General features: G+C 35.5%; 29 protein-coding genes (1 of these 29 running past the window's edge). 21 read left to right on the top strand and 8 right to left on the bottom strand.

What is annotated here, in order from left to right; genetic code table 11:
* From VGE71_RS05070 to VGE71_RS05050, 5 genes are all read right to left on the bottom strand, one after another.
* Nucleotides 1-348 carry the 5' portion of a DMT family transporter gene (locus VGE71_RS05070; protein ID WP_331137325.1) on the bottom strand. Its footprint begins 525 nt before the window's first position, so only the first 348 of its 873 coding nucleotides appear in the window; it begins with the start codon at nt 346-348; its stop codon lies off the left edge, out of view.
* Nucleotides 349-626: 278 nt separating this feature from the next.
* Nucleotides 627-2435 (bottom strand): alpha/beta hydrolase fold domain-containing protein, encoded by a 1809-nt coding sequence (locus VGE71_RS05065; RefSeq protein WP_331137324.1) that lies wholly within the window; start codon nt 2433-2435, stop codon nt 627-629.
* The gene (locus VGE71_RS05060; RefSeq protein ID WP_331137323.1) at nt 2419-5385 is read right to left on the bottom strand and encodes a glycoside hydrolase family 2 protein; all 2967 of its coding nucleotides are present in this window, start codon (nt 5383-5385) and stop codon (nt 2419-2421) included. Before VGE71_RS05060 ends, VGE71_RS05065 begins: the two co-directional genes overlap by 17 nt.
* Nucleotides 5385-6509, bottom strand: coding sequence for a glycoside hydrolase family 88 protein (locus VGE71_RS05055; RefSeq protein ID WP_331137322.1), 1125 nt, complete (start codon nt 6507-6509; stop codon nt 5385-5387). Before VGE71_RS05055 ends, VGE71_RS05060 begins: the two co-directional genes overlap by 1 nt.
* A gap of 22 nt (nt 6510-6531) precedes the next feature.
* Nucleotides 6532-9327 (bottom strand): glycosyl hydrolase, encoded by a 2796-nt coding sequence (locus tag VGE71_RS05050; protein ID WP_331137321.1) that lies wholly within the window; start codon nt 9325-9327, stop codon nt 6532-6534.
* Nucleotides 9328-9755: 428 nt separating this feature from the next.
* On the opposite strand from VGE71_RS05050, the gene VGE71_RS05045 reads away from it, so the two are divergent.
* The 14 genes from VGE71_RS05045 to VGE71_RS04980 all read left to right on the top strand — a co-directional run bounded on the left by VGE71_RS05045 (nt 9756) and on the right by VGE71_RS04980 (nt 37217).
* A complete protein-coding gene (locus tag VGE71_RS05045; RefSeq protein ID WP_331137320.1) occupies nt 9756-12908 on the top strand; it encodes a TonB-dependent receptor in 3153 nt (1050 codons plus the stop codon).
* A gap of 41 nt (nt 12909-12949) precedes the next feature.
* Nucleotides 12950-15052 (top strand): RagB/SusD family nutrient uptake outer membrane protein, encoded by a 2103-nt coding sequence (locus VGE71_RS05040; protein WP_331137319.1) that lies wholly within the window; start codon nt 12950-12952, stop codon nt 15050-15052.
* A 440-nt stretch (nt 15053-15492) separates the two neighbouring features.
* Complete coding sequence (locus VGE71_RS05035) at nt 15493-18636, top strand: TonB-dependent receptor (RefSeq protein WP_331137318.1); 3144 nt, start codon at nt 15493-15495, stop codon at nt 18634-18636.
* Nucleotides 18637-18642: 6 nt separating this feature from the next.
* Nucleotides 18643-20178 carry a RagB/SusD family nutrient uptake outer membrane protein gene (locus tag VGE71_RS05030; protein ID WP_331137317.1) on the top strand — a complete coding sequence of 512 codons (1536 nt, stop codon included), beginning with the start codon at nt 18643-18645 and terminating at the stop codon, nt 20176-20178.
* A gap of 435 nt (nt 20179-20613) precedes the next feature.
* Nucleotides 20614-23751 carry a TonB-dependent receptor gene (locus VGE71_RS05025; RefSeq protein WP_331137316.1) on the top strand — a complete coding sequence of 1046 codons (3138 nt, stop codon included), beginning with the start codon at nt 20614-20616 and terminating at the stop codon, nt 23749-23751.
* 22 nt (nt 23752-23773) lie between these two features.
* Nucleotides 23774-25717 carry a RagB/SusD family nutrient uptake outer membrane protein gene (locus tag VGE71_RS05020; RefSeq protein ID WP_331137315.1) on the top strand — a complete coding sequence of 648 codons (1944 nt, stop codon included), beginning with the start codon at nt 23774-23776 and terminating at the stop codon, nt 25715-25717.
* 220 nt (nt 25718-25937) lie between these two features.
* Nucleotides 25938-27329 (top strand): sialate O-acetylesterase, encoded by a 1392-nt coding sequence (locus VGE71_RS05015; protein WP_331137314.1) that lies wholly within the window; start codon nt 25938-25940, stop codon nt 27327-27329.
* A 191-nt stretch (nt 27330-27520) separates the two neighbouring features.
* Nucleotides 27521-28540 carry a family 43 glycosylhydrolase gene (locus VGE71_RS05010; RefSeq protein ID WP_331137313.1) on the top strand — a complete coding sequence of 340 codons (1020 nt, stop codon included), beginning with the start codon at nt 27521-27523 and terminating at the stop codon, nt 28538-28540.
* A gap of 3 nt (nt 28541-28543) precedes the next feature.
* A complete protein-coding gene (gene rhaM / locus VGE71_RS05005) occupies nt 28544-28873 on the top strand; it encodes an L-rhamnose mutarotase (RefSeq protein ID WP_331137312.1) in 330 nt (109 codons plus the stop codon).
* Between the two features lie 115 nt (nt 28874-28988).
* Nucleotides 28989-30338, top strand: a complete 1350-nt coding sequence (locus VGE71_RS05000) for a glycoside hydrolase family 88 protein (RefSeq protein ID WP_331137311.1) — start codon at nt 28989-28991, stop codon at nt 30336-30338.
* Between the two features lie 225 nt (nt 30339-30563).
* Nucleotides 30564-31898 carry a hypothetical protein gene (locus tag VGE71_RS04995; RefSeq protein ID WP_331137310.1) on the top strand — a complete coding sequence of 445 codons (1335 nt, stop codon included), beginning with the start codon at nt 30564-30566 and terminating at the stop codon, nt 31896-31898.
* A gap of 51 nt (nt 31899-31949) precedes the next feature.
* Nucleotides 31950-33353 (top strand): family 43 glycosylhydrolase, encoded by a 1404-nt coding sequence (locus tag VGE71_RS04990; RefSeq protein ID WP_331137309.1) that lies wholly within the window; start codon nt 31950-31952, stop codon nt 33351-33353.
* 22 nt (nt 33354-33375) lie between these two features.
* Nucleotides 33376-34704, top strand: coding sequence for a rhamnogalacturonidase (locus VGE71_RS04985; RefSeq protein WP_331137308.1), 1329 nt, complete (start codon nt 33376-33378; stop codon nt 34702-34704).
* Nucleotides 34705-34775: 71 nt separating this feature from the next.
* A complete protein-coding gene (locus tag VGE71_RS04980) occupies nt 34776-37217 on the top strand; it encodes a glycosyl hydrolase 115 family protein (RefSeq protein WP_331137307.1) in 2442 nt (813 codons plus the stop codon).
* Nucleotides 37218-37352: 135 nt separating this feature from the next.
* Here VGE71_RS04980 and VGE71_RS04975 read toward each other — a convergent pair whose 3' ends face one another.
* The 3 genes from VGE71_RS04975 to VGE71_RS04965 all read right to left on the bottom strand — a co-directional run bounded on the left by VGE71_RS04975 (nt 37353) and on the right by VGE71_RS04965 (nt 43293).
* Nucleotides 37353-38861 (bottom strand): rhamnogalacturonan acetylesterase, encoded by a 1509-nt coding sequence (locus VGE71_RS04975; protein ID WP_331137306.1) that lies wholly within the window; start codon nt 38859-38861, stop codon nt 37353-37355.
* A 173-nt stretch (nt 38862-39034) separates the two neighbouring features.
* On the bottom strand, nt 39035-41899 hold the full coding sequence (locus VGE71_RS04970) for a glycoside hydrolase family 2 protein (protein ID WP_331137305.1): 2865 nt from the start codon (nt 41897-41899) through the stop codon (nt 39035-39037).
* Nucleotides 41900-41919: 20 nt separating this feature from the next.
* A complete protein-coding gene (locus VGE71_RS04965; protein ID WP_331137304.1) occupies nt 41920-43293 on the bottom strand; it encodes a rhamnogalacturonan acetylesterase in 1374 nt (457 codons plus the stop codon).
* Between the two features lie 255 nt (nt 43294-43548).
* Here VGE71_RS04965 and VGE71_RS04960 point away from each other — a divergent pair, with 255 nt between their 5' ends.
* The 7 genes from VGE71_RS04960 to VGE71_RS04930 form a co-directional block, all read left to right on the top strand.
* Nucleotides 43549-46956: a DUF4450 domain-containing protein gene (locus VGE71_RS04960; protein WP_331137303.1), complete on the top strand. Its 3408-nt coding sequence runs from the start codon at nt 43549-43551 to the stop codon at nt 46954-46956.
* A 95-nt stretch (nt 46957-47051) separates the two neighbouring features.
* Nucleotides 47052-49181: a hypothetical protein gene (locus tag VGE71_RS04955; protein ID WP_331137302.1), complete on the top strand. Its 2130-nt coding sequence runs from the start codon at nt 47052-47054 to the stop codon at nt 49179-49181.
* Between the two features lie 179 nt (nt 49182-49360).
* Nucleotides 49361-51214 carry a rhamnogalacturonan lyase gene (locus tag VGE71_RS04950; protein ID WP_331137301.1) on the top strand — a complete coding sequence of 618 codons (1854 nt, stop codon included), beginning with the start codon at nt 49361-49363 and terminating at the stop codon, nt 51212-51214.
* A gap of 419 nt (nt 51215-51633) precedes the next feature.
* Nucleotides 51634-52704 (top strand): L-rhamnose/proton symporter RhaT, encoded by a 1071-nt coding sequence (gene rhaT / locus VGE71_RS04945; protein WP_331137300.1) that lies wholly within the window; start codon nt 51634-51636, stop codon nt 52702-52704.
* A 26-nt stretch (nt 52705-52730) separates the two neighbouring features.
* The gene (locus tag VGE71_RS04940) at nt 52731-54872 is read left to right on the top strand and encodes a bifunctional aldolase/short-chain dehydrogenase (RefSeq protein WP_331137299.1); all 2142 of its coding nucleotides are present in this window, start codon (nt 52731-52733) and stop codon (nt 54870-54872) included.
* A 204-nt stretch (nt 54873-55076) separates the two neighbouring features.
* The gene (locus VGE71_RS04935) at nt 55077-56351 is read left to right on the top strand and encodes a TIM barrel protein (RefSeq protein ID WP_331137298.1); all 1275 of its coding nucleotides are present in this window, start codon (nt 55077-55079) and stop codon (nt 56349-56351) included.
* A 10-nt stretch (nt 56352-56361) separates the two neighbouring features.
* Nucleotides 56362-57671 (top strand): FGGY-family carbohydrate kinase (locus VGE71_RS04930; protein ID WP_331137297.1); only part of this gene is annotated, 1310 nt, incomplete at its 3' end.

Here is a 57671-nt window from a genome sequence, read left to right as displayed (position 1 = left end):
GAACTTAAACTTTGATCTATCAATAATTGGTTTAAAAACAGCTGTAAAAAAACTCGTCAGACAATAACAAATAACACCAATAGATATATTAGAATATTTAATACTGGCATAAAAGAAAACCCAGTGGATTGTAATTAAAATTCCGACCTTACCAATTGATTTTTTTTCGTTGTTCGTTGTTTGCCCGCCCAATTTTAAAAACCGTGTAAGAACAAATAAAATTAATGCGGAGAAAATTACTCGATATAGTGTTAGTAATCCTTCATTAAGTGTAATAAGTTTTCCAAAAACACCCGTGAATCCTGCTAAAAATACAGCAAGATGTAATAATAAATATGAATTTTTCATGAATTTTGCGCCAATCTCTATGGTATATTTTAATAATTATTTGATAGGCATACCAAAACAACCAGATGTTTATCCAGTAGTATGCTCCGTTAAATCAAGAGACATTATTAAAATTATGGAGGAGGAAGACAACCGTTTCTATTCATAAAGGCAAATATAAACTTAAATTATAATACTACCAAAACGCACATGTCAGATTTAATTTTGTGCGTTTATCATTTTTACTTAGAGTATTCAAGAAATTAAAAAGTAAAAGTTTCGGTAAACTATCAACTATTCTATTCTTTTTTTAAAGTCATAATTTCATCAGCTGAAACTTTGATTACAGTACCATGTCTTGTTCCTGTTGGGAAACTTACTTGTTCTGAAATATCTTCCCAGCCTTTTGAAGTTTCTTTTACAGCTCCATATTTTTTTTGCGTGTATTTATCAAAATAAACAATCCAGTTGCCATCAATTTTTATTGCTGTCGGGCCTTCTGCCCAATAATCACCTGTAATTGGTTTGCTTGCTGGAGTGTAAGGACCAGTTAAGTTTTTACTATAAGCCACTTTTAAATTCTTTTGAGCCGGATTTCTGGTTTCATCTTTTAAATACATAACATATTGCTGATCTTGTTTTACGATAGAAGCATCTATGACATTAAAACCTGGTTCATACAATAATTTTGTTTTTGAGAATTTTTTAAAATCTTTAGTTGTGGTGTAGTAAATTCTATGATTGTATCCTTTTTCTTCCTCTGATTTTGTTTCAGGGAATTTACCATCAATTGTAGAAGCCCAGTAAATCATATATTCTTTTGATTTTTCGTCATAAGTAATTTCTGGAGCCCATGTATTTCTGGCTTTTTCTTCATGCGCCATTACTGGAATAAATTCTTGTTTTGACCAATGAATCAAATCTTTTGATGAAGCATGACCAATACCTCTGTCTGTCCAGCTCACGGTCCAAACCATATGATACAATCCGTCTCCGCCCTTGATAACGCAAGGATCTCGCATCAATTTATCTTTTCCAACTTCTGGAGTTAAAAATGAAGTATCGTTTTTTAAACTTATCCATTTGTAACCGTCCTCACTGTAAGCCAAATGAAGTCCGTCTTCGCCATTTCCTTTAAAATAGGTGAAAACATAACCATCTGGTTTTAAGGTGTAATTGTTTTCAGAAAGCCATTTTTCACAGTCTTTTGGCCAATTAGCATTTGTCCCTTTTACGCCTAATCCAAAGCCGTGCCCTCCGTTTTCATACAAATGCATTTCTGCTGAAACCTTTTCTTTCTTTAGTCCTAAATAATAATTAATACTATTTTCAACAGGAACCGCTTTGTCGTCTGTTGCATGAACTAAAAACGCTTTTGGCGTTGCTGTATTTATTTGTATTTCATTTGAATATTTATCAGCTAATTCGCTACCAGCATTTTTTCCTAACAAATTATCTTTAGATCCTTGATGCGTAATACCTTCCTGCATTGAAATAACAGGATAAATTAAAATAGAAAAATTTGGTTTCGCACTAATAGTATCTGATGGAGTATAAACTTTATCATTATAATGTGTTGACAGCGTAGAAGCCAAATGTCCTCCTGCAGAAAAGCCCATAATTCCAACTTTATTTGGATTCAATTTCCATTTTATAGCATTTCTTCGGACAACTCTTATAGCTTCTTGAGCGTCTTGAAGAGGACCAACAATTTTATTTTTCATAATTAAATCGCTTGGCAATCTATACTTCAAAACAAATGCATTTATTCCCAGACTATTAAACCATTCAGCAACTTTAAAGCCTTCTTTGTTGATTGCCAGCATGCCATAAGCGCCACCGGGACAAATAATAACAGAAGTTCCGTTCGATTTTTCTGGATTGGCTAAATAAACGGTCAGCGTTGGTAAAGTTACTTTTCGAACTCCATCGGCAATACCATTTTTATCTTTGTCAACTATTTCAGAATAATCTTTTGAGACGATTTCGTCTGGAATTTTATCCCATAACGGAATTTCTTTTTTCTGCGAAAGTGCCTGAATTGTTAACGAGAGAGACAGAAAAAGCAATGTGGCTTTTAAACGATTTAAATTATTTGATTTTTTCATAAAATTCTATTTCAACAATGCGTAATTGACCAGACGCATCAACTGATGTTTTATCTTTGTATAAATCTAATTCTTTTGTTGGATCAACTTCAACAATTTTCGAAAATACATCTTTTTCTTTGTTTGTTCCAATCAATTCAATAGTGATTTTTTCTGCCAAAACAGGCTCCAACGGAATCGTAATATAACCTAAACTCTGAGTCGTATTTCCTTTAAAAACTTCTTTTCCGTCTGCTAAAATCCTGATTGGATAAATTTTGCTTCTCCAGCCTGTAAATTTAGCAACAACTTCATTAACAATTGATGGTTTTGAAAGCGTATACGTTATAGATCCAGTATTGATATTTCCATCATTTCTCCATTCAGTTAATTCGTTGTCGTCATAACTTTTATAGGTATCATTATTGTTTGAAGGAGAAACCGCATTTAAAATATGTAAAGGAATTCTTTTTTGGGTATAAGAAGCTGTTTTCGGAGTAGGTCCGCGTTCTAGATTAGAAGGCAGATTGTTTCCTGGTAACTCTTCTGAAAGACCGTTTATTGTATTTACTGTTTTAGTCTCAAATGATATTTCATCCGATTTTAACCCTTCAGATTGAGCAGAAACAGTTATTTTTCCGGCTTTCGCCAAAGACTGAATCATCACTCGGTTTATGCCATTTTCAACTGGAATTTCTTTTGAAAGAATATAATTTTTTGGACCTTGAGCTATTCCGCCAAGCCAGTTTACAGGACCTTTAATAGAAAATGAAATCATATTATTACTGATTGGACAACGATTACCATTTTTGTCCAATACTTCAACTTCAATTAAAGCGGTATCAGCACCATCAGCAAGTATTCCTTGTGGTTGTGTGATTAATTTTAATTTGATTTGAGATGGTTCGCTAACGGTTATTTTTTCATCTTGACTTAAAATAGTTCGGTTTTCATTATAACCAATTGCTTTGATTGTGCCTGATTTAAAGGCAATATTTTCGAAAGTAAATAAAAACTCATTGCTTCGTTTTCCAAAACCTTGTGAAATTCCGTTTACAAAAAGTTCTACTTTCGAAGCTGTAGAAACGACATAGATGTTCTTAACAACATTATCGGCATAATTCCAATGTCCCATAATATGTGTACGATGCTTTTCTATATCAACCCAACCATCCCACATCACTTTGTGTGCCCAATAACCATCTTTTGGAATACGCATGGCGTCAACTTCGCCGCTGGTTCTATAGTTTGATTCGCCTCGATGATGTGTATTGGAATCTGAAAAAATAATATTGACACCACCAGAATTTACTCGTTTTCCTGTTCCAGGTCTTTCTCTATAATAATCGTACCATCGAATCACATTTTCAATCGCATGACGATCCTGATTATGATTATAGTCAGCTGCTGGATTTCCTCTGTATAAGGGACCGTCGCCTTCTTTATGAAATGGAGGAGAAAATTCGTCCCAGTATTTTCGCATTCCCTCATCCCTTGAATATTCTGTAGCCCACAATGGTTTTCGTGCGCTTTTATTGATGTAAAGCATTTCTCCACCATATTCAGCTTCTTGGCTGTCCAACATTTCACGCGAACCAATTGCTCGTCCGCCAAAAGGATCATAAGTATCTCTCAGGCTTTTCATTTCGTGCATGTGCGCCTCGCTGATAGATTCGTTGCCACTTTCATAAAAAATAATACTTGGATTATTTCGGTTATAAATAATCGCATCGCGCATCAGATTTACACGTTGTTTCCAAGTATCGCCTTGTGCATCTTTTTCAGCGTCACCAGCAGGCATTGCTTGCAATAAACCAACACGATCACAAGATTCAATATCTTGTTTCCATGGGGTGACATGCATCCATCGAACTAAATTTCCATTGCCTTCAACAATTAATTTATTGCTGAAATCGCTCAGCCAAGCAGGAACCGACATTCCAATTGCCGGCCATTCGTTGCTGGTTCTTTGCGCATAACCTTTTATTTGTAAAACTCTATCATTAAGCCAAAATTGACCTTCGGCGAAAGCTGTTTTTCTAAAACCAGTTTTGGTTGAAACTTCGTCCACAATTTTACCGTCAATTTTTAAAATGGTTTTTACCGTGTATAAGTAACCGTAACCCCAACTCCAAAAATGTAGATTTTTTACAGGAGAATTTGCTTTTACTATTTTGGTTTCATTGGGTGAAATTGTCGTTTTTTCTCCAGAAAAGGAAGCAATTTTTTTTCCTTCCAAATCTTCAACAATCACATTATATTCTATAGTTTTTTGAGTGTCAAATTCATTGCGAACTTCAGTTTCAGCATTAATGACAGCAGTTTCTTCTTGAATATTAATTTTTGAAGGATAAATGTAAACTCCAGTCGTTTTTAGATTGTTATAGAGTGGAAGTGTCTGGTATAATTTATTGGTAATATGTAGAAAAACATTTTTTGGAATTCCGCCGTAATTGGCATTGAAATTAATATTATTCCATTGATAAGGAGCTCCAGTTGCCTGTTCTTTGTATTTCCAGTCATTGTCGATTCTTAGCGCGACAATATTTTCTTGTGGAAAAGGCTTGATTAAATTTGAAATATCAAAACCAAAAGCCATGACGCCATTTTCATGCAATCCAATTTTTTGTCCGTTGATATAAATGGTTCCTGCTTGGCGGATGCCTTCAAATTCTAAGAATATTTTTTTGTCATTAATTCCTTTAGGAAGCTTGAATTTCTTTCGATACCAAACAATTCCGGTTGTGAGATGTTCAATGTCTTTTTCGAAAGCTTCTTCTTGATTGTAAGCGTGAGGGAGTGTGATTTTTTTCCACGAATTATCATTAAAACTAAGAGACTCTGCATTTTGAGAGTCTCCTGTTTTTAGTTTCCAATCGGAATTGAAATTGTATTTTTCTCTCTTAAATTCCTGAGAAAATATCGTGGTTTTAAAAAGAATTAAAACAAGAAATAAGAGTGTGTTTTTCATTATTTCATTTTATAAATTTCTGAACCAGCTAGTAAGAAACAGCCTAAACCATAATCTTCAAAATCAGGAATTTTATCGTAAGATAATGGCTGACCATCTTTAGGCTCTTTTCCAGTCGATTGTAAAAAACCTAAAAAGCCATTTGTGTGTAAACTTTCAGTTGTAATGGCATTCCAAGCTTTTTGAACAACAGGTAAATAGGTTTCTTTTTTCAAAATGCCACTGTTGATTCCGTAAGCCATTCCGTAAACGAATAAAGCAGTTCCAGAAGTTTCTTTTTCGCCGAAATTTGTTGGATCGTGCAAACTCACATTCCAAAATCCGTCAGGTCTTTGAATTGGCACTAAAGCAGCTGCCATTGCCTTTAAATCTTTAATATATTGCTCTCTGTGTGGTGCGTTTTCAGGAATAATGGTTAACACTTTTGCTAAAGCGCCAATAACCCAACCGTTTCCACGGCTCCAGTAACAATTTTTTCCATTTGGTTCTTTGTATGGAGGATCAAAATCAGCATCGCGCCACCATAAACCATCTTTTGGATTGAAAAGCCCATTGTCGCCATGTTTGTTTCTTGAATACATGTACATTTCATACATTTTTTCGAAATAACGATTGTCTTTTTCTAAAACTCCCAATTTTGCAAAAACTGGCATTCCCATTTGTATAGCGTCAATCCAAGACCAATCATCCAATTGAGGTGTGTTTAAAAGCATATTGATATTTGCTTTTGTATTTTTTAGTTTTTTAGCGTCTGGTTCTAAATTATACAAGTCAATATAAGTTTGAGCAGCACAGTAATTATCGGCGTTACGAGTTGTATTTCCTCCGTTGAATCCCCATTTATGAAACTCAGACCAAGACATGGCATAATCGTAATACGCTTCTTTTGGGAAAATTTCGTGCAATGCCATTAATCCTTCATAATAAACTCCACGTGTCCAAATGTTACTTGGACGTTCTTTATTAGTGATGATCGTTTTACCTGTTTCTGGCCATTTTTGCATGAAATAATCATTGGCTAAAATCATTTGTTTTAGAACTAATTTTTTGTCAAATGGCTGTTGCGCGCTGATTGTACAGGTGTACAAAAAGCATATTGAGAAGAATAAGGATAATTTTTTCATTTTTTGTATTCTTAGTTAATAGTTAGTTTTGCTGTTTTAATGGTGTAATTGTTATTGGTCCTAAAAGTCCCGAAGACATTGGAGCCCATTTTGTTGCATCAAATTTTTTATAATCTTTATCGACCATATTGATTTCATAAAAAATCTTCCATTCTTCGCCTTTTAATTCTTTATTGCGAATGCGGTTTGCAGAAAGATTGGTTACTTGAATTTTTAATGTATTTTTTCCAGATTTTAATTTTTCGATATTTAATTGATAAGGAACAGACCACGCTGTACCTATAAATTCATCATTTAGCCAAACTTTTGCGCTTTCGCGAACATCTCCTAGGTTTAAACTCCAATGTTCAATTTTTTTATTTGGATTTTCAAATTGTAAAGTATATGTCGCTGAACCTGAAAAAGCTTCGGCTTCTGGGCTTAATTTTGTCCAAGATTCTAAAGTTGAAACTGTTGCGCTTGGTGGCAATTCTGGTCCGCCTTTGTCAAAATTGATTTTCCAGTCTCCTTTTAATGGTATGGCTTCAGCAATTGGTTCGTAATAATTCCATTTTTTTTGCGAAGCCGTATTTTCTGTTTTTAGGAAATAAGATTCTCCTGGTGCAATCTTAATTTTAACCAAAGTTCTATTGGCTTCTTTTTTTACCATTGCATTTCCAAATTCTCTAGTCAACGGATTTAAAATCACCACTTCTTTATTTCCTATTTCTATCGGAATAAAATCATCAATTGTTTTTGGAGTATGATTTACCAAATAATATATTTTTTCGCCATCAACATTTCTTCTGATGAATTTTAAACCTGTATTTACAAGCGTTTCTGGATAAATTTGAGCATTTTCTAAAGTTTTGAAAATATCCGAAGTTGGTTTAACCAAATCGCTATTAGCTGTCAAAATCTTTTGAAGTTCTTGTTCTTGCTTTTTATAATCGTTAAAACCAGGAACAGATTCTGGAAGTCCTTCAAAGATAATTTTGGCACCAGCTTTTTGCAATTCAATCAGTTTTTGGATTGTGGCAAGCGGCATTTTTTTCACTGGCGGAATTACTAATGCTTTAAAAGTTGTTCCGTTCAGATTGATTTTCCCGTTTACAACTTTGGCATCGGCAATAAAATTATCTGAGATAAAATCTACGCCATAACCTTTATTCATTAGGTTTTTTGTTGAACTGTAAAAAGTTGTAGGGTGAAGCCACTCTTGAAGTGAATGTATTTTGAATTCAAAGAATAAAGCCCCTTTTTGGTATTTGTCCCAAGTGTCGAAAATTGGCCAGTAAAGCAAAAGTTCATTATCTGATTTTCCTTGCTGCAATAAAGATTGGCAGTTTGAAATATAAGAGAATAGAGAAGGAGCATCTTCCCAAATATTATTATTTGCATTGAAATTTACTGACGCATAAAATTGCCATCCCGGCCAAACAGCTCGATCTGGTGAATAAGTCGAACCGTGCAGAAAAATATGATTTATTCCGCTCAGCATCAAATCCTCGGCTTCTGGTTTACATTGCGAAAGAGCTGTTTTAAAATGTTCTCTCAACCAAGTAAAAGTCTCAGATGAAACTAGATTTTTGCCAGAAACATGGGCTGCTGATGAAGAAAATTTCAACATAACAGGATCAGCATCGCCTTCTCGAATGTCTTCTTTTTCTCTTCTAAAACCTGGAATGTCATATGGCATAGAACCAAAAGTTTCACACTCTGGAATATCGGCAGCTGCATATAAATCGATTAAATTTCCAGGCGAACCATGGGCTTGTAATTTCGTTTTAAAACTTTTTGAATGTGCCCATTCTGTCCATGGTTTATCAAATTTATTCAACAATAAATCACCAATAGTTTGGCGATAATCACTTCTAATACGGTTTCCAATTTCTCCGTCGGTTTCGTTTAGTAGTATTGGTAATTGTTTTTTTAGGTCGTAACCACGTAATTTTTGAAATTCTTCGAAGAATTTAGGCGTAAAATCAGTGCCATAAACTTCATAGCTATCATTAAAAATGGCTCTTATTTTCCCTTCACGACCTTTAAATGCATTGTTGAAAGGAACTACATAAGCATTAAAAGCGTCTTGCGAATAATGATCTAAAGTAAAACCACTTCCTCCTGGCGCCGCTCTTTTTACTTGTTGGCCAGTTTTGCCGCTATAAACAGCATAAATGGTATAATCTGTTTTTTGAGCTTTCCATTTTAATTTGTTAGGATCAGTTTGATTTGGAATTTCTACAGATTTACCATCAATTCCTTTGTCTTTTGTTTTGTTTTGATTCTTTTTCAGAAGATTGGTTAAATTGATGTAAGAACCATCTTTTCCGTAAGCAACTACATATAATAATTCGGCAGGATTTTTTTCTTTTTGCTTTTGAAGTGTAATGTTTTTATCAATAGTCTCGTCTTTTTTAATATGATATTTTTCAATAATCAATTTTGTTGCGGCATTAGCGACTGTCACATGCGATCCTCCATAAGGCCATCCTGTTCCTAGAACCATGTCCACTTGCATATGAAGACTGTCTGCAACATGAATGGTATAGTCTAGCATTTCCATCCATTTGGGAGAAAGATAATCGATGAAATTGTTTTCTTCTCCTTTGACACCATATATGGGAGTGATTTCGACACCGCCAATTCCGACCTTATGAAAATCGATTAAGCTTCTTTTTAAGTTTGGTTTATCTACCGCACTTCCCATCCACCACCATCTTGCCCACGGCTGATTTATATTAGTAGATTTAGGCCATGGTGAGTTTTCATTTTTTTGACTAAAAGAAATTACGGTTATAAAGAGGAAAAAGACGATATATGATTTTTGTATTCTCATTTTTTAGGTTGCTGGTCTTTAAAGTTGGTAAGGTGTTTAAAGCATTTTTTCCGTCGTAATTAGGGACAACGATAAAGTAAAAATATTTTTTGTCATTCAAAATGCTATCCTGTAGCGTCCTGTTTTTTGTGAATTTAATAAATGTATTATTTACAATTATTGATGTTTATTTTTGAATAATACATTTGTTTAGGTGTATTAAATAGTTAATACTTTAAAAATATTTTTAATAAATTTTGAATATGAGAATTTCTGTTTTGAGAATATGCGTATGCTTGAAAATCAGTAGGTTGAGACTGCTTTTCCTGTTAAAAAAAACACAATAAAAATATAATGTATTGATAGTTAACAGGATACTACAGGATACAACGGCAATCTCTTCTGGATAAATTTGGTTGAACTAATTAACTAACCAAATTTAACTTTTTATGAAAAACAAATGGAGTCTTTTTGTGGTCTTCTTTATGTGTGCTCTGTTGCACACATCAGTTTTCGCACAAAACAAAACGGTTAAGGGGACAATTACCGATGTAGCCGGGCTGCCTGTGCCAGGAGCCAATGTGATTATTAAAGGAACAAAGCAGGGAACCAGCACTGACTTTGACGGGAAGTATTCTATAAGTGCTTCGCCAGGACAAGTATTGGTTTTTTCTTCTACTGGTTCTAAAACAGTCGAAAAAACAGTTGGTACTAACTCAGAGATTAATGTAAGTCTTGCTGATGAAGTATCTGAGCTTAATGAGATTGTTGTTGTCGGATACGGAACTCAGAAGAAATCTGATGTAACAGGATCGGTGTCAACTATATCAGCTCAACAGTTAATGAATCGACCTGTTTCTAATGCTACTGAAGCATTACAAGGTAAGATTGCCGGGGTTGATATTACGACAAATGAGCGTCCAGGTAGTCTTGGTACGGTTCGTATTCGTGGTACTCGATCTCTTACTGCAAGTAATGATCCTTTATATGTAGTGGATGGTGTTCCATTAATGTCTGCTTCTGCAATTGAAACTTTAAATCCAAGAGATATTGAATCGATGGATATTCTTAAAGATGCTTCGGCGACAGCTATTTATGGATCTCGTGGTGCAAATGGAGTTATTATTGTAACTACTAAACAAGGAAAAGCTGGTAGATTTACTTTAAATTATGCAGGTACTGTAACTACTTCTGAAATTGTTGACAGAGCGCCATCAATGAGTGCTTCTGATTTTATTACTTTCAGACGTTGGGCAGCTTATAATCTTGATCCGACTAAATATGCACATCCTGATTCGCCAACTATGGCAAATGACAGATTGATTTTTGACAGTGCATTAGATGGGCAAACTTCAAGAGATAATGTATTGAAAGGATGGGCAAGCGGTTCGTGGGATGCTTCTAAAGTAACGAATACAGACTGGACTGATTATGTAACTCAGGGCGGAGTTAGCACAGAGCACGTTATTAGTGCAAGTGGAGGTTCTGAAAAAGTAAATACCTATGGTTCTGTAGGTTATTTGGATAATCAAGGTACTCAAAAAGGACAGTGGTATAAACGTTACACAGCAAAACTGACATCTAATATTACTCCTGTGGATTGGTTTAAAATGAATGCCTCTTTTAATGTTTCATGGAGTGAGCAGGATTATGGTATGTCAACTTTAAGTGCAAGAAGTGGTACAGCTCCAGATGCGATTTATGGTGCGGCAAAACAAATTTACAATATTGCAGTTCCTTATGATGCAAATGGTAATTTGATTATTAATCCTGGTGGAGAATCAGGAGTTTATACGATTATGGATGAGTGGAATAAAAGTACACAACAATCTCAAACAATGCGTATTTTGGCGAATTTTTCTGCTACTTTAGATTTTGGAAAAATGACAAAATCATTAGATGGACTTACTTATAAGATAAATTTCGGACCTGATTTTCGCCATTGGAGAGAGGGGGCCTATATTGATGGTACATCATCTTTAAAAGTGAATTCAAATGGAAGTGCTGGTGTTAATTATGCTCGTCTTCAAAACCGTCGTGATTTTTCTTGGACTGTAGATAACATTATTAACTATGATCGTACGTTTGCAAAACATAAAGTTGGATTAACTTTATTACAAACAGCATCATCATGGAATATAGAGAATTCTTCAATGAGTGCTAATAATATTCCTAAACCTTCATTTTTATGGAATGCAATGGGATCTGTAGATGCTACAAATGCGGCGAATAATGCACGAATGAGTTCAGGTCTTACTGAGCGTGGTATTAGTTCTTATATGGTTCGTACAAATTACGGATTTGATAATCGTTATCTATTGACAGTTTCAGGACGTTGGGACGGAGTTACACAATTATCTGAAGGTCATAAATGGGATTTTTTCCCTTCTGCGGCATTAGCGTGGCGTATTAATAATGAAGAATTCTTAAAAAATGTTACTTGGGTTGATAATTTAAAACTTCGTTTAGGTGTAGGTACTTCAGGTAACTCTTCTGTTGATCCTTATGGAACTTTAGGAAATATTAGTCAAATATTCCTTCCTTTTAATGGTATGAGTAACGTAGCAGGTTTTACTACAAATGAACCTTATTATACTGCTAATCAAACAGGAATGCCTAATAAAAATTTAGGTTGGGAAAAAACAACTCAGTACAATCTTGGAGTTGATTTTAGTTTCTTAAACAACAGAATCAGTGGTACTATTGATGCTTATAAATCTGATACTAAAGATTTGCTTTTACAAGTTGATATTCCACCAGTATCAGGTTATCCATACATCGTTTCTAACATTGGTCAGACAAAAAATCATGGTGTTGAGGTAACTCTTAATCTTATTCCAATAAAAACTGCTAGCGGATTTACATGGGAAACTAATTTAAATGGTGCATGGCAAAAAGATCAAATTGTAAAACTAGCGAATGGTGCAAATGATATGGTAAGCAATTCATGGTTTATTGGAGAATCTATTGCTGTTCGTTATGGATATGATAATCAGGGAATTTGGCAAAATACTCCAGAGGATCTTGCAGAAATGACGAAATGGAATGCTAATGGTTACAAATTTACTCCTGGAAATGTAAGACCAAAAGATCAAAATGGTGATTATAAAATGGATGCTAGTGATCGTGTAGTTGTAGGTAATAGTAATCCTAACTGGACAATGGGATGGAATAACAACTTTACTTATAAAGGATTTGATTTAGGAATAAATCTTTACGGTCGTACAGGATATACTGCATCTTTAGGAGGTGAAGCTTTAACGGCTCATGCTAACCAGCGTGAAACAGATTACTGGACTCCGGATAATCCAAATGCTGAATTTCAAAAACCAATTTTAGGTCAGGCTACTTCAGGTTCACAAGACGCTTTCTCTGGACTTCTAGGTTTTCAAAAAGCATCATTCGTAAAAATTCGTAATATTTCTTTAGGTTACAATCTATCTAAAGATCTAGCAAATAAAATTGGATTGGCAAACATGAAGCTATATGTTCAGGCTGTGAACCCAGGAAGTATCTACCAGTCATTAAAATGGTACGATTTTGACACTAATAGAACTTATTTCAACCGCAGTTTTGTTATGGGGGTTGAAGTTGGGTTTTAATGAATTGTGGCGAATTGAAGTATAACAATAAAAGTAAAAAAATGAATAATATAAAAAATATAGGAATTGGTCTTTTATTAATGGCGGGGGTATTTTTTACTTCGTGTTCAGAAGACTTTCTTGACGAAGAACAAACAAATGCATATTCGACAGCTTATTTTGATACACCAGAAGGTCTTCAGGCTTTAACCGTATCTTTATATGGTAATATTCGTTGGCATTTTGGTTTCGAATGGTCTTACGGTAATACTTTATATGGTACCGATGAATTTACCAATGCGAATGACCTTACAAATGAAATGTGGAATACTTATGATAATCGTTTTGGACCAGTAGGAGCATCAACTGCAACAGGAGCAGCTAATGGAAATGCGACAAATCCAAATGCGCTTTGGGATGAAATGTACTACGGTATTGCGTCTTGTAATACAATCATTTCAAAAGCAGAAACGGTAATTTCAGATTTGAAGATTAGAAATCGTTGTTTAGCTCATGCTTATTTTTTAAGAGGATATAACTATTACAGACTTGTTGCACAATACGGAGGTGTTGTTCTTCAAACTAAACCAATCGAAGGAGTTGTTCGTAACTACGAGCGTGCTACAGAAGAAAAATGTTGGGAACAAGTAATATCAGATTTCCGTACCGCTTATAGTCTTTTTGAAGGTGAGGTTTTTACTTATGGAAAAGGAATTACATGGACAAAAGCAACTGCAGCGCATTTCTTAGCAAAATCATTATTGTTCCGTGCGTCTGAACGTAATGATAAATGGAATAGTGCTTATAAAGATTCGGATCTAAAAGAAGCAATTGATGCATGTTCATACGCAATTACAGCACGTGGACCACTAACACCTAATTATAGTGATTTATATGCAAACTGGACAGGAATTGATTGTCCGAATGAGCAGTTAAATGAAATTTTGATGGCAGCGGGTCATAATGGTGATGCATCTACTGTTGGTCGTTTTGGAAACCGTACTTATAGTTATTTTGCTCCTCAATTCTCAAGTTTTTCTGGAGGATGGGTAAAACGTGGTGTATGGATTGGAAGTATGGATTTTCAGCGTTGTCGTCCGACAGAATATACTTATGGGATTTTTGATCACGTAAACGATGCACGTATGTGGAAAACATTTAGAACTGTTTATGGTGCTAATACTGTAATTACTCCGAATCCTTCAGGTGTAAAAGTTGGTGATCCTGGTATTATAATGATTTTGAATACCAAAAATGACAATACCTATAATAATGCTAAATTTGGAGCAAGTGTACAGGCACCAACTTGGACAGATGTTAATGGCCGTCTACCTGAATGGAATACAGGAGCTAGACAAACTGCTACTACAGGAACTTTGGCTGTTAAAAAAGGACAATTTGTACCTAACTCTTCAGTATTATACCAAAATGGAGTTTATGTAGCGCCTACTTTTAAAAATCAGCCAATTTGTAACTTCTTTGCAGGTATCAACAAAACGGAAGATGGTTCACGTACTGCTGAAAGAGGTGATGCACACCGTGATGTAATTATGGCACGTCTTGCTGAAACGTATTTAGTGCGTGCAGAATGTTATGCTCGTCTTGGTCAATATGGAAATGCAATGCAGGATATTAACGTGGTAAGAGTTAGAGCACAATGGAAAGCTGGAGAAAACAGATCTTATTACAATGACGGTTCTCAAGCATTTAAAGTAAATCCTTTAAATACAGGAAGTTCAGCTACAAACTTTACAGCTTCTAATTTAGATATGAATACGTATTATTTGTCTAATCCAACACTTGCAGTTACAACTGCGGCTTCAGATTTAAGATTGACTTCTTTTCCGAATAGTTTGCCAGCTGAAGATGAAGCGGTTATGGTTAAAGTTGGAGCTTCAACAGATAAAGAACGTGCGATTAACTTTATACTTAATGAGTCTACTCGTGAGCTTTTAGGAGAATGGCAGCGTTGGGAGACACTTTCTCGTACTGGAATGCTTATTAAACGTGCTAAAGCATTTAATGCTGAAGCTGCACCAAATATTACAGTTAATAAACACGAACTTCGTCCAATTCCTCAAACGTTTATTGATGGATTGTTAAACGATGATGGTTCAAACTTGTCTAGTGCGCAAAAAGCAGCTTGGCAAAATCCAGGATATTAGTATCTTTTTATTTTTTGTTTTTGAAGAAGAAAATCGTCTCATTTGAGACGATTTTTTTTCGATTTTAAATAGTGCGAAAAAGTTTTTACTAGTTGTATAAATCAACAGCTTTTTTTCTTAATTACAAATAGGAGTTTAAAATAAGTAAATGTTTATTTTTTAAGGAGTAATTTTTTACTTTTTATAAAATATTTTGATAAAAAATGAAAATTTGTAATTTATTATGTTAATGTATTTTTTGTTTTGAGATATTGTTTGTTTTCCCTTTCAAATAAAGGTTTAACGAGGTTATACGGGTTAAAAATTATACAATAAATTTATTTAATACGCTGTGAATTACTGTCATTGCTGGGAAGTTTAACAGGATACCACAGGATACTGTGAAAAGTGCTTCTAAATAAATTTGGTTTTAACTGAATATCTAACCAAATTAAACTTTTATGAAAAACAATCTTAATCTTTTACTGATTATGATCTTATTCTTGTTTGCATACTCTTCAGGTTTTGCGCAAGAAAAAACGGTTACAGGAACCGTGACAGATCCAGCCAAATTGTCAATACCAGGAGTTAACGTAATTGTCAAGGGAACCAACAGGTCAACTAGCACAGATTTTGACGGTAAGTACTCCATTTCTGCCTCACCAGGAGAAACATTAATTTTCTCTTTTGTGGGATTTGTTAAGAAGGAAGTAAAATTAGGAGCTGCTGCCAATTACAATGTTTCGCTAGATGCTGAGAGTGCGAACCTAAACGAAGTTGTGGTAATTGGGTACGGAACCCAAAAGAAGAAACTTACTTCTGGAGCAATTTCAGGAATTAAAACAGAAACTTTTACAGAACGTCCAATTTCAAGAATTGATCAGGGACTAATTGGACAAGTAGCTGGAGTTCGTGTAAAACAAACTACAGGTTTACCTGGACAACCTTTCAGTATAGAGATTAGAGGAGCTGGTTCTATTACAGCAGGAAATGAACCTTTGTATGTTATTGACGGATTCCCGATTTACACTGAAGGATCAAACAGTAATGGAGGTTTTTCTAATGGAAGTCCACTAGACAACATGAATCCAAATGATGTAGCTTCGATTGAAGTTTTAAAAGATGCTTCAGCAGCTGCAATTTATGGTTCAAGAGCTTCAAACGGAGTTGTTATTATTACTACAAAAAAAGGTAAAACAGGAAAACCAAAATTCACTTTCAATACATATGGAGGAGTAAATAAAGAAGCCAACAGAGTAGATATGCTTTCTGCAGAAGGATGGATTAAACGTGCTAAAACGATGATTGATTCACAATGGGTTGGTTCTGGAATTGCAGGAGCATCGGCAAGTCAGACTACTGCTGAGAGAATTGCAGCTTACAATGCGGTAAACCCTTCGACTCCGCTTACAACATCCAATTCAAGGTATTTTACATACTTGTATGATGACAGATGGGATATGCCGGGACATCCTGGTCTAGATTATATTGATTGGCAGGATAAAGTTTTCCGTACAGGAGAATTCAGCAACTATCAATTAACTGCTTCAGGAGCTACAGAAGCTGTGAATTATTATGTTTCTGCCAATTATCAAAAAAATACAGGATATATCATTGGAACAGATTATTCTCTTTTTTCTGCAAGAGCAAATGTTGATGTAAAGTTGTCTGAAAACTTTAAAATGGGAATCAATTTAGCGCCTTCATACTCTATTAAAAATGATCCTGGCGTTGAAGGGAAAGACAATACTTTGTTTAAAGCGCTCACTGCAACTCCAGTTTTTGAAAGTGCTTCAAACGCTGCTGGAGAAAAATATACCACTCGTTATGCATGGGGATCTAGTACAACCAATATGCTGAATGCCTTAGCAAGAACAGGAAGAAATTCAATGTACAGAAATTTAATTTCAGGATATGCGAGTTATCAGTTTGCTAAAAATTTTACATTAAAAAGCACGATTAACTTTGATAACTCAGACAACGTAAATGAAAGTTATACGCCAAATGATGTTATTGCAAGTATCAGAGGAGCTTACAATACATACAGAAGACAGAATATTGTAAATGAAAATACGCTTACTTATGATAGAACTTTTGGAAACCACAGTTTTAATGTGCTTTTAGGAGAATCTTTCAATTCGTATGAAATTACAAGATCTACAATGTCTTCTGGAGCACTTTATAACAGTTCAAGTATAGAAACGCTTCCTGCGGGATCTATCGGTTCTACTACAGCTGAGAAAAATACATTGTTATCTTATTTTTCACGTCTTCAGTATAATTACAAAGAAAAATACATTTTTGCAGCTAGTATCAGACGTGACGGATCTTCAAAATTCGGTACTGACAGAAGATGGGGGACTTTTTCTTCTCTTTCATTAGGGTGGAGAGTGAAGCAAGAAGCTTTTCTTCAAGATGTGGATTGGTTAACCGAATTTAAATTAAGAGCTAGTACTGGTATAAACGGAAGTAATAACATTGGAAGTTATGCGCAGTATGCAACTCTTGGAACATACAACTACTCAATTGGAGGTGCAGTGGCAATTGGTCAAGGTGCAGCTTCTATTCCAAATCCTTCATTACACTGGGAAGAATCAAAAAGTATTGATTTTGGTTTGGATTTCGGATTTATTAAAAACAGACTTACTGGTACATTTGAGTTATACAGAAAAAATAATAGCGAATTGCTTTTAAGAGTTCCAGTTCCGGGAGATTCTGGTTTCCAGACTTATTTAACTAATATTGGAGAAGTACAGAATCAAGGATGGGAATTTGAGTTAAACTCTCTAAACGTTAAAACACCAAGTTTTGAATGGAGAACTTCTGCGAACATCAGCCATAATGAAAACAAAGTTTTGGCATTGGGACCAGATCAGTCTAAAATTGAAATCAGTAATTCATTTGATGGAGGTGTTCCGTTTGTAAAATTAGAAGTTGGAAAACCAATGTACACAATTTTCGGATTACAACAAAACGGAGTAGTAACTCAGGCGGATATTGACGCGGGAGGAACTACAATTGGAGGGAATAAATTAGTATTAGGAGATCCAAGATATGTGGATCAGAACGGAGACAAAAAAATCAATTCAGAAGACCGTGTGGATTTAGGTAATCCAACTCCAAAATATACTTGGGGAATCACGAACACTTTTAAATACAAAGATTTGGATTTGAATGTTTTGGTTCAAGGACAAAACGGAGGAACAGTTTATGGATTAACAGGACGTGCTATTGACCGTACGGGAATGGGATCTGTAGAAAATTCATTAAACGTTGATCCTGCTGTTAGAGGAAACTGGAGAACCTCTTTTGGTTATCAGGCAAACACAGACTGGTTATATAAATCAGATTATGTAAGTATTAGAAGTATTTCAATCGGATATAACTTAAGACAAGCGCTTAAAGGAATTTCAAGAATCGATAACGCAAGATTATATGTAACAGGAGAAAACTGGTTCTACTGGAATAAATATAAAGTAGGTTTTAATCCAGAAGCAGTAAACACTTCAGGAAGTTCAAACAGTGATTTTGCTGTTCCGGTTGACTATGGTGGAGCGCCTTTGGCAAAATCTTTAGTAATTGGGCTTAACATTAATTTTAATTAAAAGAAAATGAAAAAATATATCTTCATAGCAGCAAGCGCTTTATTGTTATTTGCACAATCATCTTGCACAGATGAACTGACACAGTTGCCTTTATCTCAGGGAACAATCGAAAACTTTTATGCAACTCCAGGCGATTTTGTACAAGCCAGAAATGCTACTTATTCTATAGCTTTTCACGGAACTACTGTTTATGGTTATGCCAACCGATTAATGAATTTAAGCGAAACCAGATCGGATAATTTGATGGCAACAACACAGGCATCAAGAGATTGGGAGGGGATTAACAGTTTTTATACTTCGATTAGTTCTAATACATATGTGAAAGAGGCTTATTTGACTAATTATAATGCGATTTATAAAGCCAATCAGTTATTAGAAAAAATTGCAGAAAAAGGAGATGTGATTTTCACCAATCCCGCTGATAAAACTTCAATGGCTGCAGAAGCTCGTTTTTTGAGAGCATTTTGTTATTTTGATTTAGTAAGATGGTTTGGCCGTGTTCCGTTAATTGATAAAACTTTAACGGCTCAGGAAGCAGCGAAAATTCCAAGAACTGCCGTTGCAGATGTTTACAAATTAATTATTTCAGACTTAGAACTGGCTATCCCAGATCTTGCCCCGTCTTATGATACTGCAAATTTTGGACGTGTTACTAAGTATGGTGCAAAAGCATTATTAGGTTTGGTTTATATGACACGTTCAAGTCCAACTTACGGAATTGATGGTTCAACATTAGGACTAAATGAATGGGACAAAGCATACAAAGAATTAAACGACATTAAGCTAAGTGGCTTATATGCTTTTGGAACAGATTACGATCCGATTTTTAAAACAGAAGGGAATGCTAATAAAGAAAATGTATTGGTAATTCCGTATACTCAGAACATTTCAACTCCAGTTGGAGGTAATTTTATGGTAGAATTAGGCTATGAACCTTATTTTGCTTCTTTAAACTTATCAGCACAAGGCTCTTTAGAAGCCAAACCAATTTCTAATGGATTTATGAGTTTGTTTGCGGCAACAGATAAAAGGAAAATTTTCGGAATTGCCACAAGTTATACTGTAGCTTCTGGAACTTATAAAGGTAGTTACACACTTCCAGTTTTTAAAAAATACATAGATGCAACAAGATACGGAAACGGTCGTGAAGACTGGGGAGTAGATTTTATGATTACTCGCTACACAGATGTATTGATGTTAATGGCTGAATGTACGCTTCACGGCGGTGGTGGTTCTCAAGCAGAAGTGGATGATATTGTAAACAAAGTAAGAACTAGAGCAGGAATTACAGCAAATGCTTCTAACATCACTTTGGATCAATTGTTTGCAGAAAGAAGAAAAGAGTTTTTTGCAGAAGGAACAAGATGGTTTGATTTAATAAGATCTGGTAAAGCGGTAACCATCATGAATGCTTGGAAAGCTGCTGAAGATACTGAAAACAAAATCAGAACTATTGATAACAATTCGTTGCTGTATCCAATTCCTTTAACAGAATTGCTTGCAGTTCCAGGATTGTATGATCAAAACCTTGGTTATGATTAGTGAATTTTGCCCCAGCATTATTTTTTGTTTTTGAAGAAGAAAATCGTCTCATTTGAGACGATTTTTTTTGGATTTAATCATCAAAAATGAACTTGTATTCTGGATAAAATAACAGATTTATTTTAAATAGTTTTTTAAAATATTGAAATCGCACTTATTTTACGTGTTAATTTATTTATGTTTAAAAAATTTTGATAAAAATTGCGACTATTTATATTTAAGTCTTTGTTTGTTTTGTTTTTGATATTTTTTTATTCGTTCCTTTAAAATCAAGGCTTGTAAGGATTTTATTGGTTAAAAAAAAGTTAATAAGTGTATTTAATACACTGTAAATTAAGGGTGTAGCAGGTAGGTTTAACAGGATACTACAGGACACTACGAAATTTACTTCTAAATAAATTTGATTAACTAATTATTTAACCAAATTTAACTTTTATGAAAAACAATTTGAATGTACTGCTGCTAATAGGCATGCTTGTATTATTTCATGCAACTGGCTATGCGCAGAACAAAGTAGTGAAAGGTACTGTCAAAGACGCTTCCGGATTACCGATTCCAGGAGTTAATGTACTTATTAAGGGAAGCCAGAACGGTGTAAGTACTGATCTGGATGGAAGTTATTCCATTAATGCGGCTTCAGGAGATGTTCTTACCTACAGTTTTATCGGTTTTAAAAAACAAGAAATTCCTGTTGGACAGGCAGCTGTTTACAATGTCGTATTGAAGGAAGACGACAACTCTTTGGAGGAGGTAGTCGTAGTAGGTTACGGAGTAAAAAAGAAAAAGGATCTTACAGGATCTATCGTAAGTGTAAATGCTGAAGATATTGCTTCAAGACCAGTTGTGAATGCGGTTCAGGCCATGCAGGGTAAAGCTGCCGGTGTAGATGTAGCATCTACAGAACGTCCAGGAACGGTTGGAGCTATTACCATTCGTGGTGCTCGATCTATTTCGGCATCAAATGCACCTCTTTACGTTGTAGATGGTATTCCTTTAAATTCAAGACTGGTAACCGATGCGACAACTGGTAAAATTAGTGTAGATCCTAATTCAGGAGGTATAGACTTTTTAAATCCTACTGATATTGAAACTATTGACGTTTTGAAAGATGCTTCTGCAACTGCTATTTACGGTTCTCGTGGTGCAAATGGAGTTATTATCGTAACAACGAAAAAAGGTAAAAACGGAAAATTTACTTTGAATTATGATACCTCATTAATGACCGAAACCATTCATGAAAATGCTCCAATGATGACTGCTGGTGAATATATTGAGTTTCGTCGTTGGGGAAGATATTATTCTAATCCATCAGCTTTTCCAAAGGGGGATGCTCCAAATATTGAAAATGACCGACTGATCTTTTTGGCTTCTGCCGATCCAGCAGCATGGGCAAATGTCGAAAAGGGATGGAGAGATGCCAATGGAAATCTTACTACAACTTGGGATGGATCTAAAGTAGCTACTACTGACTGGAGTAAATTTGTAACCAGAACAGGAAATACACAACAGCATACCCTCGCAGTTAGTGGCGGAACTGAAAAAATGAAAGGTTATGGTTCATTTGGATACTTAAATAATACAGGAACCCTGTTCGGACAAAGTTATGTACGTTACAGTGGTACTGCGAATGTTGATATTACTCCGACTAAATGGTTTTCAATGGGGGTAAGTCTTAATACAAGTTATGGTGTAAACGAATATGGGCAGTCTAATGTCGGAAGAACTGCTGTTACAAGTTCAACTGGAATTTATGCAACAGCAAGAACAAATCTTCCGTATGCAGTTCCTTACGACAGTAACGGAAACAGAATTGACAATCCAGGAGGAGATTCTACGATTAGAACTCCTGTTGACGAATATAAATTGTCTCAAGACCAACGTGTAACACTTCGTGCTTTTGGTAGCTTGTATGCTCAGTTTGATTTAGGAGCAATTTCGTCGAAATTAGACGGATTGAAATACCGTATCAATTTTGGACCAGATCTTACTTCTTACCGTGATGGAGTGTATTTGGATGGTAAATCGGCAATTCGTTCAGGAACAAGTTTTGCTTCATTGGCAAATGAAAAAACCATTTCATATACACTAGATAACTTGCTTTTGTATAACAAAACTTTTGGGAATCATACTATTGGTGGAACATTGTTGATGAGCCAGACCGAATATCATAACGAGAATAGTTCTATGTCTGCTAACGATATTAAAAATCCGGCAAACAAATGGAATGCTTTGAATCCTGCAAACGTTACTCTTGCTGGATATTCTTCAGGATTAGTAGATACTGGTTTATTGTCTTACATGGGAAGAATAAGTTATGGTTATACCGATAAATATTTGCTTACGGCTTCTGGTCGTTATGACGGAGCTTCGCAATTAGCTGCAAATAACAGATGGGCGTTTTTCCCTAGTGCATCTGCGGCATGGGTCATTAATAAGGAAAAATTCCTTGAAAATGTAAGCTGGCTTAATCAGTTAAAAATTAGAGTAGGTTATGGGGTTACTGGTAACGCAGCCGTTCCTGCATATGCTACTCAGCCACCACTAATTGGTATAGTGTATCCAACTGGATCGGGTGTGGTAAACAACACTTCGTTAGGAAATGTTGATTTAGGTTGGGAAAAAACAGCGCAGTTTAACTACGGTATAGATTTCTCAGTTTTCAGTAACAGAATTTCGGGAGCTTTGGATTATTTCACAAGTAAAACAACAGATTTATTACTTAAAAGTAGTGTTCCAACTACTGGTGGAGTTAAAGATACTTATAGAAATGTCGGAGAAACAGAAGGACAAGGTGTCGAGTTAACTTTAAATACTATAAATGTTGCAGCTAAAGATTTTGAATGGTCAACTAATCTTAGTGCTTCGTATCAGCAGAACAAAATTGTATCACTTCAAAATGGAAAGTTTGACGACATTAACAACAATTTGTTTATTGGAAATTCGCAAAATGTAATTTATGGTTTTGCGTCAAATGGAATCTGGAAACCTGAAGATGCTGCTGAAATGGCAAAATTTAATGCTGCTGCAGGTTCAAATATTTTTTCTTTTGGTAATGCTAGACCAGTTGATCAAAATGGCGATTATAAAATTGATGCTAATAATGACCGTGTTATTATTGGTTCTAAAGATCCTAAATATATTGTGGGTATGACCAATACTTTGACATACAAAAACGTAGATTTTTCAATTTTTGTTTACGGTCGTATGGGGTATTTATACGATACTTTAGGGGAGAATGAAGGAGCAAAAGGAAGTCAGAGACAAATCAATTATTATACAGATAATAATACAAATGCAGAATATCAGAAACCAATTTATTCTGCAGGAACTGGAGACCCTTATTACCCAGTACTAGGATACCGAAATGGTTCATTCTTAAAAATAAGAAACATTTCTCTTGGGTATCGTTTTGATAAGGAGTTTGTACAGAAATTAGGTCTTGCAAAGCTGAGATTGTACTGCCAGGCTAATAATTTAGGGATGATTTTTACTAAAGTGAAGTGGACTGATTTAGATACACAAACAACTGCTTCAAACCGTGGTATGACTTTAGGACTGAATGTCGAATTTTAAAATAATTCAAAAAGACAACATTATGAAAAATTATAAAAAAAGATATATTAATTTGATGCTGCTTGCCACTTTGGCTTTAAGCACTTCGTGTAATAAAGATTTTCTTGACGAAGAACTGACTACTGCATATAATAAAGATTATTATAAAACCGAAGCAGGAATTCAGGCTTTGGCGATTGGAACAACTTATCAGGTTTTGGCAGCCGAATTTGTAGGTGAAGTGCCTCTTGCGGTTTCAGAATCAGGTACAGATGAGTTCCATGCTGGAGGTGACCCTTCAAACTGGATTTGGAATTCCTATTCTTCAGGTTTCAAAGCTTTTGTTACAGTTAATAATGCTAATACTGTTGCTGCAAATACCAATTGGGATAACTTATATATTGGAGTTGGAAATGCAAATCAACTTATTGAAGCCGCTACTGATATTGTATCAACTAATGACGCTATTAAGAAAACAGCATTGGGAGAAGGATATTTTTTGAGAGCTTTTAGTTATTTGAAATTAGTAAGCCAGTACGGGGCAGTACCTTTAAATCTGAAAACAAGTGCAACAGTTCAGTTAGAGTTTACAAGAGCAACGCCACAGGAAGTTTTAACTCAAGTAATTGAAGATTTTACACAAGCTTATAATTTACTTTCTAATGCGGGAGCTCCTGCAAAAATAACGAAAGATGCAGCAGCACATTATTTGGCAAAAGCCTATTTGTTTCGTGCGAGTGAAATTAATGACTCTTGGAATTCTGCAACTAAAACAGCCGATTTGCAACAGGTAGTAACTTTATCTGATGAGGTTATTTCGCATCATCCGTTGGCACCAAATTTTGATAATTTATGGAATTATACTATTGCTGATGGAGCAAATGAAAAACTTGGAGAGCTAATATTATCTGCTCAGTTTAATAATAGTACTTTGACGACAGGAGGGAATCAGCAACATTTGTATTTCCTTTCTACTTATGACCAATTACCACAAATGAGACGTAACCTTGCTGGAGGAAGACCATTTAGCCGTTTGGCGCCTACTTATTTTGTGTATGATGTTTTTGATCATGTAAACGATTCGCGTTTTTGGAAAAGTTTTCAAACAAAAAGTATAGTCAATAATGCATCGGGAGCTATTTATAAAAATGGTGACTTAGGAATTATGTATGTGGTAAACAATGCTTCTGATACCCGATTTGCAAAAACTAAAAATACAGATGCTATTATTTATTCCAAAACAGGAAAAACAATTCCGAGTGTTTATGTAGCTTATGCAGCAGATAAAGTAGGTTTAATGGCCGATGTTAGATTTCCATCTTTAAGCAAGTATATGGACGGAAACAGAATAGATTTGAGTAATATTAAAGGATCTCGTGATATCATATTGGCTCGTTCTGCAGAAACGTATTTGATGGCTGCCGAAGCAAAAATACGTTTAGCAAAAGCAGGATCAGCATCCTTTGCAGATGCTTTGCCTTATATTAATGCTGTTCGTACCCGCGCTGCTTATAAAACAGGCGAGAATCGTTCGGCTTATGTAGACGGATCTGCAGCATGGACAACTTCTGGACAGGCCGGAATTCCAATTTCTTATATCCCTGAAAATTCCTATTACGAATCTAATAATATTGCTGTTACTACCAATGCTACCAGCTTGACTATAGCAAGTGTATCTGCACTTCCGGCTGAAGATATGGCGGTAATTACAAAATTAGGTTACGGATCAGATTATGATAGAATGTTGTGTTTGGTTCTAAACGAGCGTACAAGAGAACTTTGTGGTGAGTTTCATCGTTGGCAGGATTTGAGCAGAACTAAGACTTTGGTAGCAAGAGCCAAAGCTTATAATATTGAGGCATCGCCAAATATTCAAGATTATCATACTTTACGTCCAATTCCGCAGACTTTTCTTGATGGGGTTTATTCAAGTGGAAAACCTTTGTCTGCCGAACAGAAAACGGAAATGCAGAATCCAGGATATTAATATTCTATTGTTGAGTTAAACAAGATTCGATAAGTTCAGGTTGTTATTAGTAATTTTTTCTAAAACCGTCTTTTAGGAGACGGTTTTTTTATAAGTATCAAATTTGACTAACATACTTAGAGCTTTATTGTTGCTAAACTGTAATTACAGGAAAGAACAGGATACCGATATCGTTATAGTGATTTATCTTTAGAAAATTAAGATTAAAATTATTGAATCAATGATTTGTAGAAATATTTTTTTTGCATTATTTATTTTTTTAGGAATAAAATTAACAGTTAATGCGCAGGTAAAATTGCCAGCATTAGTTGGTGATAACATGGTTTTGCAGCAGAATTCAAAAGTGAATTTATGGGGATGGGCAGCTCCAAATGAAAAGATTATGATCTCTTTAGGATGGCAAAACATTCCTGTTGAAACAGTAGCAAATCCTGAAGGAAATTGGAAAATTGCTGTAGAAACGCCAAAAGGAAGCGAAAAGCCTTATGATATTATAATTAAAGCTTCTAATGACATTATTTTAAAAAATATTCTGATTGGTGAAGTTTGGGTTTGTTCAGGCCAATCCAATATGTATTTTCCTGTTGGAAAAGAAGAGGGAACATGGAAAACGGGAGTTAAAAATTATGAAGAAGAAATCCAAAACGCCAATTTTCCATCCATAAGATTGTTTACAGTATTAACGAAAGCTTCTCAAAAACCACTCGATGATGTAACAGGAAAATGGGCAGAATGTTCACCATCTACAATCAAAACTTTCTCGGCAGTTGCTTATTTTTTTGGTAGGGATCTATACCAGAATTTAAAAGTTCCAATTGGATTAATTTCGACTTCTTGGGGAGGTACAAAAGCTGAAGCTTGGACTTCTCAGTCTGTTTTAGAGCAAAACACAGATTTTATTCCAATTTTGGAACAAGATGCAAAAAATGAAAAAATATTTCAAGAAAAGTTGGAAACATATTATGCTGATTTAAAGAATGAAAGACTAGCGAATAACAATAATCCCTCATTTAAAAGTCAACTTAAAAAGCCTAAAAAAGAAGAAAATAAAACGTCGTATGTATTATACAATGCGATGCTTCATCCTTTGATTAATTATACCATAAAAGGTGTTATTTGGTATCAGGGCGAAAGTAATGCAGAAAAAGCATTTTTGTACAGAAGTCTTTTTCCTGCAATGGTAAAAAATTGGAGGAGCGACTGGAATCAGGGAGATTTCCCTTTTTATTATGTTCAGATTGCACCACATAAAGGTCAAAATCCAGATATTAGAGAAGCACAATTAATGGCTTCAAAATCAATATCAAATTCAGGTATGGTGGTAACAACAGATGTTGGAAATGCAACAAATATCCACCCGATTGATAAGCAAACAGTTGGTTATCGTCTGGCTTTAATTGCAAAAGCAAAAACATACGGATATAAAAACCTGATTTATTCAGGTCCAACTTACAATCACATGACGGCCAAAAAACATTCAATAGAATTATTTTTTGATGATGTACAGAATGGATTTAAAAAAAGCAAAGAAGATTTAAAGGAATTTGAAATAGCAGGGAAAGATCAGGTATTTTATCCTGCATCAGCAAAAATCAAAGGAAAACAATTCTAGTTTCTTCTACACAGGTAAAAGAACCAGTTGCGGTACGTTTTGCATGGAAAGCGGTTCCAGAGCCTAATTTATTCAACACAGAAAACTTGCCAGCATCACCTTTTAGAACAGATGATTGGGAAAGTAAAGCAAATAATAATCAAAGTAAATAATCTGCAAAATCTGCGAGAGCAATTTTTAAATAAAGTGGAATGAAACTAAACTCAAAATATCTTTTCTTAAACTTTGTTGTTGTATTTTTCAGCATAACATTGAATGCGCAAGAAGAAGCAAAAAAAGACTTGAAGCATATTGCGCCAAAACCACTTTACCGAGATCCAATTTTTGACGGAGCAGCCGATCCAACCATTATATGGAACGAAAAAGAAAAAAAATGGTTTATGTTTTATACCAATAGAAGAGCAAAAGATTCAACCGCAAAAGGAATTACTTGGGTACATGGAACAAAAATTGGCGTGGCAACATCCATTGATGGTGCAAAATGGATTTATAAAGATACTTGTTCAATAAATTACAAACTAAAAGACGTAACCTATTGGGCGCCTGATGTTATAAAATACAAGAACAAATATCATATGTATTTAACGATTGTTCCCGGAATCTTTAATGATTGGTATCATCCACGTTCAATCATTCATCTGACAAGTTCTGATTTAATGAATTGGAAATTTGAATCGGAACTAAAACTCGCGTCTGATCGATGTATTGATGCATCTGTTTTCAGACTCCCAAACGGAACTTGGAGAATGTTTTATAACAATGAAAATGATGGAAAATCGATTTATTATGCCGACAGTAAAGATTTATACAACTGGAAAGACAGCGGAACAAAAATTATAAAAGACCGTGGTGAAGGGCCAAAAGTTTTTGTATGGAAAGGAAAAAACTGGATGATTTCTGATTCTTGGAGAGGTCTGAATGTGTATTCATCAGAAGATTTTTTAAACTGGAATCGTCAGGAAAAGAACATTCTTCAAACTCCAGGAACTGGCGAAGACGACAAGGTGATTGGTGGTCATCCCGACATCATTGTGAGTGAGGATAAAGCTTATATTTTCTATTTCACACATCCAGGAAGAACTCCCGAAAACAAAGGAGTTGACAATTATGAAACCAAAAGAAGTTCTATACAAGTTGCAGAACTTGAATACAATAACGGAGAAATTAGCTGTAATCGTGACAAATCAGTTCAAATCAATTTAAAACATTAAAAAATGGAAAATAAAAGTACCATTCGGAATGCTTTCAAAATGAAATTAAAACCGGGTTTTGAAGCAGAATATAAAAAAAGACATGACGAAATCTGGCCTGAATTATCGGCTCTACTTTCAGAAACAGGAATACAGGATTACAGTATTTTTTTAGATGAAGAAACACTAACTCTTTTCGCAGTACAGAAAATAAGCCCTGATTTTGATGAAAAATACCTGCCAAATCATCCAATCGTAAAAAAATGGTGGGCATATATGGCAGATATAATGGATACAAATCCAGATAATTCACCCATAGCTATTTCTTTAAAAGAGGTTTTTTATTTGGAATAAATAATTAATTTAAAGAACTTACTACGCAGATAAATAGTTAATTACCATGTTTTTTATTTGAAAGTATAAGGTAAATAACGACTATCTTTTTTACTAACTAAAACTAACAGTAACCATGAATTATAAACTAACCACAATAACTTTATTGTCTTTTGGAGTATTTTATACAGCCGAAGCTCAAAAAACAGATGCAACTGCTCCATTACATTTAATGCAGCCGGATTATCCTACGCCTTATGTTATTCCGAAAAAAGAAGATATAAAGGTAGTATTGGATCGTGTCTATAACTTTTTGGATAAAAACTCAGCTTCAAAAATTATTGATGCCAATACTAAAGCTGAAATAACAAATTACAAAAAAGGAAATCAAGATATTGTTTTTGAGCCGGGTGCGTTTAGACTAACCAGTTATGAATGGGGAGTGACTTATGCAGGAATGCTTTTAGCTTCTAAAGCAACGGGCGAAAAATATTTTGCAGACTATTCGAATAAAAGAATTCAGTTGATAGCAGATATTGCTCAAAATTATAACGAAAAGAATATCAAGGATAAAGACATGCTTAAAACACTTCATCCTGAGGCATTAGATTTTGCAGGAGCTTTGTGTGCGGCATTCATCAAAGCAAAAAAAGAAGGCTTAAAAGCCAATATTGATCCTTTGGTAAACAATTATATTGACTTCATCAGCAACAAGCAATTCAGATTAAAAGACGGAACTTTAGCAAGAAACAGACCGCAGGACAATACGCTTTGGCTGGACGATATGTTTATGAGCGTACCAGCTTTGGCGCAAATGGCTAGTTATACCGGAAATACAAAATATTTTGACGATGCCGTAAAACAGGTAAATCAGTTTTCAGAAAGAATGTTCAATAACCAAAGAGGAATTTATATGCACGGCTGGGTCGAATCTATGCAAGTTCATCCTCAGTTTCATTGGGCAAGAGCCAATGGTTGGGCGGTTATGACAATGGTTGAATTATTAGAAGTTCTTCCGAAAACGCATCCTGGTTATCCGCAGGTTTTGGCACAATTGCAAAAACATATCGCGGGATTGGTTCAATATCAGGATGGAACTGGATTTTGGCATCAATTATTGGATCGAAATGATTCTTACTTAGAGACTTCTGCAACAGCTATTTACGCTTATTCAATCGCAAGAGCAATTAATCGCGGTTATGTGGATAAAATGACATATGCTCCCGCAGTTTTATTGGCGTGGAATGCAGTTGCAACAAAAGTAAATGACAAAGGTCAGGTAGAAGGAACCTGCGTTGGTACTGGAATGGGCTTTGATCCCGCATTTTATTACTATCGTCCAATAAATGTTTTTGCAGCTCATGGTTATGGTCCAGTTTTATTGGCTGGATCTGAAGTCATTTTGCTTTTGAAAGACAGTCAGTTTCAAATAAACGATAGCGCAATACAATTAAAAATTGAGGGAAAAGATAATTTGCATAAATAAAAGCCTTTTGAATTAAGAGTATAATTTTTAATCTCGAAAAGTCGCAGAATCGCAAAGTTTTTTAAAATTTGATTTGAATTACCTCCAGCTTTAGCTGGAGGTATAAAGATCTTGATTCTTAGGCTTTAGCCAAATAAACTTTGGGACTTTGCAACTTTGCGAGATTAATGCCAATCAAAAAAACTTAGTGTCTTCGAGTCTTTGCGGCCATACACCCTGAAACATATGAAATCAACTATAAATATATTTTTTATATTATTTACAACTGCAGTTTTCTGTCAAATTGGAAAGCGTTTTCCATCAGAAAAAAAGATAATAAAAGATCCAGTTACAGGTCAGGAATTAATTTTTTTAACCACTAAATCAGCAGGAGATTCCAAAACATACCCAACACATCCACAGTGGACGGCAGATGGCGAATGGCTGATTTTTAGAACTAAAAGAGCCAATGGAGATGCCGTTGCAGTTAATGAAAAATCGGGCGTAATGGTTCAGGTTACAGAAGGAGGCTACAGCGGTACATTGTGTATGGCGCAAAAATCGATGAAATTGTATTTTATGCGTAAAGGCGAAGAAAATACAATGAAGATTATGGAAGTAAATCTGGAATCCGTTTTCAAAGATAGTCAGGCAGGAAAGATGAAGCCAGTTTCTGCTTATGAACGTGTTTGTGGAATTACTAATCCAGAAATGGGAGCTTCAGGAGATATGGCTTTGGATGCTGATGAAGACAGGGTTTATTTTAGAATTGGGAAAGAAGAAGCGGCAAGACATTTAGATCCAAATATTAAAATTGAAAAAAGTTTTGGACCAAGAAATATGGGTGCAGGACCAGGTGGAATAAGCAGTATGAATATCAAAACAGGAGAAATTAAACATGTTGTTTCAGTGCCATTTCAAGTTGGACATATTCAATCGAATATTTGGAATCCAGGAGAATTGGTTTTCTGCTGGGAAACTGGTGGAAAATCTCCACAACGCACTTGGACAGTTATGGCAGATGGTACAGGTTTAAGACCGTTATACCCTGAATCTGATTTTGAATGGGTAACGCACGAAGCGGTAATTTCTAAAGATGAGGTTGCAATGGCCATTATGGGGCATAGAAAAATTGATATTCATAAAGAAACTCCAGTTGAAGCTACAGAAAGCACAGAAGTCAGAAATCCTCAAAATCCAGGACAAGAAAGTAACTGGGGAAATTCAGGAACACGTGAAAAACCAACCGGTTTAGCCATCGTAAATTTAAGAACCCGCGAAATGATTATTGCTGGGCAAACGAAAAGTGGCAGTGGTTTATGGCATGTGCACGGTTCGTCTGATGGAAGATGGGCAGTTGGGGATGATTTCTCTAGAAGTTTATACCTGATTGATCGTAAAACCAACGAAATGATAATGCTGACAACAGGTCATAAAGAAACTGCAGCCGATCATGTGCATCCAACTTTCAACAGAGACGGAACAAAAATTCAAATTCAGTCAGCGATGCTTTCAGAAGATAACCGAACTTTAAATATATGTATTGTAAATGTGCCTAAAGAATGGTTGAAAAGAAAGTAAAAATATTCCAAATCCCAAATTCCAAAAATTCCAATTCCAAAAATATAAACAATGAAAAAAGCCTTATTCTGGATTATTTTCTTAACGAATATTATCATTTCATCTGCTCAAAAATCGGGTGGAATGGACGCTGTTTATTCTGGAATACCTTGGTTTGATCAAAACGGAAATATCGTAAGTGCACACGGAGCTTGCATTGTAAAAGAAAAGGAGGCATTTTATCTTTTTGGAGAAGCACATTCAGATGATAGCAATGCTTTTGCTGGATTCAATTGTTATTCTTCAAAAGATCTTTACAACTGGAAGTTTGAAAGTATTGCATTGCCAGTACAAAAAGAAGGAAAGTTAGGTCCCAATCGTGTTGGTGAAAGAGTTAAAGTAATGAAATGCCCTAAAACAGCTGAATATGTAATGTATATGCATGCAGATTCGTTGACTTATAAAGACCAATTTGTGGGTTACGCTGTTTCAAAAAATATCGAAGGTCCTTATACATTTAAAGGTCCAATTTTGTTTGAAGGAAAACCAATAAAAAAATGGGATATGGGAACTTTTCAGGACGATGACGGGTCGGGATATATTTTAGTTCACGGAGGTGAAATTTATAAATTGAGCGATGATTATAAGTCAGTTATAGAAAAGACAAATGAAAATATAACAACAGGTTTCGAATCTCCAACGATGCTTAAAAAAGATAATTTGTATTATTTTATCGGTTCACATTTAACAAGTTGGGAGAAGAACGATAACTATTATTATACTTCCAATTCAATCAAAGGCCCATGGGAATCTCGCGGTTTAATTGCTCCAGAAGGAACACTGACATGGAATTCTCAATCAACATTTGTTTTGCCAGTTAAAGGCACAAAAACAACAAGCTACATTTTTATGGGAGACCGCTGGTCTTTTCCCAAACAGGCTTCTTCGGCAACTTATGTATGGCAACCGCTTACTATTTCGGGAACTTCTTTGAAAATTTCGGAGTATCAGCAAAGCTGGCAAATTGATTTGCAAACTGGAGTGGTAACTACACCCAAAAACGCAGAGCAAATTTTTAAAAATACAGACCAAGAAATTAAATATTCAGGCAATTGGAATCATACAAACGAAAATAGCCTTTCAGAAAGTAAATCAGAGGATAAGAATGCCTCATTTTCAATAAAATTTAAAGGACTACAGATTGGTTTTTCAGGTTTTGTGAGCACCGAAAATGGTTATGCGAGAGTTGTCATTACAGATGAAAAAGGAAAAACGATTACCAGTTCAATTGTTGATATGTACAGCAAAAATCCAATAGAAACAATGGTTTACAAATCGCCGCTCTTAAAAAAAGACAATTATATTTTAACGGTTTACGGAACAGGAGAAAGACCAAACTGGTCAGATAAAAGAAAGTCAATTTACGGAAGTACTGGGAATTATATTTCTATAACGAAAATTGTCATTAGAAAATAAAATAAAAAATAAACAGGATACAATGAAAAAGTTTTTCACTTTAGTTTTTTGCGTTTTAGGAATTACTCAAAATGCATTTTCACAAAAATACAACAATGATAAGTTTCCTGATGGAAGCGAAATTACGGCATGGTTTAAAGATTATACCAAACTCGAACTTAAAAACTTGGGAAAACAGTATAAAATTACGGATTATGGAGTGGGCAATGACAGCACAAAAATCCAAACAATCTCCATTCAGAAAGTAATCGATAAAGCAGCTGCAAATGGTGGCGGTGTTATTGTGATTCCGAAAGGTGTTTTCTTGAGTGGCGCTTTGTTTTTTAAACCTAAAACAAAACTTTATGTAAGTGAAGGCGGTGTTTTGAAAGGGTCTGATAATATAGCTGATTTTCCAATTATGGCTTCGAGAATGGAAGGGCAAAATCTGGATTATTTTCCTGCTGTAGTGAATGCGTATGGAGTGGATAATTTTTCAATTTCGGGAAAAGGGACTATCAACGGAAATGGAAAAAAATATTGGGATGCTTTCTGGGCGCGTCGTAAAGAAAACCCAAAATGCACCAATCTTGAAGTTTCGAGACCAAGATTAGTATTTGTTTGGAATTCGAATAACGTACAGTTTCAAGATGTAAAATTGATTAATTCTGGTTTTTGGACCAATCATTTTTACAAATGTAATAACGTGAAATTGCTCGATTTGTATATTTTTTCACCACATCTTAAAGACAAAGCGCCAAGCACAGATGCTATTGATGTTGACATTTGTACCAATGTTTTGGTAAAAGGCTGTTATATGTCGGTTAATGACGATGCTGTTGCGCTTAAAGGCGGAAAAGGTCCTTATGCAGACCAAGACCCGAACAATGGTCCGAACAAAAATGTGATTATCGAAGATTGTAATTTCGGATTTTGTCATTCGGCTTTGACTAATGGAAGTGAAGCCATTCACAATCGAAATATAATTATGCGCAATTGCAAAATTGAAGGGGCATCAAGAATGTTGTGGCTTAAAATGAGACCAGATACACCACAGAATTACGAATATATTAGAGTGGAAGATATTAAGGGAGAAGCAAAAACAGGATTGGCGGTTTTTGCCTGGAAACAATTCTTTGATTTGAAAGGACGTCCTGATATTCCGCTTTCTTACGGCGACAATGTGACTCTGAAAAACATCGAATTGAAATGCGATACTTTTTACGGAGTAGAAAACGACCCAAATGTTCGTTTGTCTAATTTCACTTTCGAAAACATAAATGTGGAATCAACGAAAACAGATATTGATAAAAGTTTGATAAAAAATGTGACTTTTAAAAATGTATATGTAAATAAGCAACTTGTGAATTAAGGCTCTAAGATTCTTAGCTTCTAAGATACTAAGGTTTTAACTTGAAACTTGAAACCTGAAACAAAAATAAAATGAAGAAACTATTATTAATTCTCACGATTACAACGGTAAATTGCTTTAGTCAGAACAAAAATGCGACTGAATTTTTAATTGCCGATTCTAATCATGCAGTAAATATTTTTATTGATAAAAATACCGATCCATTGATTGTTTGGGCGGTAAATGAACTTGCTGATGATATTCAGGAATTGACAGGAAAACGTCCTGAAATAATTCAGTCTGATTCATTTTCAAAAAAAGGAATTTATATTGGAGAAGCCTCGGATAAACTTTTTAATTCCTTTAAAAATAAAAAAGAATTATCGGGACAATGGGAGAAATTTGTAATTCAAAAAGACAAAGAAAATCTTCTGATTATAGGTTCTGATGTTCGAGGAACGGTTTATTCTATTTTTGAATTGACAGAACGTTTGGGAGTTTCACCGTGGAAATGGTGGGCAGATGTTCATCCCATAAAAACAGAAAAACTTTCATTAAAACTTCCAAATCAAAAAATAATTTCTTCACCTTCTGTGCAGTACAGAGGCATTTTTTTGAATGATGAAGACTGGGGATTACAGCCTTGGGCAGCCAAAACTTTTGAACCAGAAACTGGAGATATTGGACCAAAAACCTATGAGAAAATCTTTCAATTATTATTAAGATTAAAAGCGAATACCATCTGGCCAGCGATGCATCCTTCGACAAAAGGATTTTTTACCATTGCAGGAAACAAAGAAATGGCGCAGAAATATCGTATCGTAATTGGTTCTTCGCATGCAGAACCGATGCTTCGAAACAACGTTGACGAATGGAAACCCAAAATTTACGGCGATTACAATTATTTTACCAATAAATCTCAGGTGGATAAATATTGGCAAGATAGATTGGATGAATTAAAATTAGCGAAAAATGAGACCATCATGACCTTAGGAATGCGTGGTGTGCATGATAGTAAAATGGAAGGGGCAAAAGATTTGACCGAATCGATTGCAATGGTCGAAAAGATTATTCTGAACCAAAGAGAAATGCTTTCAAACACTTTCAAAAAACCGTTACGAGATATTCCGCAAGCTTTTGTTCCATACAAAGAGGTTTTGGAATTATACGATAATGGACTCAAAGTTCCAGACGATATCACGCTGGTTTGGCCTGATGATAATTACGGATATATTCGTCGTTTGAGCAATGAAGAAGAACAGAAAAGAGTGGGAGGAAGTGGCGTTTACTATCACATTAGTTATTGGGGAAGACCGCACGATTATCTTTGGTTGAGTACCACACAGCCAGGTTTGATTTGGTATGAAATGACAAAAGCGTATCAAAACGGTGCAAAAAAAATGTGGATTGTAAATGTCGGCGATATAAAACCTGCAGAATACGATACAGAATTATTTTTGGATTTGGCATGGAATATCAACAGCATCAAAGCAGACGGAATTAATCAATATCTTAAAGATTGGTCGGCGAGAGAGTTTTCGTCAAAAAACAGTTCTGAAATTAGTGCTGTATTGGAAGAATATTATCGTTTAGCATTCCTTAGAAAACCAGAATATATGGGCTGGAGTCAAACCGAGCCCACAACGCAAATAAAACTTTCAGATTTCTCCCAAAAGGAAATTTGGAATAGAATCAAGGCTTACGATAAACTGATTGAAAAAGTGGATAGTCTTTCATCATTTGTTCCACAGGAACGAAAAGACGCTTGGTTTCAATTAGTTATTTATCCTGTAAAAGGAGCAGCTTATATGAATCATAAGTTTTTATATTGGAATTTGGCTGCGATAACTTCAGATGAAAAAGAAAAGGCAAATAATGAGGCTTTGGCTTCAACCTCATATAAAAAAATAGAAGAACTTACAGATTTCTATAATACCAAATTAAGTGATGGGAGATGGAGTAAAATGATGTCGATGCATCCTAGAAATCTTCCAGTTTTTGATTCGGTTAAAAAGCCAGAATTCATTAAAAAAGAACAAAAAAATGCAAAAAGCAGAGTTGCAATTCAGGCCAATGCTTTTGTGTTAGAAAAAGGTTTTAAAAATTATCAATGGAAAACCATCAACGGATTGGGCTATAGTAATAATGCGATTACTTTATTTCCGTTTAAGCAACAGTATTTTAAAACAGAAAAACCTTTTATAACCTACGAATTTGAGATTAAAACTGCTGGAGAATATGAAGTAGAAGTACGTTTACTTCCAACACATGCCAATAATTTTGACCATGAAATCGGAATTCAATTGGATAAGAATTCAGTGCAGTTTTTTAAAACGAATACAAGAGACAGGGAAAAAGCATGGAAAGAAAATGTTTTAAGAAATAGTGCCATTGTAAAACTCCTTGCAACGAATTTAGAGAAAGGAAAGCATACTATTAAAATAGAGGTTAACCAAACAGGGATTGTATTAGATCAATTGGCAATCTACCCTTCAAGTGAAGGAGGTGCTTATGAAATTCCGTTTCTGAAATAAAATTTATAAGGAGCTATGTTATTTAGTATGCTTTGCATTCGGCATATAAAATATAACCGCAAATTGCACAAATTTTCGCAAATTAATCTGTGAAAATTTGTGCAATTTGTGGTTAAAATCAAGTTTATAATTGTTTTATTTCGGGATTTCAATATAATCCTTCAAATTGCAGTTTTTTAGTTTTTGAATGCTTTCAGCCACAGTAAGTGCATTAAATGCTGCGCCTTCGGCTCCCGTATGTGTATGGTCTTTAGGAAAAAATGCTTTTACTTTTTCTTTTCCTAAAGCCTCGTATTTTGTGGCTACAATGTCATTTAAATCAATGTAAGGAACATTCTCTTTATCGGCAGCTATTTTAGACCAATTTACGTAGGTGTCTGTTCTGCGTTCGGCTTTGTCGTTTGGCCATTCGTTTCTTGGTGTCAGGCTTACCACAATCGGAATTGCGCCTTTTTCTTTGGCTTCTTTAATGAATTTCACCATATACCACCCAAAAGTATGTACGATTTCTTTTGAGCCGTCTGGACGTGTTACTTCTTGTGTTTCATCACCATTTCCTTTTAATGAACCTCTGAATTTTTCTTTATCAATATCCCCAGCATCGTTGTGTCCGAATTGGATGATTACAAAATTTCCAGGTTGCAATTGGTTTTTGACTTCATTCCATAAACCTTCATATTCAAAAGTTCTAGTGCTTCTGCCACCACGCGCTTTGTTGATTACTTCAATTCTGGTCGTATCGCAATATTGAGGAAACGGCACACCCCAACCCACAGCATCGGGATTATTATTGTTGTTTGCCATTGTTGAATCACCAATTAAGAATAATTTTTTCTTTGGCGGAAGCACAATTTTCGGATCTTTTAAAATATAATTTTTTAGAGAATTTTTACTTGCTTTCAATTCATTAATAATAACAGAAGCCGAAAGGACCGCACCTTTTGCAGAAGTATGGGTGTGATCTTTTTTGTAGAAATAAGTACCCGTTACTTTGGATTCACCTAATTCCTCCATTTCCAAAGCCATTTTTTCATTCAAATTGATGAAAGTCACTTTTTCTTTTTCAGCAATTTGTTTCGCCCATAAACCGTATGATTTATCATTTCGAGGCACTTTTCCTTCTTTCCAATCGTTTCTAGGAATTGGTGAGCAAATAATCGGAATAGCTCCCTTTGATTTGGCTTCACGAACTACTTTCTGAATGTACCAGCCGTAGCTATGAACGGTTTCATGTTTTTTGGTTAGAATATTGTCGATTTCTTTTGTTTCATTTCCAATTCCTTTTATGGTTCCGCGAGCGCGAATACTATCGTTTATTGGGCCGTCGTCATTATGTCCAAACTGAATTAAAACATAATCACCTTTTTTAAGTTTGTTCAAAACAGCAGTCCACAAACCTTTATCCTGAAAAGTTCTGCTACTTGTTCCGCCCAAAGCATGATTTTCAATGTGAACTTTTGAAGTGTCTAAAAACTGACCAATATAATCTCCCCAGCCCCAAAGTCCGCCAGCGCCGTCACCTCTTCCGTTTTTAACGGTTGAATCTCCTACCATAAAAACGGTTGGTTTATTGTCTTGTTTTGGAGTAAAATTGAATAATAAAACTGCCAATATGAAGGTGAAAAATATTTTATATAATTTCATATTTTGAATTATAAATTACGAATAATGTTGTACATGTTTATTTAACCGCAAAGTTCGCAAGGGTTTACGCGAGGAGCGCAAAGCTTTGCGAACTTATTTTTTTCAATATAAACAGCTAAAAATCTTAGTGTTCTTTGTGGTTAAAAGATTTTAGTTTTTAAAGCTGAAACAAATTAATTATTTCTAAAATCAAACCACAAATTCATTTTAATACCATCATCACCACTTTTGATACGGATGTTTGTTGGCTGACTTTGAGGTCCTTGTTGTTCCAAAGGTTTGAAATCTCTCATCGCCGGAATTTCATACATAAACGAAATATCGCCTTCTGGAAATGCTGGTTGTGGATTGCTTCCAGGAAAACCATTTTTAGGCAATTCTGGAGTAAATAATCTCAAGAATAAATTGTCAGATTCACTGAAAACTTTAAAAGAAGAAGCGCCTGCTTTTAAGTTTGCTCCCAATAAATTGGCGTGATAACCTTTGAATTCTGGATAAATTAAATTTTCAAAACTTTCGCCTGTAATTGTATTGTTGTAGTCTTTCTCCCAAATGCCGTAAGTTGTTCCTTTGATTCTGTTTTTCCAAACATGATAAGGGCCTCTTCCAAACCATTTAATTCCTTTAACGTCTTTTTCAGGAAAACTAAAAGTGATTCCGAACGAATTGATTTTATCTTCAAAAAATGCTCCGTCAAATCCGTCTGCACCGTTTGCTCTTTCATTTTTTAGAACAATCATTTCCATTTTAAATCTTCCATCAGCTTCCATCGTCCATTTTATGGTTGAAATTCCACCAACATATGAAACCAAACAAACCGCTTTGTCGCCTTCTTGTGAAACCTGAATGTCTTTTAATTTCGCTTTCATTCCAATAGGACGTGGACCATTTGTTAATGGAATAGTTGAAGTTCCGTTTTTAACAGAAGTAATTTCTCCGTTCGCAGCATTCAAAACAACCGTAACGTCGCTTCCTTTCAAAGTAACTTCAGTTGTAGTTTTTACTGCCGATGCCTTTGCTTTTGTATTTTCTACAGCTAAAAATTTATTAGCATAGAATAAAGCTTTGTGAATAGGCCAAGTCCAAGTATAAATTTCTTTTCCAAATTGATCAAAAGCTGAGATTGATAAAACATCACCGTCCGCAAAGTTGCTCGGAACAGCCAGTTTAATTTTGTGTGTTTCCCCTGGATCAATGCTTGGAATTTCGATTTTTCCAGATGCTATTTCTTTGGCAGTTCCATTGGTATAAAGTACATTTTTATCCGATTGCAACACTTTGAATTCCATTTTGCAAGTATTCAAATTGCTGAAAAGATAATCGTTTGTAATCAAGAAAGAACCATCAAAATCTGGTGTAACTTGTTTTGGCTGAAACTGAATTGGCGCCCAAACTTCTTTTACTGTATAATAACTTCCTTCTCTTTCACGATGTGGCCCTAAAATTCCGTCAGCAGCTAAAGAACCTTTCGAATCAAATTTTACATCGCCAGTCCAATCTGAACGCAATACGGCTTCGTCCAACATCGCCCACATAAAACCTCCAGCAAAAAGTGGACTTTCTTTGTAACGATTCCAGAAATCTTCCAGAGCTGCTCCATGTCCGTTATCATAGGTTCCGTGCATGAATTCAGTTGGGAAAAATACATTCTCACCAGCATTAAAACGGTGCATTCCTGTTAAATAAGTCGGGTAGTGATGTGTGTCCCAACCGTTAAAATCTGCCCAAGGATGAATAACGATTCTTTTTTGCGGATCATATTGTTCAAAAACTTTGTCTACATCGTAATTCCATCCGCCTTCGTTTCCGTTATCCCAAATAATTACTGATGGATGATTGACATCTCTGGTCACCATTTCTTTAACCAATTTGGTTCCAGTTTCGGTGTCATAAGAGTTTTGCCAGCCAGCCAATTCATTCAAAACAAAAATCCCCAAAGAATCACAAGCTTCAAGGAAATGCGAATCTGGAGGATAATGTCCTCTAACGGCATTCATATTCATATCCTTAATTAGTTTAGCATCCAGTAAACTAATACGTTTGCTCGTACTTCTTCCGCCTTCAGGCCAGAAGGAGTGACGATTAATTCCTTTCATCACGATTTTGGTGCCATTTACATAAATTCCGTCCTGTTTTTTGAACTCTAAAGTTCTGAAACCAATTCGTTTATTATATTCATGAATTATAGTTCCATTTTGTTTTAAAACCAATTGTAAGTCATATAAATTAGGACTTTCCGGATTCCATGGTTTTATGTTTTTCCATTGTGCAGCAATACTTTCTTTGTTGCTTTTTGCTTTTATAGGAAAAGTAAAAGTTTGAAAATTCTCTCCGTTTAGACCTTTTAGAGTAGCTTCTAAAGTAGCATTTTTAGAAATATTTTTAAGATTCAGATCCACTGTAATCGAACCATCCATTTTGGGATTCACAGCAATATTTTCGATATGTGCTTTTGGAGAAACTTCCAACCAGACTGGACGATAAATTCCGCCAAAAAGCCACCAATCGGCTCTTCTTTCGGCTGCATTAACCGATTTGTTTGCCGAATGTTTCCAAACATGAACTTCTAAAGTATTTTTTGAACCATATTGCAACAAAGACGAAATATCGTATTTAAACTCATAAAAACCACCTTGATGAATGGCTCCAGCCAGTTTCCCGTTGATTTTTACTTCAGTATCCGTCATTGCTCCACCAAAAGCAATCAAAACTTCTTTTCCTTTGTACGATACAGGAACCTCAAATTCATATTTGTATAAACCTTCTTCTTTACTTGGTTCTTTCTGATTGAGTTCTTTGTACCAGCGACCATAGGTATATTCGCCAAATCCTTCTAATTCCCATTGTGACGGAACATTAATTTTTGACCAGGTTTTGCTGTTATTTCCATCAGTACAATAAAAATCCCATTTTACAGGATGTTCAAAATCTTCCCCCGAAAGATAGATTTTGTCGGTTTGTTGGGCGTTGCTGTTTTGGGCCAGAAAAAAGGCAAACGCGGCAAGTGAGAGATTTTGGATAGTGTTTTTCAGTAGCATAGTAAAGTTCTTTTGATGGTTTAATTGCCATCTGGTTTAACAATTTCAAAACGTGCACTCATTGGAAGTGTCCAGCTTGAAATGAAATTTGGTTTCTTCGGATTATAATCTGGTGTTTCTTTTTTGATTTGTTTTTTTAGTGGAATATCCAATTCGCGAATTCCTTTTAAAACGCAAAGTGCAATCTCATTAGCTCCAAAACTATTAAAATGCGTGTTATCATCCAACGCTTTTACTTGTCCCGGAAAAGTATTAGCTGGATATTGAACAAATGCTTTTCTGGAAGGTTCGTCGCCCCATGTTTCGTATAAATCGGTTGTTATTTTAGTAATATCAATCAGGGCGATATTATTTTTTTGAGCAACTGCACGCATTGCAGCAGGAAAATCTCCATGTGTTTCTTTTAAAGTACCATTTTCATTGAAAAACCTGCGTTGTGTTGGCGTTACCAAAACTGGAATCGCGCCTTTTTCTTTTGCCGAATTTGCAAACTCAGTCAATAAATTCGAATAAGATTCCCAAGGGCCATTTCCTTCACCTTTTATTTTTTCGTCGTTATGTCCAAATTCTACAAACAAATAATCTCCCTTTTTGATTTCAGAAAGTATCTTTTTCAGACGATTAGCACCTTTAAACGAGCTTAAAGAAGAACCCGAATAAGCATAATTCGCCACTACAATATTTGAATCAAAATAATTTGTAATGAATTGTCCCCAAGAAGCCCAAGGCTCAACATCCTGATCGGTAACAGTTGAATCGCCAGCCAGATAAACGACAGTTAAATTGTCTTTTCGCGTTATTTTGATACTTTGAATAGCAACTTCGCCTAAAAATTCAAGTGTTAGCTTATTGTCCCAGTTTAAAATCTCTTTCTCACGATCTTTTAGACTAATGTTGGTTTGATTGTCTATTTTAATATTTCGAACATTAACATTAAAAGTTTGCGTTGCTTTATGTCCTTTTTCAACCATAAAATGAGCAAGCATCAATCTTCTTGATTCCGCTTTTATGGTTACATTCGATGCTTTTTCAGTGCTTCCCATAACGACTTCAATTTGATAGTTTCCTTCTGGGACAGCAACAGAAAAGTAAGTAGGTTTATTGCTTGAAAAGCCATCAGAACTGAAACTGACATTGGAAGTTGTGTTGAAATCAAATCCATAACCTGTTTTTTCTGAAAAAGATAATGGTTGATGAATTGTGATATTCTTTTTGTTTTTAGCCGTTTTTCCAAAAACAAAAGAAAAAGTTTTCTCTGAACTTTTTACTGTATCACTTTTGCTTTGCGCTAAATTGATTTCAGTATTGTAAATACTATTTGAATGCATAGCGAAGAATTGTTGTGGAGCTGCTGCAAATAGTAGGATCGATAAGAAAGTGTTAATTTTTATCAACTTTTTTTAGGATTTTGATTTTTATATTTTCAAATGTAATTGTTCAGTTTTAATATGGTATCCTGTACTATGATGTTAAAAAATATTAGGAATCTCAAAAAAAACATAGTTATTCTGTTTGGTTAATCAGGTATGTACAGGATAGAGTACCATAAAAAAATAAAGAAATTGCAATATTATTATGGATTTGATAATATAATGACAGAATATTTTATGATCTGTTTATTTAAAGTAAATACCTATTCTTTAATCTTTATGAGCACTAAAAAACATTTTATTCAAATAGTAATTGGTTTACTTTTTCTAGGGTTCGCAAATGTAAATGCACAACAAAAGGCGATTCGAAAATTACATTATGCACCTGAGGAAAATGCTTTTGTTTTAAAAAATGGAAACCGAAAATTCAATCGTGCTTTGTATGGTTCAAATACCGGTTTTAGAGTAGAAACGGGCGATTTGCCTGAGTTTGCTATGTATATGCCAGGAATGGGAGGAAATTTTAAACTCGGAATTGCAAACGGTAAAGAAAGCAAATGGATTACAGAAGCTTCTAAAATTGATACAAGATATGTTTTAGGAACTATGCATTATACGATTGAAGATGCAATTCTAGGAAAGGGAAAATTGTTTGTTGATGTAGTAGCTTTAAAAGAAGAGGAAGGTTTTATTGTCAAAGTTTTTGTTGAAAACATCGCTAAAAACACCAATTTGATTTGGGGATTTGGAGGTGCAACAGGAAAGAAATTCAGTCGTGATGGCGATATTGGAGCAGATCCAGAATCTGTATTTTATTTACAGCCAGATTATTGTTTGAATAATAAATATACGTTACAAAAACAGTCCTTTTTGTTGGAGTACGGTTCTGAAAGCAACAAACAAAAAACAGGAAACAATAAAAGTTTGCGTGGGTTTTTCCCAGAATCAGCAACACATTTAAGTAATGCAAAACAACAAAAAACGCCTTTGGAATTATATAATTCAAATGCTGAAAATTTGCCCGTTCTTTCAGGAAAGTTAAAAAGTATTTCGGAAAAAGGAAATTATTGGTTGTTTTCTACAAACGATTTAAAAACAGACGTTTCGCAAAAAGGAATTGCACAGCTTTACGAAAAATCGGTTCAGGAAACACAGCTTTTGGCAAACAGAGTAAAAGTTAAGACACCTGATCCTTATATTAATAATTTAGGTTTTGCACTTTCAATTGCTGCAGATGGAATTTGGGAAAGTCCTGCGTATCTGCATGGTGCCATTGCGTGGAGAATGTACCTAAATGCATGGCGTGGTGCTTACACGGCAGATCCTTTAGGTTGGCATGACCGAGCAAAATCGCATTTTACAAGTTATAGCAATTCACAAGTTACGTCACCAGAAAGTGGTCCAATTGTTTTGGATCAGGAAAGAAACTTGGCACGTCAAAAAGAAGAAATTGGGACTTCAATGTTCAGTAGCGGTTACATTAGCCGTAATCCAAACAAAAATACAGTTGCACATCATTATGATATGAACTTGGTTTTTTTCGATCAAATGCTTCGTCATTTTAAATGGACGGGAGATATTGCTTTTTTGAAAGAAATGTGGCCGACAATTGAAAGACATTTAAAATGGGAAAAACGAAATTTTGATCCCGATAATGACGGACTATATGATGCCTATGCTACAATTTGGGCGAGTGATGCTTTACAATACAGTGGAGGAGCTGTCATTCATTCGTCAGCCTATAATTATTATGCCAATAAAACAGTTGCAGAATTGGCAAAAAAAATTGGAAAGGATTCAGCTCCTTACGAAAAAGAAGCAGAGAAAATTTTAAAAGCTTCAAAAGAACAACTTTGGGTTTCAAAAAAAGGAATTTTTGCTGAATATAAAGACGCTTTAGGAAACAGATTATTGCACGATTCACCAGGAGTTTGGAGTATTTATCACACAATTGATTCTGAGGTTTCAAATCCTTTTGAGAGTTATCAAATGTTGAGTTATGTAAACAATCAGATTCCGCATATTCCAATTTCGGCAGAAGGCTTGGATAAAGAAAATCTGTATGTAATCAGTACAACAAATTGGCAACCTTATACATGGTCAATCAATAATGTGGCTTTGGCAGAACAATTGCACACTTCACTGGCTTTTTGGCAAGGAGGACAAGCTGATAAAGCATTTAAAATGTGGGAAAGTGTTTTGATTGAAAGTTTGTATTTAGGTGCTTCTCCTGGAGGTTTTGAACAGCTTTTGTATCAAGATGCAATGCGTGGCGAATTGTATCGTGATTTTGCCGATCCAATCGGAATGGCATCCCGAACTTTAGTAGAAGGACTTTTCGGAATTCAGCCAGACGCTATTGCAGAAGTTTTGACTATTCAGCCTGGTTTTCCATCTGATTGGGATGAAGCCTCTTTAGAAGTTCCAGATGTTTCTATTGCTTTCTACAGAAAAAATAAACAAGATACCTATCATATTGAAAATCATTTTACTTCAAAAATGAACTTAAAATTGGTTCTCAATGCACCTTTTGACGGAATTGAAAATATTAAAGTGAACGGAAAAGACGCATCATATAAAGTAATTTCAGAAAGCATCGGAACTCCAAAAATTAGTATTGAAGTACCTTATAATGCAATGTATGATATAGTTGTGAATTGGAAAGGCGGAACTTTTAGAAAACTATATACTAAATCTTCCTATAATTCAGGAGACGCATTAAATATGATCGTTAATAAAGGAGAAATAGTTTCATTTTATGATCCGCAAAGTGTTTTAGGAAAAGTTGAAAAAACAACTGGAACTTTTCTGTCAACAGTAAATGGTGAAGGAAATAAAACCTTTTTTATTCAATTGAAACAAGGTGATTTTTCTTGGTGGTATCCGGTTGATTTAAATATAAATTCTAAAAAAGAATCAGATTTGGTTGTTGCAAATTGGGATCTTCCATTGGATAAATCCCAACGTGCAGAAACGATTTCTCTTTCGAATTATTTCAATGCAAAAGTTACTGATATTTATACGAATGAATATTTGTCACCAAGACCACAGACAGTAACATTACAGCTTCCAAAACAAGGAATTGGAAATTGGTGTTATCCAAACGTTTCCGTAAAAATTGATGATACGGGTTTGCGTGCAAAGGCAAAACAAAGCGGTGAAGTAAAGACACCAAACGGAATCCCGTTTAAAACGCCTTCAGAGGAAAATCAGAAAAATATAATTTTTACTTCGATGTGGGATAATTATCCAAAAAGCATTGATATTCCGTTAACCGGAAAAGCTTCACATGTTTATTTCATGCTGGCGGGAAGTACAAATCCAATGCAGAGCCGTATCACAAATGGAGAAATCACGATACATTATACCGATGGCACTGCTGAAATTTTGCCTTTAAAAAATCCAGAAAACTGGTGGCCGATCGAACAAGATTATTTCGTTGACGGTTTAGCTTTTACAACTGATGCACCAAAACCACCAAGGATATATTTGAAATCAGGTGAAATTTCGAGAGATTTTAAAGATTTTACGCCCATCAAAGGATTTTCAAATTACGGAGTAGACGGAGGCGCAGGAACAATTTTGGATTTGCCTTTAAACAAAAATAAAACATTGAAAAGTCTGACTTTGAAAACTATTGCAAATGATGTTGTGATTGGCTTGATGAGTGTGACTTTAATTAGATAATTTGTCAATTTGATCATTAGATAATTGTTTACGAAGCTAAGTGCAGTCGAGGAAATTCAAAAACCTGAAACCTGAAACAAAAAATATATAACCAAATGAAAAAATATCAATTTATTACTGTATTTCTGTTTTCTCTTTCGCTTTTAGCGCAACAGAAAATTGATCGAAAAGCGCTTGTTAACAGGCATAATGTTCAAATTACCGCAATAGATACTTTAGCATCTTTGACCGTTGGAAACGGAACTTTTGCTTTTACTGTTGATGCAACGGGATTGCAGACTTTTCCAAAAACGTATCAAAACGGAATTCCATTAGGAACACAATCAGAATGGGGATGGGACAGTTATAAAAACACAGAGAATTTTAAATTTTCAGAAACCTTAAGAGATTATCAGCAGTATGGCAGAAATGTATCTTATACGGTTCAGATAAAAGAGCCAAAAAGAAAAGTTGATGCGATAAACTGGTTCAGACAAAATCCACATTTATTACAGTTGGGGAATTTAGGTTTTGAAATTACAAAGAAAGATGGAAGCTTGGCTAAAGCATCTGACATTAAATCAATTTCTCAAAAATTGAATTTATGGACAGGTGAAATTGAAAGTTATTTTGAAGTAGAAGGAACTCCTGTTACTGTTTTAACAGCTTCACACCAACAAAAAGATGCAGTTGGAGTAAAAGTAAAATCAGAGTTATTACAGCAAAAACGTTTGAAAATCAGTTTAAGAATTCCGTTTCCAACTGGAGACTGGGCTGATTTTGGAACTAAATATGAAGGAAAACAAAATTATACGAGCACTCTAAAGCAAAAATCAAAATCGGAAGCTGTTATAACACATGTTATGGACAGTATTTCTTATAATGTGGATTTGAGCTGGAAAGGAAATGCGGCGATTAAAAAAGCAGGAGATCATTATTTTGTGGTGGAAGCATCGAATACCAGTACATTAGAATTGAGCTGTCTTTTTGCTTTGGCAGATAAAAAATCGGTTTCAAATTCTTCTTTTGCTGAAATAGAGAATAGTAGTATAAAAGGTTGGGAACAATTTTGGTTAAGCGGTGCTGCAGTTGATTTTTCAGGAAGTACAGATCCGCGCGCTAAAGAGTTGGAGCGAAGAGTAATTCTTTCGCAATATTTGACCAAACTACAATGTACAGGAAAAGTTCCGCCTCAAGAAACAGGATTGACTTATAACAGCTGGTATGGAAAACCGCATTTAGAAATGCATTGGTGGCATGGTGTTCACTTTGCCCTTTGGAATAGACCAGAATTACTAGAAAAAAGTCTTCCATGGTATCAGAAAGTTTTTGATAAAGCCAAAAATATTGCCAAAAGACAAGGTTTTGAAGGAGCAAGATGGCAAAAAATGACAGATCCTGATGGGAATGAAAGTCCGTCGTCGGTGGGCTCATTTTTAATTTGGCAACAACCCCATTTTATCACATATGCCGATTTAATATATCGTGCTAAACCTACAACAGAAACATTAAATTTATATAGTGAGCGTGTTTTTGAAACGGCTAATTTCATGGCTTCATTCGCAAATTATGATAGTAAAACGGATCGTTATGTTTTGGGACCTGGAGTAATTCCTGCGCAAGAACGATTTAAGGCGATGGAAACTTTTAACCCAACTTATGAATTGGCGTATTGGAATTGGGCTCTGAAAACGGCAATTGCTTGGAAGAAAAAATTGAACCAGAAAGTTCCTGAAAAATGGGAAACAGTTTTGGCAAAACTATCAAAACTTCCAGTTTCAGGCGATGTTTATCTGGCTACAGAAAGTGCAACAGATTCTTATACAAATCCTGAATTTAAAACAGATCATCCATCAGTATTAGGAACTTTCGGAATGCTTCCTGAAACTTCACTTTTGGATAAAAAAATCATGAAAAATACTTTTGATCTGGTTTGGAAAACTTGGTCTTGGGATAAAACCTGGGGATGGGATTTCCCGATGACAGCAATGTCTGCGGCGCGTTTGCAAATGCCAGATAAAGCTATTGATGCTTTGTTTATGAACGTTACAACAAATACCTATTTAAAAAACGGGCATAATTATCAAGCCGAAAGATTAACGCTTTATCTTCCTGGAAATGGTGGTTTGTTGACTGCAGTTGCCATGATGTGTGCTGGCTGGGACGGATCAACAGAAGAAAATCCGGGTTTCCCGAAAGATGGAACTTGGAAAGTACAAAGCGAAGGATTTAAGAAGTTTTTTTAGAGATTCTGAGTTGCTAAGGTTCTAAGGGGCTAAGTTTTTAAAATTGAAAAAGTATCTAATCTCGCAAAGAATTTTAAAAATAAAACTTTGCGACTCTGCGACTTTACGAGATTAAATAAAAAGCCTGTCTGAACTTAAAAATCTGCTTGAAACAATTAATCAAAACCAAATAAAACTATATGAACAATACTAAATTCATTTCATTAATAATGCTTTTCATAGGTCTGACAGTTTTCAGTCAAAGGCAAATGGAAAATCTAGATCGTGGCGTTGTTGCGGTTAAAAATAACGGTCAGTTTTTTATTGGTTGGCGTGTTTTAGGAACAGATCCAGATCATCTGGCTTTTAATTTATATCGAAAAAGCGGTAATAAAAAAGCCATAAAACTGAATGACAAACCGATTTCTGGAGCAACCAATTTTATAGATGTAAAGGCAAGTTCGCAAGAAGAAAATACTTGGTTTGTAAAAACGGTTTTAAAAGGAAAAGAAAGTGATGCGAAAGGAAGCTTTACAATTCCTGCTTCAAGTCCAGATAAAGATTATATGTCAATTAAATTAAAAGAAATAGAAGGGTATACTGCAAATGATCTTTCGGTAGGAGATTTAGATGGCGACGGAAAATATGATTTGATTGTTCACATGACTGGAAAAGGACATGATAATTCACATACAGGAATTACAGATCCACCAATTTTCCAGGCTTACACTTTGGATGGGAAATTTTTATGGCAAATTAATTTAGGCAAAAACATTCGCGAAGGTGCTCATTACACGCAATTCATGGTGTATGATTTGGATGGAGATGGAATTGCAGAATTGGTTTGTAAAACTGCAGATGGAACAACAGACAGCCAGAATAATGTAGTTGGAGATGCTTCAAAAGATTGGGTAGATCGTGATCCGAATTCGGGAACTTATGGTAAAATTTTAAAAGGCCCAGAATATCTTTCTGTTTTTGATGGAAGGACGGGGAAACTGGTTACAACTGTCGATTATATTGCAGAACGTGGTGATTTGGCAGGCTGGGGCGGACATGGTGGAAGTGGTGGAAATGATACAAAAGGAAATCGAATGGATCGTTTCCTTGCCTGTATTGCTTATCTAGATGGGGTTCACCCAAGTGTTGTGATGTGTCGTGGTTATTACGGAAGAACGGTTTTGGCAGCATGGGATTTTAAAGATAAAAAACTGACTTCAAGATGGGTTTTTGATAGCAAAGATGCTGAAAATCCATATTCAGGAATGGGAAATCATAATCTTACCGTTACGGATGTTGATAATGATGGAAAAGACGAAATAATTTACGGTTCCATGTGTGTAGATGATAACGGAAAAGGTTTATATACAACAGGTTTTAGACATGGAGACGCCATTCATGTTTCCGATTTAGATCCAGATCTTCCAGGTTTAGAAGTTTTTGGTATTCATGAAATTGAAAATGGTACCACAGGTCCTGGAGTTACAATTTTTGCTGCTAAAGATGGAAAGGTATTATTTAAAGGTTCTATAAATGAAGATGTTGGGCGTGGTGTTGCAGACAATATAGACCCGACGCTAAGAGGTGCGCAATTTTGGTGGGGTGGTTCTCCTGATTTATATGATATGAAAGGAAAAGTGGTTGGAAAAGCGCCAAGTTCAGTCAATTTTCTGATTTATTGGGATGGAGATACTTCAAGAGAACTTCTGGATTCAAATTATATTGATAAATACAATAAAGGAAGATTGTTCACCGCAACTGGAGCTGTTTCAAACAATGGAACAAAAAAGAATCCAGGGCTTTCTGCTGATATTTTAGGAGACTGGCGCGAGGAATTGATTTTAAGATCGGAAGACAGTAAAGAGCTTAGAATTTACTCGACTACAATTCCAACTGAAATAAGACAATATACTTTAATGCATGATCCACAATATAGATTAAGTGTTGCATGGCAGAATGTGGGGTATAATCAGCCTCCACATACTAGTTTTTATATGGGAAAAGACATGAAACCTGCACCAAAACCGAATATTTATTTAGTAACTAAGAAATAGGAAAAGTTTTTAGAGTTACAAAGAGACAAAGAGAGAGGAATCTCTAGGTTTCTGAGTTTTTTTGATCTTCATTTTTATAAGCTAAGTATATAAGAGTCGTAAAGTTTAAGAAGATTATTTAACTACCTCCAGCTTTAACTGGAGTTTTTTTTTTATGTTAATTATAAAAACTTATCTAAAAAAATACATTTTGCTTTGTTGTGTAAATACAAATTTGATAATTGTGAAAGCTGTTGTAATAGTGTGCTAAATATGATGATAATGTAATAATGTTTAATTAAATTTTTAAATAATTGTATTCTTTTAACAAAAAAGTATAAAAAGCATAAAGGATAGTACAGGACAGTTTTGTTTTTGACATTTTTTTATTTTACAAAACCAAATTACTGACGGACTAACCACAAACAAAAAAAGATTAAATGGAATCAATATTAGGAATCATTTTTCATTCTATCGGGGGATTTTCTTCGGGTAGTTTTTATATGCCTTTCAAGAAAGTAAAAGACTGGGCCTGGGAAAGCTACTGGCTTGTCGGTGGTGTTTTCTCGTGGCTTGTCGTACCTCCTGTAGCGGCTTATTTAACGATTCCTGATTTTACCGATATCATCATTGCAGCTGCTCCGTCGGTAAAGGCATTGGCATTTGTGATGGGACTCATTTGGGGAGTGGGTGGATTGACCTACGGATTAGGCGTTCGTTATTTGGGAATGTCCCTCGGAAACTCGATCACTTTGGGATTCTGCTCGGCTTTTGGTGCCTTGATCCCGCCGATCTATTATAATTTCAATGCAGTGGAAGGCAAAGAATCCATCAGTGACATGTTTTCCAATTCAGGTGGGCAGATGGTTCTAGGAGGTGTATTGGTATGCATTATAGGTATTGCAATATTAGGAAAAGCAGGAATGCTGAAAGAAAAGGATTTTGCAACAGGCCATGAAGACAAGGACAAGGATTTCAGTCTGGTAAAAGGTCTTATCATTGCTATCGTTTCTGGTATTTTAAGTTCGTTCTTCAATTTCGGAATCGAAGCTGCAAAACCGATGGCGGATGTGGCCAATGAATCTTGGAAGGCGCTTCATCCGAATCAAGGAGAATTTCTGTTCCAGAACAATGTAAGCTACATTGTGATCCTTTGGGGAGGTTTGACGACCAACTTCATCTGGTGTCTATATCTGAATTTTAAAAACAAGACTATTGGTGACTACACCAATAAATCTACTCCGATAACCAAAAACGTTTTGTTTTCCGCACTAGCTGGAACCATGTGGTTTCTGCAGTTCTTCTTCTACGGAATGGGGGAGAGCAAACTGGGCAATGGTGCCAGTTCATGGATCCTGCATATGGCCACCATTATCCTGACAGCGAACTTTTGGGGATTTTATTTGAAGGAATGGAAGGGTGTTTCTAAAAAAACATTCAGGGCTTTTGCCTTGGGAATCGCCCTTATGATGCTTTCGATCGTTTTGGTAGGAATTGGTAACTCATTATAAACAATACAAGAAAATAATATAAGTATATGTCAAGTACAAACACAATCAATACAAATTTTAAGCATGTAAGCTACCTTTGGGATGATGCTAAAGCCGCAGCATTGGCGGGAGATGAAGTAGGGCTTTTTATTTATCGTTCCAACCTTTTGGGAGCCGATCTAAGACTGACCAACTACGGAGGGGGAAACACTTCTGTTAAAATTACCGACAAAGATCCTTTAACGGGGGAATCTTCCGAAGTAATGTGGATCAAGGGTTCTGGTGGAGATATCGGGACTTTGACCAAATCAGGCTGCGCTGCTTTGTATTTGGACAGACTTCGTAATCTTGAGAACGTCTACAGAGGCATCGAATTCGAGGACGAAATGGTGGAACTGTTCAACCACTGTATTTTCGATTTAGCGTCAAAAGCACCTTCAATCGATACGCCTTTACATGGTTTTCTTCCATTCAAACATATTGATCACCTTCATCCGGATGCGGCTATTGCAATCGCTGCTGCGAAAGATGGAAAAAAAATCACTGAAGAATTATTCAACGGAGAAATCGGTTGGGTAGGATGGCAACGTCCAGGATTTGATCTTGGTCTTCAGTTAAGAGCTTGCTTGGAAGAAGCAGCTCAAAATGGTAAAAAATTACGCGGAATCATGTTGGGTTCTCACGGATTGTTTACTTGGGGAGATACTGCATACGAAAGTTACATCAATACACTTGAAGTAATCGAGAAATGTGCAACTTATCTTGAAGAAAACTACGGAAAAAAACGTCCGGTTTTTGGAGGAAAGAAAATCGACAGCCTTCCAGAAGCAGACCGCAGATTGAAAGCTGCAAAAGTGGCTCCAATCTTAAGAGGTTTCTGTTCTTCGGAGCGTCAGATGATCGGGCATTATACAGATGATGCAAGGGTGTTGGAATTTATCAATTCTAATGATCTTTCAAAGTTGGCTCCATTAGGAACTTCTTGTCCAGATCACTTTTTAAGAACCAAGATCAGTCCTTTGGTTTTGGAACTGGATCCAAACGAAGATTTATCTGATGTTGATGCAATTAAAGCAAAATTAACTCCTGCTTTTGAAGCTTACCGTGCCATGTATAAAGATTATTACAATGCATGCAAAAAATCAAATTCACCAGCAATGCGTGACCCGAATCCGGTTGTGATTCTATATCCTGGAGTTGGTATGTTCACTTTTGCCAAAGACAAGACAATGGCACGTTTGGCATCTGAATACTATATCAATGCAGTAAACGTAATGAAAGGTGCAGAAGCAGTTTCAGAATATACTTCTTTGCCTCACCAGGAAGCTTTCGATATCGAATACTGGTTGTTGGAAGAAGCTAAACTACAGCGTATGCCAAAACCAAAAGCGTTATCTGGAAGGGTAGCCTTGATTACAGGTTCTGCTGGAGGAATTGGAAAAGCTATCGCTAAAAAATTCGCTCAGGAAGGTGCTTGTGTAGTTATTAATGACATTAACGAAGAGCGTCTGGAAGGCGCTACGGCTGAGTTTACCAAAGCTTTCGGCAAGGATGCGGTTTCAAGCACTTTATTAAACGTTACTGACGAAGTGAGCACAGAAAAAGCATTGGATGAGGCTTCATTGGCTTTTGGAGGTGTTGATATTGTAGTAAATAATGCTGGTATCAGTATTTCAAAATCCATCGCAGACCATACATTGGAAGAGTGGGACAGATTATATGATATTTTGGTTAAAGGACAATTTATTGTTTCCAAAGCCGGAATCGAAGTAATGCGCAAACAGGGATTTGGAGGGGATATCGTGAATATCGTTTCCAAGAATGCTGTAGTTGCTGGTCCGAACAACCCTGGTTATGGTTCGGCAAAAGCGGCCCAGGCACATCTGACGCGTTTGATGGCAGCAGAACTTGGAGCAGACAAAATCCGTGTCAATACGGTAAATCCTGACGCGGTAATCTCAGACTCGAACATCTGGTCTGGAGGATGGGCGGAAGGTCGTGCAAAAGCATACGGAATTACAGTAGAAGAACTTCCGGCCTACTATGCAAAACGTACGTTATTGAATGAAATCATATTGCCGGATGATATTGCCAACGCCTGTTTTGCCTTTGTTGGAGGTTTGCTGGGTAAATCTACAGGAAACGCGCTTAACGTAGACGGCGGAGTTGCAATGGGCTTTTATAGATAAAGATTGTTTAGGTTTTTTTACAAGTTTGTTTAAGCAAAAGTGGTTTTTTGTGGTCTAGCGTTCGAATTCATTCGGACGTTAGATTTTTTTAGACTATATCAATTTGTTTTAAACAGAGAAAACTTAACAAAAAAGTGAAGTAAAACGGGAGTTCACAGTATATAAAGTTCTATATTGTAAACTCTATTAAAAAGATAAATAACTATGTTAATCTCATCAAACCACATTGAATCTCATAACGAGGATTCATTAAAAAAACATCAAAATAAATTAGTATTTACTGCTTCTGAAATTAATGAATCAGAAGCGATTATCAAAAAAATAATCGATTTTCAAATTGCGATTCCATCTTGGGCTTTAGGAACAGGAGGAACTAGATTTGGCCGTTTTGCAGGTGGTGGAGAGCCTCGCTCATTAGAAGAAAAAATTGAAGATGTTGGATTGCTTCATAAATTAAACAATGCTTCTGGTGCCATTTCGCTTCATATTCCTTGGGATATTCCACAAGATTACAGTGCAATCAGAACCCTTGCAGCACAGCATGGATTGAAATTCGATGCCATGAACTCCAATACTTTTCAGGATCAAGCAAATGCGGAGCATACCTATAAATACGGTTCTTTGCAAAATGTAAACAAGGCAGTTCGTAAACAAGCAATTGCACACAATATTGAAGTGATTAAACACGGAATTGAATTAGGATCTGAGTCATTAACTGTTTGGTTGGCCGACGGATCCAATTTTCCTGGACAATTGAACTTCAGAAAAGCCTACCAGAATACATTGGAAAGCTTGGAGGAAATCTACGATGCACTGCCTTCAAACTGGAAATTGTTTTTGGAATACAAATGTGCAGAGCCTAACTTTTATTCTACAACAGTAGCAGATTGGGGACAATCTTATTCTTACGTTCAAAAATTGGGGGACAAAGCAAAAACGCTTGTTGATTTAGGACATCATTTACCAAATGCAAACATTGAACAGATTGTTTCTATTTTGTTGATGGATAATAAATTAGGAGGTTTCCACTTCAACGATTCCAAATACGGTGATGACGATTTGACTGCTGGAGCCTTAAAACCTTATCAATTATTCTTGATTTTTAATGAATTAGTTGAGGGAATGGATGCAAGAGGAATGAATCACGCTAAAGATTTGGGATGGATGATTGATGCTTCGCACAACATCAAAGATCCGTTGGAGGATCTATTGCAGTCTGTAGAAGCGATCATGATTGCCTACGCCCAGGCACTTTCTGTTGACAGAAAAGCATTGGAAAAAGCACAAGAAGAAAATGATGTGGTAAAGGCACAGGAAATTCTTCAGAATGCCTTCCGTACAGACGTTCGTGCACTTGTTGCAGAAGCTCGTCTTCGTTCTGGTGCAGCATTAAATCCAGTTGAATTATATCGTTCGCTTCAGGTAAGACAAAATCTTATCGAGGAAAGAGGTCTAAAAACAATGGCTACCGGCTTATAATAAGAGTATAATGAATGTAGCTGCGATTTTTGATATTGGTAAAACAAACAAGAAGGTTTTTTTATTTAATGAAAATTATAAGATTGTCTGGGAAAGGTCTGTAAATTTTGAAGAAACTCAAGATGAAGACGGTTTTCCTTGCGAGGACATAACATTGCTGCAAAATTGGATTTTGGACCGATTGGCAGAAATAAAAGAACTGAAAGATTATGTTTTAAAAGCAATCAACTTCAGCACTTACGGGGCTAGCTTTGTTTATGTAGATAAAGATGGAAAGGTTTTAACTCCTCTGTATAATTATTTAAAAGATTATCCGGAGGATTTAAAATCCCAATTTTATAAAAAATACAAGGGAGAAGAAAAATTTGCTGTAAAAACGGCTTCTCCAGTTCTGGGAAGTCTGAATTCCGGAATGCAGATTTACAGATTGAAGGAAGAAAAACCTGAAATCTTCGAACAGGTAAAATACTGCCTGCATCTTCCTCAGTTTTTAAGTTTTTTATTGACTAATGAAGCTTACGCTGATATTACAAGCATTGGCTGTCATACTAATTTGTGGAATTTCAAAAAGATGAAATACCATAAATGGCTGGTAGAGGAAGAAATTTCAGAAAAATTGCCACCTATTCATCACGGTAAAGATGTTATTAAAAACAAGGATGGCTTGGCAGTAGGAGTTGGACTTCATGATAGCTCATCGGCGATTATACCTTATACAATCAACTTTACAGAACCTTTTGTGTTATTATCGACCGGAACTTGGAGTATTTCCCTGAATCCGTTCAATAATAAACCTTTGACTTTCGAGGAGCTGCAGCAAGATTGTTTGTGTTATATGCAGTACACGGACAAACCTGTAAAAGCGGCACGTTTGTTTGCCGGAAACGAGCATGAGGTGCAGACCAAACGCTTGGCGGCATTTTTTAAGGTACCGGTTGATACGTATAAAGAAGTTTATTTTGACAAAAAGATTACTTCAAACCTGCGTTCACTTAACTATCAGATTTTTTATCCAAAGAAATACGATTTTGATATCTTAAACGAATGTCCTTTTCAGAAAAGAGACCTTTCACAGTTTAAGGATTATGAAACTGCCTATCACCAGTTGATGCTGGATTTGGTGGAACAGCAGGTTTTCTCCACCAATCTGGTGATCCACAACAGTCCGGTAAAAAAGATTTTTGTGGACGGGGGTTTCAGTAAAAACTCTATTTACATGAATTTATTGGCTGAGGCCTTTCCAGATGTAGAGGTTTATGCGGCTTCGATGGCGCAGGCGAGTGCACTTGGGGCAGCGTTGGCGATTCATCAAAACTGGAA

Origin of the sequence: Flavobacterium sp., from assembly GCF_036405015.1 — a bacterium.
Classification (GTDB): Bacteria; Bacteroidota; Bacteroidia; order Flavobacteriales; family Flavobacteriaceae; genus Flavobacterium.
This window is presented reverse-complemented; position numbering and strand designations above follow the sequence as displayed.

Coding starts and splice junctions, on each gene's coding strand:
- VGE71_RS05000 (WP_331137311.1), top strand. CDS start 28,989: ATGAATTATAAACTAACCACAATAACTTTATTGTCTTTTGGAGTATTT.
- VGE71_RS04955 (WP_331137302.1), top strand. CDS start 47,052: ATGAAAAAATATCAATTTATTACTGTATTTCTGTTTTCTCTTTCGCTT.
- VGE71_RS05015 (WP_331137314.1), top strand. CDS start 25,938: ATGATTTGTAGAAATATTTTTTTTGCATTATTTATTTTTTTAGGAATA.
- VGE71_RS05060 (WP_331137323.1), bottom strand. CDS start 5,385: ATGAAAAACACACTCTTATTTCTTGTTTTAATTCTTTTTAAAACCACG.
- VGE71_RS04950 (WP_331137301.1), top strand. CDS start 49,361: ATGAACAATACTAAATTCATTTCATTAATAATGCTTTTCATAGGTCTG.
- VGE71_RS04935 (WP_331137298.1), top strand. CDS start 55,077: ATGTTAATCTCATCAAACCACATTGAATCTCATAACGAGGATTCATTA.
- VGE71_RS04995 (WP_331137310.1), top strand. CDS start 30,564: ATGAAATCAACTATAAATATATTTTTTATATTATTTACAACTGCAGTT.
- VGE71_RS05035 (WP_331137318.1), top strand. CDS start 15,493: ATGAAAAACAATCTTAATCTTTTACTGATTATGATCTTATTCTTGTTT.
- VGE71_RS05020 (WP_331137315.1), top strand. CDS start 23,774: ATGAAAAATTATAAAAAAAGATATATTAATTTGATGCTGCTTGCCACT.
- VGE71_RS04940 (WP_331137299.1), top strand. CDS start 52,731: ATGTCAAGTACAAACACAATCAATACAAATTTTAAGCATGTAAGCTAC.
- VGE71_RS05030 (WP_331137317.1), top strand. CDS start 18,643: ATGAAAAAATATATCTTCATAGCAGCAAGCGCTTTATTGTTATTTGCA.
- VGE71_RS05025 (WP_331137316.1), top strand. CDS start 20,614: ATGAAAAACAATTTGAATGTACTGCTGCTAATAGGCATGCTTGTATTA.
- VGE71_RS04990 (WP_331137309.1), top strand. CDS start 31,950: ATGAAAAAAGCCTTATTCTGGATTATTTTCTTAACGAATATTATCATT.
- VGE71_RS04970 (WP_331137305.1), bottom strand. CDS start 41,899: ATGCTACTGAAAAACACTATCCAAAATCTCTCACTTGCCGCGTTTGCC.
- VGE71_RS05040 (WP_331137319.1), top strand. CDS start 12,950: ATGAATAATATAAAAAATATAGGAATTGGTCTTTTATTAATGGCGGGG.
- VGE71_RS04960 (WP_331137303.1), top strand. CDS start 43,549: ATGAGCACTAAAAAACATTTTATTCAAATAGTAATTGGTTTACTTTTT.
- rhaM (WP_331137312.1), top strand. CDS start 28,544: ATGGAAAATAAAAGTACCATTCGGAATGCTTTCAAAATGAAATTAAAA.
- VGE71_RS05045 (WP_331137320.1), top strand. CDS start 9,756: ATGAAAAACAAATGGAGTCTTTTTGTGGTCTTCTTTATGTGTGCTCTG.
- VGE71_RS04980 (WP_331137307.1), top strand. CDS start 34,776: ATGAAGAAACTATTATTAATTCTCACGATTACAACGGTAAATTGCTTT.
- VGE71_RS05010 (WP_331137313.1), top strand. CDS start 27,521: ATGAAACTAAACTCAAAATATCTTTTCTTAAACTTTGTTGTTGTATTT.
- VGE71_RS04985 (WP_331137308.1), top strand. CDS start 33,376: ATGAAAAAGTTTTTCACTTTAGTTTTTTGCGTTTTAGGAATTACTCAA.
- VGE71_RS05055 (WP_331137322.1), bottom strand. CDS start 6,509: ATGAAAAAATTATCCTTATTCTTCTCAATATGCTTTTTGTACACCTGT.
- rhaT (WP_331137300.1), top strand. CDS start 51,634: ATGGAATCAATATTAGGAATCATTTTTCATTCTATCGGGGGATTTTCT.
- VGE71_RS05050 (WP_331137321.1), bottom strand. CDS start 9,327: ATGAGAATACAAAAATCATATATCGTCTTTTTCCTCTTTATAACCGTA.
- VGE71_RS04975 (WP_331137306.1), bottom strand. CDS start 38,861: ATGAAATTATATAAAATATTTTTCACCTTCATATTGGCAGTTTTATTA.
- VGE71_RS05065 (WP_331137324.1), bottom strand. CDS start 2,435: ATGAAAAAATCAAATAATTTAAATCGTTTAAAAGCCACATTGCTTTTT.